This is a genomic window from Streptomyces sp. MA5143a, assembly GCF_900290235.1.
Classification (GTDB): Bacteria; Actinomycetota; Actinomycetes; order Streptomycetales; family Streptomycetaceae; genus Streptomyces.
The window spans coordinates 1-45,260 of sequence record NZ_OLMK01000092.1 but is presented as its reverse complement, the minus strand read 5'-3'; the positions used below and the strand labels follow the sequence as shown (position 1 = coordinate 45,260).

38 protein-coding genes are annotated in these 45,260 nt (G+C 70.9%); 18 read left to right on the top strand and 20 right to left on the bottom strand.

The genetic code is table 11. From position 1 onward, the window contains the following. Positions 1–76: 76 nt before the first annotated feature. On the bottom strand, positions 77–793 hold the full coding sequence (locus tag SMA5143A_RS33400) for a PepSY domain-containing protein (RefSeq protein WP_107466592.1): 717 nt from the start codon (positions 791–793) through the stop codon (positions 77–79). A gap of 122 nt (positions 794–915) precedes the next feature. Here SMA5143A_RS33400 and SMA5143A_RS33395 point away from each other — a divergent pair, with 122 nt between their 5' ends. Then, positions 916–1,584 (top strand): response regulator transcription factor, encoded by a 669-nt coding sequence (locus SMA5143A_RS33395; protein ID WP_107466591.1) that lies wholly within the window; start codon positions 916–918, stop codon positions 1,582–1,584. Beyond that, positions 1,581–3,008 (top strand): sensor histidine kinase, encoded by a 1,428-nt coding sequence (locus SMA5143A_RS33390; protein ID WP_107466590.1) that lies wholly within the window; start codon positions 1,581–1,583, stop codon positions 3,006–3,008. Before SMA5143A_RS33395 ends, SMA5143A_RS33390 begins: the two co-directional genes overlap by 4 nt. Before the next feature lie 135 nt (positions 3,009–3,143). Here the strand turns inward: SMA5143A_RS33390 and SMA5143A_RS33385 are convergent, their stop codons facing one another. The 4 genes from SMA5143A_RS33385 to SMA5143A_RS33370 all read right to left on the bottom strand — a co-directional run bounded on the left by SMA5143A_RS33385 (position 3,144) and on the right by SMA5143A_RS33370 (position 5,815). Further along, a complete protein-coding gene (locus SMA5143A_RS33385; RefSeq protein ID WP_107466589.1) occupies positions 3,144–3,620 on the bottom strand; it encodes a MarR family winged helix-turn-helix transcriptional regulator in 477 nt (158 codons plus the stop codon). Positions 3,621–3,730: 110 nt separating this feature from the next. Then, entirely contained in the window at positions 3,731–4,528 is a 798-nt protein-coding gene (locus SMA5143A_RS33380; protein WP_055713495.1) for an AIM24 family protein, read from the bottom strand. 2 nt (positions 4,529–4,530) lie between these two features. Then, positions 4,531–5,181, bottom strand: a complete 651-nt coding sequence (locus SMA5143A_RS33375; protein WP_107466588.1) for an AIM24 family protein — start codon at positions 5,179–5,181, stop codon at positions 4,531–4,533. Between the two features lies 1 nt (position 5,182). Continuing rightward, the gene (locus SMA5143A_RS33370) at positions 5,183–5,815 is read right to left on the bottom strand and encodes an AIM24 family protein (RefSeq protein ID WP_055513230.1); all 633 of its coding nucleotides are present in this window, start codon (positions 5,813–5,815) and stop codon (positions 5,183–5,185) included. A gap of 178 nt (positions 5,816–5,993) precedes the next feature. Between SMA5143A_RS33370 and SMA5143A_RS33365 the strand changes: the two genes are divergently transcribed. From SMA5143A_RS33365 to SMA5143A_RS33350, 4 genes are all read left to right on the top strand, one after another. Beyond that, the gene (locus SMA5143A_RS33365; RefSeq protein WP_107466587.1) at positions 5,994–6,338 is read left to right on the top strand and encodes a DUF3817 domain-containing protein; all 345 of its coding nucleotides are present in this window, start codon (positions 5,994–5,996) and stop codon (positions 6,336–6,338) included. Beyond that, positions 6,335–6,628: an MTH1187 family thiamine-binding protein gene (locus SMA5143A_RS33360; RefSeq protein ID WP_055713498.1), complete on the top strand. Its 294-nt coding sequence runs from the start codon at positions 6,335–6,337 to the stop codon at positions 6,626–6,628. The genes SMA5143A_RS33365 and SMA5143A_RS33360 overlap by 4 nt, the downstream gene beginning before the upstream one ends. 157 nt (positions 6,629–6,785) lie before the next feature. Next, complete coding sequence (locus SMA5143A_RS33355; protein WP_107466586.1) at positions 6,786–8,522, top strand: glycosyltransferase family 2 protein; 1,737 nt, start codon at positions 6,786–6,788, stop codon at positions 8,520–8,522. 3 nt (positions 8,523–8,525) lie between these two features. Further along, positions 8,526–10,508, top strand: coding sequence for a kelch motif-containing protein (locus tag SMA5143A_RS33350; RefSeq protein ID WP_107466585.1), 1,983 nt, complete (start codon positions 8,526–8,528; stop codon positions 10,506–10,508). 9 nt (positions 10,509–10,517) lie between these two features. On the opposite strand, the gene SMA5143A_RS33345 is transcribed toward SMA5143A_RS33350, so the two are convergent. Next, positions 10,518–11,561 carry a glycoside hydrolase family 6 protein gene (locus tag SMA5143A_RS33345; protein ID WP_107466584.1) on the bottom strand — a complete coding sequence of 348 codons (1,044 nt, stop codon included), beginning with the start codon at positions 11,559–11,561 and terminating at the stop codon, positions 10,518–10,520. Positions 11,562–11,737: 176 nt separating this feature from the next. Here SMA5143A_RS33345 and SMA5143A_RS33340 point away from each other — a divergent pair, with 176 nt between their 5' ends. Beyond that, positions 11,738–12,247 (top strand): MarR family winged helix-turn-helix transcriptional regulator, encoded by a 510-nt coding sequence (locus tag SMA5143A_RS33340; RefSeq protein ID WP_107466583.1) that lies wholly within the window; start codon positions 11,738–11,740, stop codon positions 12,245–12,247. Positions 12,248–12,262: 15 nt separating this feature from the next. Here SMA5143A_RS33340 and SMA5143A_RS33335 read toward each other — a convergent pair whose 3' ends face one another. After that, positions 12,263–12,604 (bottom strand): DUF3817 domain-containing protein, encoded by a 342-nt coding sequence (locus SMA5143A_RS33335; protein WP_055523036.1) that lies wholly within the window; start codon positions 12,602–12,604, stop codon positions 12,263–12,265. Positions 12,605–12,699: 95 nt separating this feature from the next. Between SMA5143A_RS33335 and SMA5143A_RS33330 the strand changes: the two genes are divergently transcribed. Beyond that, on the top strand, positions 12,700–14,400 hold the full coding sequence (locus SMA5143A_RS33330; protein ID WP_107466582.1) for an acyl-CoA mutase large subunit family protein: 1,701 nt from the start codon (positions 12,700–12,702) through the stop codon (positions 14,398–14,400). A gap of 56 nt (positions 14,401–14,456) precedes the next feature. On the opposite strand, the gene SMA5143A_RS33325 is transcribed toward SMA5143A_RS33330, so the two are convergent. After that, entirely contained in the window at positions 14,457–15,068 is a 612-nt protein-coding gene (locus tag SMA5143A_RS33325; protein ID WP_107466597.1) for a TetR/AcrR family transcriptional regulator, read from the bottom strand. A 197-nt stretch (positions 15,069–15,265) separates the two neighbouring features. Here SMA5143A_RS33325 and SMA5143A_RS33320 point away from each other — a divergent pair, with 197 nt between their 5' ends. The 4 genes from SMA5143A_RS33320 to SMA5143A_RS33300 all read left to right on the top strand — a co-directional run bounded on the left by SMA5143A_RS33320 (position 15,266) and on the right by SMA5143A_RS33300 (position 19,733). Next, the gene (locus tag SMA5143A_RS33320; RefSeq protein ID WP_107466581.1) at positions 15,266–16,240 is read left to right on the top strand and encodes a tetratricopeptide repeat protein; all 975 of its coding nucleotides are present in this window, start codon (positions 15,266–15,268) and stop codon (positions 16,238–16,240) included. A 695-nt stretch (positions 16,241–16,935) separates the two neighbouring features. Then, on the top strand, positions 16,936–17,571 hold the full coding sequence (locus SMA5143A_RS33310) for a DUF6230 family protein (protein WP_055523939.1): 636 nt from the start codon (positions 16,936–16,938) through the stop codon (positions 17,569–17,571). 169 nt (positions 17,572–17,740) lie between these two features. Then, positions 17,741–18,394 (top strand): DUF6114 domain-containing protein, encoded by a 654-nt coding sequence (locus SMA5143A_RS33305; RefSeq protein ID WP_107466580.1) that lies wholly within the window; start codon positions 17,741–17,743, stop codon positions 18,392–18,394. Beyond that, positions 18,384–19,733: a hypothetical protein gene (locus SMA5143A_RS33300; RefSeq protein ID WP_181362125.1), complete on the top strand. Its 1,350-nt coding sequence runs from the start codon at positions 18,384–18,386 to the stop codon at positions 19,731–19,733. The genes SMA5143A_RS33305 and SMA5143A_RS33300 overlap by 11 nt, the downstream gene beginning before the upstream one ends. A 115-nt stretch (positions 19,734–19,848) precedes the next feature. Here SMA5143A_RS33300 and pyk read toward each other — a convergent pair whose 3' ends face one another. From pyk to pta, 3 genes are all read right to left on the bottom strand, one after another. After that, positions 19,849–21,279 carry a pyruvate kinase gene (gene pyk, locus SMA5143A_RS33295; protein ID WP_107466579.1) on the bottom strand — a complete coding sequence of 477 codons (1,431 nt, stop codon included), beginning with the start codon at positions 21,277–21,279 and terminating at the stop codon, positions 19,849–19,851. Positions 21,280–21,389: 110 nt separating this feature from the next. Beyond that, positions 21,390–22,595, bottom strand: a complete 1,206-nt coding sequence (locus SMA5143A_RS33290; RefSeq protein WP_107466578.1) for an acetate kinase — start codon at positions 22,593–22,595, stop codon at positions 21,390–21,392. A gap of 32 nt (positions 22,596–22,627) precedes the next feature. Next, positions 22,628–24,715 carry a phosphate acetyltransferase gene (pta, locus tag SMA5143A_RS33285; protein WP_107466577.1) on the bottom strand — a complete coding sequence of 696 codons (2,088 nt, stop codon included), beginning with the start codon at positions 24,713–24,715 and terminating at the stop codon, positions 22,628–22,630. 325 nt (positions 24,716–25,040) lie between these two features. Here pta and SMA5143A_RS33280 point away from each other — a divergent pair, with 325 nt between their 5' ends. After that, entirely contained in the window at positions 25,041–26,066 is a 1,026-nt protein-coding gene (locus tag SMA5143A_RS33280) for an ATP-dependent 6-phosphofructokinase (RefSeq protein WP_107466576.1), read from the top strand. Positions 26,067–26,088: 22 nt separating this feature from the next. On the opposite strand, the gene SMA5143A_RS33275 is transcribed toward SMA5143A_RS33280, so the two are convergent. The 6 genes from SMA5143A_RS33275 to SMA5143A_RS33250 all read right to left on the bottom strand — a co-directional run bounded on the left by SMA5143A_RS33275 (position 26,089) and on the right by SMA5143A_RS33250 (position 32,798). Continuing rightward, the gene (locus SMA5143A_RS33275; protein WP_375136576.1) at positions 26,089–26,904 is read right to left on the bottom strand and encodes a helix-turn-helix domain-containing protein; all 816 of its coding nucleotides are present in this window, start codon (positions 26,902–26,904) and stop codon (positions 26,089–26,091) included. Positions 26,905–27,027: 123 nt separating this feature from the next. Further along, positions 27,028–27,906, bottom strand: coding sequence for a carbohydrate ABC transporter permease (locus SMA5143A_RS33270; RefSeq protein ID WP_375136575.1), 879 nt, complete (start codon positions 27,904–27,906; stop codon positions 27,028–27,030). Positions 27,907–27,910: 4 nt separating this feature from the next. Further along, on the bottom strand, positions 27,911–28,801 hold the full coding sequence (locus tag SMA5143A_RS33265; RefSeq protein WP_107466574.1) for a carbohydrate ABC transporter permease: 891 nt from the start codon (positions 28,799–28,801) through the stop codon (positions 27,911–27,913). A gap of 10 nt (positions 28,802–28,811) precedes the next feature. Beyond that, positions 28,812–30,221, bottom strand: a complete 1,410-nt coding sequence (locus SMA5143A_RS33260; protein ID WP_107466573.1) for an extracellular solute-binding protein — start codon at positions 30,219–30,221, stop codon at positions 28,812–28,814. Between the two features lie 112 nt (positions 30,222–30,333). Beyond that, on the bottom strand, positions 30,334–31,020 hold the full coding sequence (locus SMA5143A_RS33255) for a response regulator (protein WP_107466572.1): 687 nt from the start codon (positions 31,018–31,020) through the stop codon (positions 30,334–30,336). Then, positions 31,017–32,798, bottom strand: a complete 1,782-nt coding sequence (locus SMA5143A_RS33250; RefSeq protein WP_107466571.1) for a sensor histidine kinase — start codon at positions 32,796–32,798, stop codon at positions 31,017–31,019. The genes SMA5143A_RS33255 and SMA5143A_RS33250 overlap by 4 nt, the downstream gene beginning before the upstream one ends. 371 nt (positions 32,799–33,169) lie before the next feature. On the opposite strand from SMA5143A_RS33250, the gene SMA5143A_RS33245 reads away from it, so the two are divergent. From SMA5143A_RS33245 to SMA5143A_RS33225, 5 genes are all read left to right on the top strand, one after another. Beyond that, complete coding sequence (locus SMA5143A_RS33245; protein ID WP_107466570.1) at positions 33,170–34,552, top strand: cation:dicarboxylate symporter family transporter; 1,383 nt, start codon at positions 33,170–33,172, stop codon at positions 34,550–34,552. Between the two features lie 293 nt (positions 34,553–34,845). Next, the gene (locus SMA5143A_RS33240) at positions 34,846–35,274 is read left to right on the top strand and encodes a MerR family transcriptional regulator (protein WP_055523843.1); all 429 of its coding nucleotides are present in this window, start codon (positions 34,846–34,848) and stop codon (positions 35,272–35,274) included. Then, the gene (locus SMA5143A_RS33235; RefSeq protein WP_308812057.1) at positions 35,271–35,603 is read left to right on the top strand and encodes a thioredoxin family protein; all 333 of its coding nucleotides are present in this window, start codon (positions 35,271–35,273) and stop codon (positions 35,601–35,603) included. The genes SMA5143A_RS33240 and SMA5143A_RS33235 overlap by 4 nt, the downstream gene beginning before the upstream one ends. 126 nt (positions 35,604–35,729) lie before the next feature. Then, entirely contained in the window at positions 35,730–38,021 is a 2,292-nt protein-coding gene (locus tag SMA5143A_RS33230) for a HelD family protein (protein ID WP_181362124.1), read from the top strand. A gap of 253 nt (positions 38,022–38,274) precedes the next feature. Then, a complete protein-coding gene (locus SMA5143A_RS33225; RefSeq protein ID WP_107466568.1) occupies positions 38,275–39,729 on the top strand; it encodes a cytochrome P450 in 1,455 nt (484 codons plus the stop codon). A gap of 169 nt (positions 39,730–39,898) precedes the next feature. Here the strand turns inward: SMA5143A_RS33225 and glgB are convergent, their stop codons facing one another. From glgB to SMA5143A_RS33205, 3 genes are all read right to left on the bottom strand, one after another. Further along, positions 39,899–42,811: a 1,4-alpha-glucan branching enzyme gene (gene glgB / locus SMA5143A_RS33220; protein WP_107466593.1), complete on the bottom strand. Its 2,913-nt coding sequence runs from the start codon at positions 42,809–42,811 to the stop codon at positions 39,899–39,901. A 572-nt stretch (positions 42,812–43,383) separates the two neighbouring features. Then, a complete protein-coding gene (locus SMA5143A_RS33210; RefSeq protein ID WP_107466566.1) occupies positions 43,384–44,886 on the bottom strand; it encodes a maltokinase N-terminal cap-like domain-containing protein in 1,503 nt (500 codons plus the stop codon). Between the two features lie 94 nt (positions 44,887–44,980). After that, the coding region (locus tag SMA5143A_RS33205) for an alpha-glucosidase C-terminal domain-containing protein (RefSeq protein WP_181362123.1) at positions 44,981–45,260 on the bottom strand (280 nt) is incomplete at its 5' end.

Sequence of the window (45,260 nt, the reverse complement as noted above, 5' to 3'; positions counted from 1 at the left end):
CAGGGGCGCGGGGAACTGCGCGACAAGCCCCCACCGGGCCGCACGTGAACCACGGCCCGGAAAGGCGGCCCCGCCGTCAGTCGTTCGTGCGGTCGGCCGTGACCTTCCCCGTGTCCAGCGCCACGCGCCAATCGCTGCCCGTGCCGTTCGCGGCGGTGGTGTCGACCTCCCACGCCTTGTCCCGGCTCTCCTCGTCGAGGTCCACCGAGGTGACCGTGCCCTTCGCGGCGGCGGCCTCCGCGGCCTCCGCGGCGGTCACCGAGCTGCCCTTCAGCGCGTCCCGGATCCGCGCGGTCTCGGCGGCGTCGTCACCGTCGTCGTCCTTCTCGGTGTGCGAGCCGAGGACCTTCCCGGTGGCCGGGTCGATCTGGACGCTGTGCCAGGCGCCGCCGCCCGTCAGCACGTCGACGTCCCACACATAGGTCGTGCCCTCGTCGTCCAGGTCGGCGGAGACCGCCGTACCGGACGTGTGCTTCAGCGCCGCCTCGATCGCGTCGGCGGCGGTGATCTGCGCGGCCTTGGCGTCGGCCGCGTTCTCGGCCTTGTCCTCGGCGTCCTCGTCCGCGTCCCGCGCGGCCCGGTCCTCGGCCTTGTCCTCCGCCTTGTCCTCGGCCCTGTCCTGCGCGGTGTCGTCGGTGTCCTGGGCGTCGTCGCGGTCGGTGTCGTCGTTCGCCACCGTGACCGTCTTCTTCGCCGGCGCCTCGTCGTCACCCGCGACCGCGATGGCGGTCGCGGTGCCTCCGCCGATCAGGGCGGCGGCCGCGACGGTGGCGATGACGATGTTGCGCTTCATGGGGTTCCTCCGTCTGGTGTGCCTCGTCTGCTTTCGACGTCCACCAATCTGGCCGAGCGACGCTGAAGCGGACCTGAACCCCCCTGAAGACCGCTTCAGGTTCGCTTTGCCAAGCTGAACGCATGCGCCTGTTGATCGTGGAAGATGAGAAGCGGCTCGCGGTGTCCCTGGCCAAGGGGCTGACGGCCGAGGGCTACGCGGTGGACGTCGTCCACGACGGCGCGGAGGGCCTGCACCGGGCGAGCGAGGGCGTCTACGACCTCGTCATCCTCGACATCATGCTGCCCGGCATGAACGGCTACCGCGTGTGCGCCGCCCTGCGCGCCGCAGGCCACGACGTGCCGATCCTGATGCTCACCGCCAAGGACGGCGAGTACGACGAGGCCGAGGGGCTCGACACGGGCGCCGACGACTACCTCACCAAGCCGTTCTCGTACGTGGTCCTCGTCGCCCGGGTGAAGGCGCTGCTCAGGCGGCGCGGCCCGGCCGGCGGTGCCTCGCCCGTGCTCACGGTCGGCGATCTGCGGGTCGACACCGCCGCCCGGCGCGTGTTCCTCGCCGACGACGAGGTCACCCTGACCGCCAAGGAGTTCTCCGTCCTCGAACAGCTCGCGCTCAGAGCCGGTGAGGTCGTGTCGAAGGCCGACATCCTGGAGCACGTCTGGGACTTCGCCTACGACGGCGACCCGAACATCGTCGAGGTGTACATCAGCACCCTGCGCCGCAAGCTGGGCCCGACGCTCATCAAGACCGTCCGCGGCGCCGGATACCGGCTGGAGGCCCGCCCGTGAGGCGCCGTCTGGGCTCCGTGCGGGCCCGTGCCACCCTCGCCGCGACCGTGGTCGTCGCCGTCGCCCTGGTCGCGGCGGGCGCCGCGGTGCTGCTCTCGCTGCGGTTCACCCTCGTCGACAAGGCGGACACCGAGGCCGACTCCGTGGCCCGCGGCGCCGCCTCGGCGCTCGCGCACGGCTTCGCGTACGACAAGCTGAACCTGCCGGACGGCGACGAGAACCCCGTGGAGATCCTCGACCGCGAGCAGAAGCCGGTCGTGGTCGGGGAGGACGTCGAGGGCATCAGCGTGAGCGCCGTCGCCTCCGAACGGCTCAACTCCGAGACCAACGACGACGCCGACGACCGGGCGGAGGGCGACCGGGAGGCGGAGGACGCGGGCCGCCTGAAGCCCGGTGAGGTCGCCGACGAGACCTGGTACGGCGAGGGCACCGCGACCGTCGAGGGGGAGACGGCCGAGTACCGGTTCGCCGCCGTCGACGTGATCACGAAGGGCGGGGTCCCGCTCACCGTCTACGCGGGCGCGCCGCTCGCCGTCGAACAGGACGCCGTGGACACCGCGTTGACGACGATGCTGATCGGGCTGCCGCTGCTGCTGCTGACGGTCAGCGGGGTGACGTACCTGGTCACCCGGCGGGCGCTGCGACCCGTCGAGGGCATCCGTGTCGAGATGGCCGCGATCACGGCGTCCGAGGACCTCTCGCGGCGCGTCCCCGAGCCGGACACCCATGACGAGGTCGCGCGTCTGGCCCGTACGACCAACGAGACGCTCGCCGCGCTGGAGAGCTCCGTCGAACGCCAGCGCGCCTTCGTCGCCGACGCCTCGCACGAACTGCGCAGCCCCATCGCCTCGCTGCGCACCCAACTGGAGGTGGGCGCCGCGCACCCGGAGCTGCTGGACCTGGACGGGGCCCTGGAGGACACCGTGCGGTTGCAGAGTCTCGCCGCCGATCTGCTGCTCCTCGCCCGCCTCGACGCGGGGGAGCGGCCGCCGCCGGACGCGCGGTTCGACCTCGCGGCCGTCGTCCGGGAGGAGGTGGACTCCCGTGCGGGGGTGGCCCTCGACAGTGTGGCGTCGCTGGAGGTCGGCGGCTCACGGAGCCAGATCTGCCGGGTCCTCGGCAACCTGTTGGACAACGCCGCCCGGCATGCCCGCGACCGGGTCGCCGTCACCCTGCGCGTCGAGGCCGGCGAGGCCGTCCTCCAGGTCGCCGACGACGGCTCGGGGGTCGCACCGGCCGACCGTGAGCGGATCTTCGAACGGTTCGTCCGTCTGGACGAGTCCCGGGCCCGCGACGACGGCGGCGCCGGCCTGGGCCTGGCCATCGCCAGGGACATCGCCCGCCGCCACGCGGGCACCCTGACGGTCCGGGACGCCCCCGAAGGCGGCGCCCTCTTCGAACTACGCCTCCCGAGGAAGATCTAAGGGTGCCTTCTTCGAGCGACGAGGCCCCCAGGTAACCCAGGGGCGCGGGGAACTGCGCGACCGGCCACGACGAACCCGCAGCCGACACCAGACCCGCAGCCCACCCCCCGTGGTCTCCCGGCCCCCAGCGGAGCGCTACGGCTTGCCGCGATGGCTGCGCAAGTGCTCCGCGACCGGCGTCAGCGACTTGTGCAGCTCCTCCAGCGCCTCCTCCGGCAGCAGATCGATGAAGTGCCGCCGCACCGACGCCACATGGTGCGGCGCGACCCGCCGCATGGTCTCCAGCCCGTGCTCGGTGAGCACGGCGAACAGCCCGCGCCGGTCGGACTCGCAGTTCTCCCGGCGCACCAGGTTCGCGTTCTCCATGCGGGTGATCTGGTGCGAGAGGCGGCTCTTGGACTGGAGGGTCGCGGAGGCGAGGTCACTCATCCGCATCCGCAGACCCTCCGACTCGGAAAGGTTCACCAGGATCTCGTAGTCGTTCATTGTCAGGCCGAACGGCTGCAGATCCCTTTCGAGCTGGTGCGTCAACAGTCGGTTGACGTCCAGATGGGTGCGCCAGGCGCACTGCTCCGCATCGGTCAGCCAGTGCGTGGCCGTCTCGGTCTCCATGAATGAAGTCTACCTAAAAGGTTGAAAGGTGAACTAGTGAGGGTTGTGGTGGTACGGGTCGGAACATGACAGCGCGCACACGTTCGATGTCACACTCCGCAGACTACCGCTCACAGCCCGAAGCGACGCTGGAGGTCCCCCAGCTGTCCGGGAAGGCGCGGTGTGCCGACTTGCTGTCCGTGGTGGCCGGGTACCCCTCCGCCGCCGGGTACGCCCGGCTCGTGCGGCACCGCGCCCATGGCCTGCTCGGCCATCAGCGTTTCGGACGACTGGAGCAACACCGTGCCCGCCCCGACGAACTCGAACTGGTGCTCCTCGCCGGAGGCGCCGCCGATGCCCGTCAGTGCACGTAGACCGCCCATCACGCCTGTCATGTACCCATGGTCGTAGTGGTGGCAGGGGGAGGGGCAGTCGGCCCACCCGACCAGCGCCTGCGGGTCGACCCGAATGGGGGGTTCCATGAACACCACGGGGCCGTTGGAGGCGGCCACGAACTTGCCGGTCCCGATCAGCGTCAGGAACCCCGGAACGATGGACTGCTTCAGCGCGAGACTTGGCTGAAAAGCGAGGAGGTTGCCGGAGCGAATGGTGAGGTTGCCCTCGTCCAAGTCATATGAATTGACGTCGAAGGCCCGGTCGGCCAGGAGCATCTTCCCGGAGCCCTCGGCGACGACCCAGTCGCTCGCGTGCAGAGGCGAATGAAAGGACGTACGGACAAGGCGGTCCAGCCGGCCGTGTCCGACGCCGTTGAACTCCATCTGCCCGTAGTAGGCGATCATCTTGCCCTTCTGCAGGAACCACTGGCTCCCCTTGAGCTCCACGCAGAAGGTGTAGTTGTTGACGTTGTCGTCGCTCGGCAGTGTCATCGGGTCGAAGACCGTCGGGCCGGCGACAGGGCCCCCGTACATGCTCACAGCTTCTCCTCCGAGGCCTGGACGTACACCGCGCCGTTGCCGCTCAGCTCCAGCTGGAACGCCTCGCCGGAGCCGCGGCCCACCATGTCGCGCCAGCCGAGCGCGGTGGACAGCTTGTTGCGCACGTCCCCGTGGTGGGCCACGTACGCCTGGGGGTCCACATGGACCGGGCGGTGGGGGGTGATGGGGACCTCGATGACTCCGCCGTGCGCCATCACGGCGACCGCGCCGTGGCCCTGGAGGGTGGTGGTGAACAGACCCTGCCCGGTCACCTGGCCGCGGACCATGCCCATGACGCCGCCCTGCGAGCCCATGAACATCGTGCCCTGCTGGAGGGTGCCGTCGAAGGCCAGCAGACGGTCGGCCTCGACGTAGAGCGTGTCACCGGTCAGGCCGATCACCTGGATGTGGTGGCCGCCGTGCCCGAACAGGACCGTGCCGCTGCCCTCGACGGTCATCAGCGGGGTCGCCTCGCCCGCGACCCGGCGGCCGATCATCGACGCGATACCGCCCTGGCCGCCCTGGATGTTGGGCGTGAAGGACACCTCGCCCTTGTAGGCGAGCATCGCCCCGCGCTGGCTGAACAGCCGCTGGCCGGGCATGACGGTCGCCTCGATCATCTTCGAGTTGATCTCACGGAAGGGCATCTCACACGTCTCCCGCGATCGTGTTGCGCTCACTCGGCTGGACGTACACGAGTCCGTCGCCCTCGAAGCGCATCTGGAACGCCTCGCCGCCGCCCTCCCCGAGGAGCGTGCGGAACGTCACACCGGACTGGAACGACTGCTGGAGGTTGCCCTGGTGGGCGATGTACGCCCCCGGGTCCACCGTCAGCGGGTACTGGCGGCTCACGCGCAGCACCACCGCCGGGCCGTCGGACATGATCGCCGCCTGGCCGTGGCCCTCTATCGTCGTGGTGAACAGGCCGTTGCCCTGCGAGGCGCCGCGCAGCCCCGTGAAGCTCGTGCCGGTCCGCAGTCCGGAGTCCGTCGCGAGCAGATTGCTCGACTCCACATACAGCTTGTCCCCCTGAAGATTCACGAGGTTGATCTCGGAGGCCCGGTCCGCGAACCAGCAGGTTCCCTGCCCGGTGACCTCCATCAACGTCATCTGTTCACCCGTGAGGCGCCGCGTCACCATCCCGCGCAGGCCCTCACCACCGCCGCTCAGCTTCTTGAACGACATCTGACCGTCGTACGCGACCATCGAGCCGTTCTTCGCCTTCACGGCGTCCCCGGTCATGTCGACGGCGAGCACCTTGCTGCCTTGAAGTCGGAACATTGCCACGGGAGGACGGTAACCGGCCGATGGCCGGACAGGACAGGGTCCAGAGGGTGATCTCGACCCTGAGGGGACCCCTGGGGCATTCGGGAGGTTGACGGATGCCAGAATGGACCGCGCTTGTGCATGCGTTCACAAAGCTCGACGACTCGCCCGCCGACCCCACCGAAGGTGACCCGTGGACATAAAGACCGCCTCCGCCCTCCGCCGCCTGCGCCTCGTCTCCGCCCCCGAGGCCGTCTCCTTCCTGCTGCTGCTCGTCTGCTCGGTGCTGAAGCGGACCACGGAGTTCAACGCGGTGCCCGTCATGGGCTGGGTCCACGCCGTCCTGTTCCTGCTGTACCTGGTCTTCTGGGCCGACGCCTGGAACCGCGCGAAGTGGTCGCCGAAGACCGCCGCGCTCTACTTCGCCCTCTCCGTGCTGCCCGCCGGCGGCTTCTTCGCGGAGCGCCGGCTGCGGCGTGAGGCCGAGAACGCGGTGATCGCCTCCCGCGCCCGCAAGGAAGGGATCGTGAACGCGTGATCGTCGCCTTCTCCGTGACGCCGCTCGGCGTCGGCGAGGACGTGGGGGAGTACGTCGCCGACGCCGTCCGGGTCGTCCGTGAATCGGGTCTGCCGCACCGCACCGACGCGATGTTCACCTCCGTCGAGGGCGACTGGGACGAGGTCATGGACGTCGTCCGTCGCGCCGTCGCCGCGGTCGAGGAGCGCGCCCCGCGGGTCTCCCTGGTCCTCAAGGCGGACATCCGCCCCGGCGTGACCGACGGCCTCACCTCCAAGGTGGAGACGATCGAGCGCTACCTCGCCGAGTAGCCCCCTCCGGGCCCCGGCGGTGCGCGCGCTACGCCGTCTGCCGTAGCGGCGGGCATCCGCCGGGATGTCCTCCGTTCGGCCCCCTCCGGATCGACGTACCGCCAATCGCGCTCTTTCGTGGAGGTATCGCCTCGTCGTTCGATCACGGGAGGGCGCTGTGGGACCGGAGGGCTATGACTACGACACCCACAGCCGCCTGGCCGGACCGCTCACGGAGCCGTCGGGGCCGGTCCACCGGGTGCGGTACACCACGCTCCTGGCGAAGGAGCCGCACCGCATACGCGCCGTCCTGCTGATGACGCTCGCGCCGGTCCTCACGGGCGTCCTGCTGGTCTACCTCGTCTGGCCGACGCACCGGGTGGAGCGCGAGGGCGCCGACAGTTGGCTGGTGGGCCTCGACATCGTGATGCTGACGGCGATCGGGCTGATCGAGCTCTTCATGCTCGTCAACGTGGTGTCGATCGCCCACGCGACGATGGTCGCCCGCGACCCCGTACCCGTGGTCCCCGAACCCGGCACCCGCGTCGCCTTCCTCACCACCTACGTCCCCGGCAAGGAACCCCTCTCCATGGTCCGGGCCACCCTGGAGGGCGCGCGCCGAATACGGCACGACGGCCACCTCGACGTGTGGCTCCTCGACGAGGGCGACGACGACACGGCCAGGGCCCTCTGCGCGGAACTCGGCGTCCGGCACTTCACCCGTAAGGGGAGGGCCGAGTGGAACCGCCCCAAGGGCCCCCACAAGGCCCGTACCAAGCACGGGAACTACAACGCGTGGATCGCGGCGCACGGCGACGAGTACGCGTTCTTCGCCTCCGTCGACACCGACCACGTCCCGCTGCCGAACTTCCTCGAACGGATGACGGGGTACTTCCGCGACCCGGACGTCGCGTTCGTCGTCGGCCCCCAGGTGTACGGCAACTACACCGCCCCGGTCACCAAGGCCGCCGAGTCGCAGCAGTTCCTCTTCCACGCCCTCATCCAGCGCGCCGGCAACCGCTATCGCGCCCCCATGTTCGTCGGCACCAACAACGTCGTCCGCGTCGCCGCCCTGCGGCAGATCGGCGGACTGCGCGACTCGATCACCGAGGACATGGCCACCGGCTTCGAGCTGCACCGCCACCGAAACCCCGCCACGGGCGCGTACTGGCGGTCCGTGTACACGCCGGACGTGCTCGCCGTCGGTGAGGGGCCCGCCTCCTGGACGGACTTCTTCTCCCAGCAGATGCGCTGGTCGCGCGGTACGTACGAGACGCTCTTCACGCAGTACTGGAAGGCGCCGTTCACGATGCCGTGGGGCCGCCTCTTCTCGTACACGCTGATGCTCGTCTACTACCCGATGACGGCCGTCAACTGGCTGCTCGGCATCGTCAGCTGTGTGCTGTTCCTGTGTTCGGGGGCGTCCGGCACCGAGGTCACCGCCTCCGTGTGGCTGATGCTCTACAGCGACGCGGCCGCCCTCCAGGTCGGGCTCTACCTGTGGAACCGCAGGCACAACGTCTCGCCGCACGAGCCGGAGGGGTCGGGCGGGCTCGCCGGGATGGCCATGTCCGCGCTCTGTGCGCCCATCTACCTGAAGTCCCTCGGTGCCGCGCTGCTGAGGCTGCCCTGCCGTTTCGTCGTCACCCCCAAGGGCGGCGACGCCAGCCCCGACCGGCTGCTGACCTTCCGCATCCATCTGTTCTGGGCGGCCGTGCTCTCCGCGTCGCTGACCGCCTCGCTCCTGCTCGACCACAGCCATGTGGCCATGCGCACCTGGGCGGTCCTCGCCACGGCCGTCTCCCTGGCGCCCGTCGGGATATGGGCCGTCACCCGGCACCGGGAGCGCCGGGCGGCCGCCCCTGCCCCCACCCCGGCCCCCTCGGTCTCCGGCACCGCGACGGGAGGCAACTAGGCCATGGCGCACCAGCACGCGAAGAAGCCCAAGGCGCACCAACTCTCGAAGAAGACCAAGAGGACCGCCCTCGGCATCGGAGGCGTCACCCTCCTCGCCGGGCTGAACGCCCCGGCGGCGATCGGCTTCGCCGAGCAGCAGTACTACGAGTGGAAGATCGCCCAGCCCGCCTACAAGGCCCTCTACGGCTCCTGGTCGCGGGTCGACATCCCGCGTGAGTTCCGCACCAACGCCATCCACGCGGCCCTGCTGCACACCGGCAAGGTGCTGATCGTCGCCGGCTCGGGCAACGAGCAGAAGAAGTTCGACCAGGGGTCCTTCGACACCGTCCTGTGGGACCCGGTGAGGAACACCTTCAAGAAGATCCCGACCCCCGTCGACTTCTTCTGTTCCGGCCACGCCCAGCTGCCCTCCGGCCGGCTCCTGGTGGCCGGCGGCACCGCCCGCTACGAACTGCTGGACGGCGAGGTCGAACGGGCCGGCGGCGGCATGCGCGTCAAGAACGAGAACCCCGACCGGGCCGTGTTCCTGAAGAAGGGCACCCGCTTCCGCTCACCCTCCGGCACCGAGTACGTCAGCCGCTTCGACGTCACCGTCCCCAGGGCGAAGCGCGCCTTCGACATCACCTACGACGCGGCCGGCGTGATGCGGCCCTGGACGACGAAGGTCACCGCGAGCGAGGCCCGGGTCTTCGTCGAGGCCGCCGGGAAGGGCCCGAAGTTCGTCACCGACCGGCAGGCCCAGTACAGGATCGTCGGGCTGACGGGGCGGGCCGCCGCCGACACCTACGGCCTCTCGGAGAAGATCACCCTGGACAAGCAGGACTTCCAGGGGATCAGGGCGGCCTACGAGTTCGACCCGGTGGCGGAGAAGTACGTGCCCGTCGCCCCCATGGCGAAGGCCCGCTGGTACCCGACGCTGGTCGGTCTGGAGGACGGGCGGGTGCTCGCCGTGTCCGGGCTCGACGACGTGGGGGTCGTCGACCCGGGCGACAACGAGATCTACGACCCGGCGACCAGGAAGTGGAAGCCGGGCCCCGAGCGGTACTTCCCCACGTACCCGGCCCTCTTCCTCACCAAGGGCGGCAAGCTGTTCTACCCGGCCTCCAACGCCGGGTACGGCCCCGCCGACGCGGGCCGGGTGCCGGGCCTGTGGGACCTCAGGACCAACACGTTCGAGAAGGTGCCCGGCCTGACGGACGCCGACCGGACGGAGACCTCGGCCTCCGTCCTGCTGCCGCCCGCGCAGGACCAGAAGGTGATGATCCTCGGCGGCGGAGGCGTCGGCGAGTCACGGAGGTCGACCTCACGCACGGCGGTCGTCGACCTGAAACAGGACTCCCCGGCCTTCCAGGACGGCCCCGACCTCCCGCAGGGCACCCGCTATCTGAACAGCGTGATCATGCCCGACGACACCGTCTTCACCTCCAACGGCTCCCGCGACTACCGCGGCCGCAGCGCCAGCAACATCCTCAAGGCGCAGTTCTACGACCCCCGCACCAACTCCTTCCGGGGCGCCGCCGCCCCCCGGGTGGGCCGCAACTACCACTCCGAGGCGCTGCTCCTGCCCGACGGCCGCGTCGCCACCTTCGGCTCCGACCCGCTCTTCGACGACCGGCAGAACACCAAGCTGGGCCACTTCGAGCAGCGCATGGAGGTCTACACACCGCCACGGCTGCACCAGTACGGCAAGGACCGTCCCGTCCTCGGGGACGGTCCCCGGGAGACCGACGCCAGGGGCCGCGCCACCTTCGCCACCGCCCACCCGGAGCGGATCGTCGCGGCCCGGCTGATGCGGCCCAGCGCGGTCACCCACTCCACCGACGTCGAACAGCGCTCCATCGCCCTGGACGTCACCCGGACCCGTGACTCGATCACCATCGACGTCCCGGAGGACCGGACCCTCGTCCCGCCGGGCTGGTACATGCTGTTCGTGACGGACGCGCGGGGCACACCGTCGGTGGCCACATGGGTCCAGGTGCGGTGACGTCAGGGGCTACGCCTTCGTGTTGCGGGCCAGGCCGAGGGCGTAGTCCGGCCACCAGGTGCCCGCCGAGGGCCCGCCCCGGCACTCCCCGTCCGACTCCCCGGGGCGCTTGATCCACAGATACGCGTCGAGGGCCGGCTCCCCGGTGTCCGTGGTGGGCGCCGTGCCGAGGGCCCGGCCGGGCGGGTTGCACCAGGCGGTGCCGCCCTCACCGTTCAGGGGGCCGTTGCCGTTGCGGCTGGTGTCGACGACGAAGTGCTTGCCGCCGAGGGCCTCGGACAGCCTGAGGCCGTACGCCCTGGTCGTGGCGTCGGTCTGGAAGTTGGAGACGTTGAGGGCGAAGCCGTCGGCCCGGCCGATGCCGGAGCGGCGCAGCGGCGCGACGAGGTCGCGGGGGTCGTCGATCCAGGCGGGGTTGCCGGCGTCGACGTACACCTTGGTGCGCGGCCGCTCCTTCAGCCGGTCGACGGCCTCGCCCAGCAGTCCCTCGCGCTCGGCGCGGTACTCACCGGGGGTGCACCCGTCCACGATGTGGGCGACCGCGTCCGGTTCCAGGACGACCAGGGCGTCGCCGCCCCCGAGGGCGCCGGCGAAGGCGTCGATCCACCGCAGATAGGCCCCCGAGTCCTGGGCGCCGCCCGCCGAGTGCCGGCCGCAGTCGCGGTGCGGGATGTTGTACGCGACGAAGACCGCCGTGCGGTGCTCCCGTCCCGCCGCCTCGACGGCCTCCGCGATCACCGGCACCGGGTCGTCGCCGGCCGGCCACAGGGCGGTCGGCCGCTCGGCGATCCGGCGCAGCAGCGCGGCGTCCCGCGCACGGCCCTCGTCCTGCCACCGCTCGATCTGCCGGGCCGCGGGGCTCGACGGGTCCACCCAGAAGGGGGACCCGGCGGCGGACCGTACGGCGTCACCGGCCTTCTCGGTGGCGCCGCCGACGGAGGTGTCGCCGGTGCCGCTCCCGGGCTGGGGGCCCGGCGACGCGCAGCCCGCCGCGAGCCCGAGGGCGGTGAGAGCCGAGAGGACGGCGAGCGACGTACGGGTCGGCCGGGACATGGTGCTCCCTTTACTCCCTGAACGGTGACGTACCGTGACGATGGATCACCGATCGTTGCACAGGGTGATAAATCGACTCGGTTGCGACACCGCCCGCGGAGGGCCGGCGGTCCGTCGGGCGACCGAAAGACGAGACGGGGCTGACCAGCATGTGACCGGCCGGTAAGGTCGATGCCGTGCCGAAGCCGCTCAGCCTCTCCTTCGACCCCATCTCGCGCGCCGACGAGCACTGGAAGCAGCGCTGGGGAAACGTCCCGTCCATGGCCGCGATCACCTCGATCATGCGCGCCCAGCAGATCCTGCTGGCGGAGGTCGACGCGGTCGTCAAGCCGTACGGGCTGACCTTCGCGCGCTACGAGGCGCTGGTGCTGCTCACCTTCTCGCAGAAGGGCGAGCTGCCGATGTCCAAGATCGGTGAGCGCCTCATGGTCCACCCCACGTCCGTGACGAACACCGTGGACCGCCTGGTGAAGTCGGGGCTCGTCGACAAGCGCCCCAACCCCAACGACGGGCGCGGCACCCTCGCCTCGATCACCGACAAGGGCCGTGAGGTCTGTGACGCCGCCACCCGTGACCTCATGGCCATGGACTTCGGCCTCGGCGTCTACGACGCCGAGGAGTGCGCGGAGATCTTCGCGATGCTCCGCCCCCTGCGTGTGGCGGCGGGGGACTTCGAGGAGAGCTGAGCGGCGACCGGTGGGTCAGGCCGCGGCGGTCTCGGTCGCCGGGTCCTCGATGACCAGGGGCTCGGCCTCGCGGGTGATCCGGCGCTCGACGAAGAAGGCGGCGGTCGGGACCGTGCCCGCGAGCAGGACCCACAGCAGACGCCCGACCGGCAGCTTCATCTTGTTGCCGAGGTCGAAGGCGAAGACCAGGTACAGCACGTACAGCCAGCCGTGGGCGAAGCCCACCACCGTGACGAAGGTGTCGAAGCCGTCCAGGCCCAGCACGCGCTTCCCGATCACGCCCGCCGTGAGCAGGATCAGCAGCACGGCCGTGACGAGGGCCAGCACTCGGTAGCGGGTCAAGACGCTCTTCTTCATGCCGTTGAGCGTAACGGGTGCTTCCGCGGACCCTTCGGGCGCGTCCTGACCTGCGTCACTATCATTTACTAGGACGTCCAAGTAAATTGGTGTGCATGGACGCTGACGCCATCGAGGAGGGTCGCCGTCGTTGGCAGGCCCGGTTTGACGCCGCGCGCAAGCGCGAGGCCGACTTCACCACGCTTTCCGGCGATCCGGTGGAGCCCGCGTACGGCCCCCGGCCCGGGGACGTGTACGACGGGTTCGACCGGATCGGATGGCCGGGGGAGTACCCGTTCACACGGGGGCTCCACCCGACCGGCTACCGGGGGCGGACCTGGACGATCCGGCAGTTCGCCGGTTTCGGCAACGCCGAGCAGACGAACGAGCGGTACAAGATGATCCTCGCCAACGGCGGCGGGGGCCTGTCCGTGGCGTTCGACATGCCCACCCTCATGGGGCGGGACTCCGACGACCCCCGGTCGCTGGGCGAGGTCGGGCACTGCGGCGTCGCCATCGACTCCGCCGCCGACATGGAGGTCCTGTTCAAGGACATCCCGCTCGGGGACGTCACGACGTCCATGACCATCAGCGGGCCCGCCGTGCCCGTCTTCTGCATGTACCTCGTCGCCGCCGAGCGGCAGGGCGTCGACCCCGGCGTGCTGAACGGCACCCTGCAGACCGACATCTTCAAGGAGTACATCGCGCAGAAGGAGTGGCTGTTCCAGCCCGAGCCGCACCTCAGGCTCATCGGCGACCTCATGGAGCACTGCGCGGAGCGGATCCCCGCGTACAAGCCGCTGTCCGTCTCCGGCTACCACATCCGTGAGGCCGGAGCCACGGCCGCGCAGGAGCTGGCGTACACCCTGGCCGACGGCTTCGGGTACGTGGAGCTGGGGCTCAGCCGCGGGTTGGACGTCGACGTGTTCGCGCCCGGGCTGTCCTTCTTCTTCGACGCGCACGTCGACTTCTTCGAGGAGATCGCCAAGTTCCGCGCGGCGCGCAGGATCTGGGCCCGCTGGATGCGCGACGTCTACGGGGCGCGGACCGACAAGGCCCAGTGGCTGCGGTTCCACACCCAGACCGCCGGTGTCTCGCTGACCGCGCAGCAGCCGTACAACAACGTGGTGCGTACGGCGGTGGAGGCGCTCTCCGCGGTCCTCGGCGGGACCAACTCCCTGCACACCAACGCCCTGGACGAGACCCTCGCGCTGCCCTCCGAGCAGGCCGCCGAGATCGCGCTGCGCACACAGCAGGTGCTGATGGAGGAGACCGGCGTCGCCAACGTCGCCGACCCGCTCGGCGGTTCGTGGTACGTCGAGCAGCTGACGGACCGTATCGAGGCCGACGCCGAGAAGATCTTCGAGCAGATCAAGGAACGCGGGCTGCGGGCCCACCCCGACGGGCGGCACCCGATCGGGCCGATGACCTCCGGGATCCTGCGGGGCATCGAGGACGGATGGTTCACCGGCGAGATCGCCGAGTCCGCCTTCCGCTACCAGCAGGCCCTGGAGAAGGGCGAGAAGCGCGTCGTGGGCGTCAACGTCCACCACGGCTCCGTCACCGGCGACCTGGAGATCCTGCGGGTCAGCCACGAGGTCGAGCGCGAGCAGGTGCGGGTGCTGGCCGGGCGGAAGTCCGCCCGCGACGACGCGGCGGTACGGAGCGCGCTGGACACCATGCTCGCCGCCGCGAGGGACGGGTCGAACATGATCGGGCCGATGCTGGACGCGGTCCGCGCGGAGGCCACGCTCGGCGAGATCTGCGGCGTCCTGCGGGACGAGTGGGGGGTCTACACGGAGCCCGCGGGCTTCTAGGCCGTGATCGGAAAGGGGCGCGCGCCGGCCGGTCGGCACGGCCGCGTGCGTCCCCCTCAGCCCGCCGCCCCGCCCAGGCCCACCAGCAGGAGCCTGGTGAAGGCGCGCACCCACTGCTCGTCGGCCGGTTCCGCGCTCACCAGCGTGCGGTGGACCACCGCGCCCGCCACGACGTCGAAGATGAGGTCGACGGTCGTGGGGTCGGACTCCGGCGGCAGTTCACCGCGGGCCTGGGCGCGGGCGCGGCCCTCCAGGACCAGCCGCTTCTGGCGTTCGACGATGGACGTGCGGATGCGTTCGCGCAGCGCGTCGTCGCGGGTCGACTCGGCGATGACGGCCATCAGGCCGCTGCGGGTCTCGGGGCGGGCCAGGATCGCGGCGAACTGCAGCACCACGCCCTCGATGTCCGCCGCGAGGCTGCCCCGGTTGGGGATCTCCAGCTCGTCGAAGAGTTCGGCCACCGCGTCGACCACGAGTTCGTTCTTGCCCGCCCAGCGGCGGTAGAGGGTCGTCTTGGCCACCCCGGCGCGCGTCGCCACGTCGCCCAGGGTCAGCTTCGACCAGCCCAGCTCCACGAGAGCCTCCCGGGTGGCCGCCAGGATCGCGGCGTCCGCCGTGGCGCTGCGTGGACGCCCCGTGGCGCGGGAGGCAGGGGTGCGGCTCTGCATGCCGCCGACCATATCCGGCCGTTCTTCGGCGTCCAGGGATGTCGTGCCCGGTGCCGTGAGGCAGATCACCGGGGAGTGGGTACATAGGAGTCGCGGGTGCAGTTACGCTACGGGTCGTAGCGAAAGCTCGGGCACGGGGGAACGGTCGGCTTCGCGACGCTTTTCACGCGCGCGCCCGGAGGGGGGAGGATGTACTCATGCAGCCACGGAACATGTCCATGAGCGGAGTCGTCGACCTCGCCGCGGTGAAGGCGGCCCAGGAGGCCAAGGCGAAGGCGGAGCAGGCGCGTGCCGAAGCGGCCCGGCAGGGCGGCCAAGGAGCCGTCTCCCCGGCCGACCTGGTCATCGACGTCGATGAGGCCGGGTTCGAGACGGAGGTCCTCCAGCGCTCCACCGAGGTGCCCGTCGTCATCGACTTCTGGGCCGAGTGGTGCCAGCCCTGCAAGCAGCTCAGCCCCGTGCTGGAGCGGCTGGCCGTCGACTACAACGGCAAGTTCGTCCTCGCCAAGATCGATGTCGACGCGAACCAGATGCTGATGCAGCAGTTCGGGATCCAGGGGATCCCGGCGGTGTTCGCCGTCGTCGCCGGGCAGGCGCTGCCCCTCTTCCAGGGCGCCGCCCCCGAGCAGCAGATCCGCGCCACCCTCGACCAGCTCGTGCAGGTCGCCGAGCAGCGTTTCGGCCTCACCGGCCTCGTGGTCGACCCCGACGCCGAGCCCGGGGCCGTCGAGTCCGCCCCGCAGATCCCGGCCGGCCCCTACGACCATCTGCTCGCCGCCGCCGTACAGGCCCTGGACGCGGGTGACTTCGGCGGCGCGGTCCAGGCGTACAAGAACGTGCTGAGTGACGACCCGGGCAACATCGAGGCCAAGTTGGGCCTCGCGCAGGCCGAGTTGTTGCAGCGGGTGCAGGGCATGGACCCGCAGGAGGTGCGCAAGGCCGCGGCGGAGAACCCCGCCGATGTGCCGGCGCAGATCGCGGCGGCCGACCTCGATCTCGTGGGCGGACATGTGGAGGACGCCTTCGGGCGGCTCGTCGAGACGGTCCGGCGGTCGGCGGGCGACGACCGGGAGACCGCGCGGCTGCGGCTGATCGAGCTGTTCGAGGTCGTCGGGTCCGACGATCCGCGGGTGACCGCGGCCCGTCGGGCGCTGGCGCGGGCGTTGTTCTGAGACGGGTTTCGGGGCGGGCCGCGTCGGCCCGTCCCGCTTCGTCTTCCGCGCCCACGCCTCGGCGTGGGCGCACGGCTGTGAGGTGCCGGAACAGGTGTTGCCGGAGTGAGAGATTTGGCGACACAGCGACATCCCGGCCGCCCTTTACCAAATCTTGGTAATCCCGTCCGCTGTTACTGGCAGTAAGAGAACCGCGCCGATGTGTCGGACTCTGTCCGACTGTCAACCACTCTGTCGCCTCACTCGGGGCGACCCAGGGTCGCTGCCCGATGCCAATGGGTCGTTGTTCGGTTATCCGTCCGTTACTAGCGAGTAACGAACCCCCTTGCGGGGGCGGCGAGAATGCACCACGATCGGCGACGCTCGGTCCAATCCCGTACCCCGACGGCCAGTCGGGTCAACGGGTTTTCTGGGTCCCCACCGAGTAGAGCCGGCGACAGTGGCGTCGTCTCTTGGGCAGGGGGGTCTCCGCCGCAACGGTGGAGCCTGTCCAGCAGGTTGTGCGTGATGCGTGTCAGGCGCGACCAGTGGTTGTCGCTCGGGGGTGATCGCCGGTGAGTTCGGGCGCTTCGGCGCCACCGAGCGCGGGCGCTCCCCATTCCCGAGGACGTAGCACTTCTCCCATCCCTGTCCGGCCGAGCCGCCGTCAAGGGGCGAGCCGGTGGCAGGAGATGTACGTCCGAGAAGGAGGAAATATGGAGTCCCAGGTGCGTGGCGGGACCAGATGGAAGCGGTTCGCTGTGGTCATGGTGCCCAGCGTCGCCGCCACGGCAGCGATAGGTGTCGCCCTCGCGCAGGGCGCTCTCGCCGCGTCGTTCAGTGTGTCGGGCCAGTCGTTCAAGGTGACGGCGGGTCAGCTCGATGGTCAGGGCTTCTCGCAGTACGGGGCGCTCGACGAGGGCTACACCCTCAAGGGCGAGAAGACGGTTCACCCCGTCGCCGTCTCGGCCTTCAAGAGCGCGACGATCACCAACATGTGCCAGTCGGTCGTGACCCCCGGTGTCCCGCTGCTCGGTAGCGTCAGCCTCAAGCTGACCGCCGGTACCGGTGGCAAGAAGGTCGAGGCCGAGAACCTCTACATCGACGTCGAGGACCTCTCGGCCGATGCCGTCTTCAAGGGCATCGACATCGGTGTGGCGGCCAAGGACGCCAACAAGGGTCCGGGCATGAAGGGCGGCTCGGAGCAGGCCAACCCCTACGGGTTCGCCCAGCAGGCCGACTCGGCCTCGCTGAGCGACGTGAAGCAGACGGCGTGGGCGACCACCGCCGGAACCTTCAAGCTGAGCAACCTCAAGATGTCGCTCCACAAGGGCACCGTGGAGTGCTACTAAGCACTCCCTGGGCGGGTGAGGGGGCCTGCGCTTCTTCGCCCGCCCGTCCCTCTCGCGGCGCGGGGCATCCCGCGCGCGACCTCCGTACGTGAAGTCCCGTACGCGCGCCTCGCGCCACCTGCCGTACGCGAACTTCTCACAGCAACACCGTTCCAGGGAGCTGTTGTCCATGAGCGCCGAGTCAACGGGGCAGAACGAAGACTATCTCCGCGCCTTTCGGCGGCGCTTCCGCGACTGGAGGGGCTCTCGTCCCTTCTGGGCGGGCCTTCTGGTACTGCTCGGCGGTTTCCCGATCATGTACCTGCCGTACGCGAACCTCCAGCTCGGTCACCTCACGCTCGCCATGTCGACGACGGGCGGCGCGGGTTCCCTCATCATCGGCGTCCTGCTGGTGGTGCTCGGGATCAGTCTCTGGTTCCAGCGGCACGTACGCACCTTCGCCGGTACGGCGGCGATCCTCCTGGCGCTCGTGTCCATCCCGGTCTCGAACCTCGGCGGCTTCGGCTTCGGCTTCCTGCTCTCCCTGATCGGCGGCGCGCTGGCCATCGCCTGGGCGCCCGGCCAGGAGGAGGAGCGGGTGTCGTCCACGTACAAGACCCCGTCGCGCGCCACGGCCGCGCCGGGCACGGCTCCCCAGGGCACGGCTCCCCAGGGCACGGCCTCTGGGAACACGGCACAACCAGGTGCGGTCCCCCTGGTCAAGGGCGACGCCCCCGAGCCCGCTACGGCGGACTCGACGAGCGGGGCGGCGCGCGGCGAGGGCGACGACCTGTCAGGTACCACCCCCACGAACGGGACGAACGGGAGGCACAGTGCCGGCTGACAAGGTGACCCACGGGACTTCGGTGGGAGAGTCCCGTGCGAGAACCGGACCGCGGCACGCGGCGCCCAAGAAGCCCCTTCTCACCCGGCTGAACGTGCCGGCGGGCAAGGCGATAGCCCTGGCGGCGATGCCGACGGCGGTCCTCATGGGCATGGGCTTCACGCCCACCCTGGCCCGCGCCGAGGACCCGACGAAGCAGAGCCTGACGGCCGACGAGTACAAGGACTGCGTGGCCGCCCTGGAGGCCGCCGACGAGGACACCGACACGTCCGCCTCGCCCACCCCGACCCCGTCCGCCTCCGCCCCGGAGAGCGACGACCCGGCCACGGACGACGGCACGAAGGACGAGGACACCTCCACCGGCGACGGCGACTCGGCGTCCGGCGGCAACTCCGCGGACGACGACCCCTCTTCGCCGGATTCAGGTTCCGACGACAAGGGCGACGCGGACGGGTCCACCACGGACCCCGCCGACAAGTCCGACTCCGGCGCGACGGTCACCCCGTCGCCCACGCCCTCCGCCGAGGAGGCGGGCAGCGGCAACGTCCTGGAGGACATCGGCGACGCGCTGGGGGACATCTTCGTCCCCGAGAAGGACACCGAGGACACCACGCCCGAGCCGTCCACCACCCCGTCCCCCTCCGCCTCCGAGGACACCACCGGTGACACCGGCTCCGACGCCGGGAAGGCCGGCAAGGACGCGAAGGACGCCAAGGACGACGCCACCGACAAGGTGACCGACACGGCCAAGGACGTCACGGACACGGCGAAGGACGCGAAGGACGACGCCGAGGACACGGCCGGCGACGCCACCGCGACCCCGAGCCCCACCCCGTCGCCGAGCGACAAGGTGAACGCGGACGACTGCCCCGTCGCCACCGAGGACGAGAGCGGCGTCGAGAAGGGCATCCCCGCCCTGCCGAACGACCCCTGGTACCTGAACGCCAGCTCCCTGCTGCTGAAGGGCGCCGACTACCAGGGCATCGTCAAGGTGCGGACCGCCGACGGCTCGGTCAAGGAGGTGCTGAAGTACGTCATCTCCGACGGCACCGACATCGGCGACCTCCACCAGACGGTCGACGACAAGCAGGCCGGCGTCACCTACCACGTGCAGGCGCGCAAGGGCAGCACGTCCACCATCCGCGACGGCAAGACGATCATGTACACGGAGAGGATCTCCGGCAACCTGCTCGGTCTGATCCCGGTGACCTTCGACCCGAAGCACCCGCCGCCGCTGAACATCCCGCTGATCTACTTCACCAACGTGAAGGTCGTCCAGGCGGGCCAGTTCGGCGGGACGCTCACCGTGCCCGGGCTGCACCAGTTCACCACCGACTGAGACCGCCCACGGCGCCCCGAGCGCCGCACAGGACCCGTCCGGGAGCCGCAACACACCGAGGGCGCCCCCTGCTCGCAGGGGGCGCCCTCGGTGCTGTCGTACGGCGTCGGCGGCGTCAGTCGCGGGAGCCGCCGCCCAGGTGGTGTACCCGGACCATGTTCGTGGTGCCCGGCACGCCGGGGGGCGAGCCGGCGGTGATGACCGCGATGTCGCCCTCGTTGAAGCGGTTGAGCTTCACCATCTCGTGGTCGACCAGCTCGACCATCTCGTCCGTGCTGTTCACGAACGGCACCACGTGCGACTCCACGCCCCAGCTGAGCGCCAGCTGGTTCCGGGTCGACTCGTCGGTGGTGTACGCGATGATCGGCTGCGACGCGCGGTAGCGGGAGAGCCTGCGCGCGGTGTCGCCGGACTGCGTGAAGGCCACCAGCGCCCGGCCGCCGAGGAAGTCGGCGATCTCGCAGGCCGCGCGGGCGATCGAACCACCCTGCGTGCGCGGCTTCTTGCCCGGCACCAGCGGCTGGAGGCCCTTGGAGAGCAACTCCTCCTCGGCCGCCGCGACGATCTTCGACATCGTGCGGACGGTCTCCAGCGGGTACGCGCCCACGCTGGACTCGGCCGACAGCATGACCGCGTCCGCGCCGTCCAGGATCGCGTTGGCGACGTCGGACGCCTCGGCGCGGGTGGGGCGGGAGTTGGTGATCATCGACTCCATCATCTGGGTCGCCACGATCACCGGCTTGGCGTTGCGGCGGCACAGCTCGATGAGCCGCTTCTGCACCATGGGGACCTTCTCGAGCGGGTACTCGACGGCCAGGTCGCCACGGGCGACCATCACGCCGTCGAACGCCATCACGACGTCCTCCATGTTCTCGACCGCCTGCGGCTTCTCCACCTTGGCGATGACGGGGACCCGGCGGCCCACCTCGTCCATCACCTTGTGGACGTCCTGCACGTCGTCGGCGTCCCGCACGAAGGAGAGCGCCACCAGGTCGCAGCCCATCCGCAGCGCGAACCTGAGGTCCTCGACGTCCTTCTCGGACAGCGCGGGCACGTTCACCGCGGCGCCGGGCAGGTTGATGCCCTTGTGGTCCGAGATGACACCGCCCTCGACGACCTCGGTGCGCACCCGCGGGCCGTCCACCTCGATGACCCGCAGCTCGACGTTGCCGTCGTTGATGAGCACCTGGTCCCCGGCGGAGACGTCGCCCGGCAGGCCCTTGTACGTCGTCCCGCAGATGTGCTTGTCGCCCGGCACGTCCTCGGTGGTGATGGTGAACTCGTCACCGCGCACCAGCTCCACCGGTCCCTCGGCGAAGGTCTCCAGGCGGATCTTGGGGCCCTGGAGGTCGGCGAGGACACCGATGGCCTTGCCGGTCTCGGCGCACGCGGCCCGGAGCCGGTCGTACCGGCCCTGGTGCTCGGCATGGCTGCCGTGGCTGAAATTGAAGCGGGCCACATTCATGCCGGCTTCGATCAGGGCGACAAGCTGCTCGTGGGAGTCGACCGCGGGGCCGAGAGTACAGACGATTTTCGAACGGCGCATGGGACGATCCTATCGGTTTGTTTCGCTGCGGAATATTCCGTCTGGCGGAATGCATATGGGCGGCGATGCGCTCAATCGTGTTACCGGCGTGTATTTCCCGACTGCTTTGCTCATCTGTCGACCAGGGCGTACGTCTGTGCCGCGATCTCGAGTTCCTCGTCGGTCGGCACCACCGCGACGGCGACCCGGGCACCGGCCGGCGAGATCAGCCGCGGCTCGTCGCCGCGTACGGCGTTGAGGTCGGCGTCCACCGCCGGTCCCAGCGGTTCCAGGCCCGCGAGGGCGGCCTCCCGCACCCGCGCCGCGTTCTCCCCGACCCCGGCGGTGAACGCGATCGCGTCCACCCGGCCGAGCACCGCGCAGTAGGCGCCGATGTACTTCTTCAACCGGTGAATGTAGATGTCGAAGGCGAGCTTCGCCCGCTCGTCGCCCTCGTCCATACGCCGGCTTATTTCCCGCATGTCGTTGTCGCCGCACAGCCCGATCAGACCGCTCTTCTTGTTGAGGAGAGTGTCGATGTCGTCCGTGGACATTCCGCCAACGCGCATCAAATGAAAGATGACGGCCGGGTCCATGTCTCCCGAGCGCGTACCCATCACGAGCCCCTCCAAAGGCGTCAGCCCCATGGAGGTGTCCACGCACCGGCCCCCGCGCACGGCCGACGCGGACGCCCCGTTGCCGAGGTGCAGCACGATGACGTTCACGTCCTCGGGCGTCCTGCCCAGCAACGCGGCCGTGGCCCGCGAGACATACGCGTGCGAGGTGCCGTGGAAGCCGTAGCGGCGCACCCGGTGGGCGTCGGCGGTCTCCACGTCGATCGCGTAACGCGCCGCCGACTCCGGCATCGTCGTGTGGAACGCGGTGTCGAACACGGCGACCTGCGGCAGGTCCGGGCGCAGCGCCTGAGCCGTGCGGATGCCCGTCAGGTTGGCCGGGTTGTGCAGCGGTGCCACCGGGATCAGCCGCTCGATCTCGGCGAGCACGGCGCTGTCGATCACCGTCGGCTCGGTGAAGCTCTGCCCGCCGTGCACCACCCGGTGCCCGATGGCGGCCAGTTCGGGGGAGTCGAGGCCGAGCCCGTCCTTGGCCAGCTCCTCCGCGACGGCCTTCAGGGCGGCGGCGTGGTCGGCGATCGCGCCGGTGCGCTCCCGGGTCTCGCCCCCGTCGGTCAGCGGGGTGTGCTTCAGCCGGGAGCCCTGCTCGCCGATGCGCTCCACCAGGCCCACGGCCAGCCGGGTGCTGTCCCGCATGTCGAGCAGCTGGTACTTCACCGAGGAGGAACCGGAGTTGAGGACGAGGACGCGGGTGGCGGTCACGGTGGTGGTATGCCTTCTGTCGTCGGTGGGGGTCACGGGGCCGCGGGGGTCTGGGCCTGGATGGCGGTGATGGCGACGGTCGTGACGATGTCCTGGACGAGGGCGCCCCGGGACAGGTCGTTGACCGGCTTGCGCAGGCCCTGTAGCACCGGCCCGACCGCGAGGGCGCCGGCCGAACGCTGCACCGCCTTGTAGGTGTTGTTGCCGGTGTTGAGGTCCGGGAAGATCAGCACGGTGGCCTGCCCGGCGACCTCGGAGCCCGGCAGCTTGGTCGCCGCGACGCTCGGCTCCACGGCGGCGTCGTACTGGATCGGCCCCTCGATCAGCAGGTCGGGCCGCCGGGAGCGGACGATCTCGGTGGCCTCGCGCACCTTGTCGACGTCGGCGCCCGAGCCGGAGGTCCCCGTGGAGTACGACAGCATCGCGATCCGCGGTTCCACCCCGAACTGCTGCGCGGTCGCGGCCGACTGGACGGCGATGTCGGCGAGCTGCTCGGCGTTCGGGTCCGGGTTCACCGCGCAGTCGCCGTAGACCAGCACCTTGTCGGCGAGGCACATGAAGAACACCGACGAGACGATGCCCGCGTCCGGCCTGGTCTTGATGATCTCGAAGGCCGGCCGGATGGTGGCGGCCGTGGAGTGCACCGACCCCGACACCATGCCGTCGGCGAGGCCCTCCTGGACCATCAGAGTGCCGAAGTAGTTCACATCGGACACCACGTCGTAGGCCAGCTCGACGCTGACGTTCCGGTGGGCGCGCAGCTGCGCGTACTTCTCCGCGAAGGAGTCCCGCCACGCGGAGGTCGCCGGGTCCACCAGCATGCTGTCGCCGAGGTCGATGCCCAGGTCGGCGGCCTTCTTGCGGATCAGGTCGACGGGGCCGAGGAGCGTGAGGTCGCAGACCCCGCGCCGCAGCAGCACCTCGGCCGCGTGCAGCACCCGCTCCTCGGTGCCCTCGGGCAGGACGACCCGGCGCCGCTCGGCGCGGGCCTGCTCCAGCAGCTTGTGCTCGAACATCATCGGGGTGATCCGGTCGCTGCTGGGCGCCGAGACCCGGGTGCGCAGCTCGGCCGTGTCGACGTACCGCTCGAAGAGGCCGAGCGCGGTCTCCGCCTTGCGCGGGGTCACCGCGCTCAACTTCCCCTCCATCGAGAAGAGTTCGGAGGCGGTGAGGAAGGAGCCGCTCTCCACGGCGACCACGGGCGTGCCGGGCGCGAGCCGCGCCGCCAGCGTGAGGACCTCGTCGCTGGGCCGCTCGTTGAGCGTCAGCAGCACACCCGCGATCGGCGGGGTGCCCGCGCTGTGGGCGGCGAGGGCACCCACGACCAGGTCGGCGCGGTCGCCCGGGGTGACGACCAGACAGCCGGGGGTGAGCGCGTTCAGGAAGTTCGGCAGCATCGCCCCGCCGAAGACGAAGTTCAGCGCGTCACGCGCGAGCCCCGAGTCGTCACCGAGGAGGACCTTGCCGCCGAGCGCGTGGGTGATCTGCGCGACCGTCGGCGCGGACAGGGCGGGCTCGTCCGGGACGACGTAGCAGGACACGGCCAGGGGGTGCCGCGCGTCCGTGAGCCGCTCGGCTATCTCGTCCCGGTCGCCGGGCGCGACCCGGTTCACCACCATCGCGATCACGTCGCAGCCGAGGCCCTCGTACGCGCGGTACGCGTTGTGCGTCTCGGCGACCACCGACTCGGCGGTCTGCTTGCGGCCGCCGACCACGGAGATCACCGACGCCCCGAACTCGTTCGCTAGGCGGGCGTTGAGGGACAGCTCGTCGGGGAACTGGGTGTCCGCGAAGTCGGTGCCGAGGACGAGGACGACGTCGTAGTCCCGCGCCACCGTGCGGAACCGGTCGACGAGGGCCGCGACCAGCTCGTCCGTGCCGTGCTCGGCCTGGAGGGTGGACGCCTCGTGGTAGTCCATGCCGTACACCGTGGCCGGGTCCTGCGCGAGCCGGTACCGGGCGCGCAACAGGTCGAAGAGCCGGTCCGGGCCGTGGTGCAGCAGCGGCCGGAACACCCCCACCCGGTCGACCTGGCGGGTCAGGAGCTCCATGATCCCCAGCTCGACGACCTGGCGGCCGTCGCCGCGGTCGATCCCGGTCACGTACACGCTGCGCGTCACGTGGGCTCTCCGTTTCATGTCGGGTTCGGTGGGTGCTTCAGTGGGTGCCTCGGTGGTGCCGCGAGTGCCGCTTTAGTGGCTTCGTGCAGTGTTTCCGCGGGAGTGTGACGGCTGTGCGGAAATCACCGCCGCGGCGGACGGAAACCCTCTTGACAATACCTCCGGGGGTGGATAAGGCGCCCATCAGGTCGGCAGGGCGGGGGAGGGGCTCCCCGGGCGGCCGGAGGCGGGCTCCGCGGGCGCGGCACCCCCCTGCGCGGCGTGAAACAATCGGATCGGCTCACAAGTACCAGCACCCAGCAGGACGAGCAGGAGACACAGCACGATGCGTATCGGAGTTCTGACCGCAGGCGGCGACTGTCCGGGCCTGAACGCAGTGATCCGGTCGGTCGTGCACCGAGCGGTCGCCCAGTACGGCGACGAGGTCATCGGCTTCGAGGACGGCTACGCCGGTCTGCTCGACGGCCGCTACCGCACCCTCGACCTGGAGTCCGTCAGCGGCATCCTCGCCCGCGGCGGCACCATCCTCGGCTCCTCCCGCCTCCAGCGCGACCGCCTCCGCGAGGCGTGCGAGAACGCGCAGGACATGGCCCACCAGTTCGGTATCGACGTCCTGATCCCGATCGGCGGCGAGGGCACCCTCACCGCCGCCCGGATGCTCAGCGACGCCGGGCTGCCGGTCGTCGGCGTCCCGAAGACGATCGACAACGACATCTCGTCGACGGACCGCACCTTCGGCTTCGACACGGCGGTCGGCGTCGCCACCGAGGCGATGGACCGTCTGAAGACGACCGCCGAGTCCCACCAGCGGGTGATGGTCGTCGAGGTCATGGGCCGGCACGCGGGCTGGATCGCCCTGGAGTCCGGGATGGCCGCCGGTGCGCACGGCATCTGTCTGCCCGAGCGCGCGTTCGACCCGGCCGACCTGGTCAAGATGGTCGAGGAGCGCTTCTCGCGCGGCAAGAAGTTCGCCGTCATCTGCGTCGCCGAGGGCGCCCACCCCGCCGAGGGCTCGATGGACTACGGCCACGGCGAGATCGACCAGTTCGGCCACGAGCGCTTCCAGGGCATCGGTACCGCCCTCGCGTACGAGCTGGAGCGCCGCCTCGGCAAGGAGGCCAAGCCGGTCATCCTCGGCCATGTGCAGCGGGGCGGCACCCCGACCGCGTACGACCGGGTGCTCGCCACGCGCTTCGGATGGCACGCGGTGGAGGCCGCGCACCGGGGCGAGTACGGCCGGATGACCGCGCTGCGCGGCACCGACGTGGTGATGGTGCCGCTCGCGGAGGCCGTGACCGAGCTGAAGACGGTCCCGAAGGACCGGATGGACGAGGCGGAGTCGGTCTTCTAGGCGCCTGGTCCGGCAGGGCGCCCTAGTAGGTGGCCGCCCTGCGGACCAGTGACCAGAAGTGGTCGGTGATCCGGTCGAGGTGGTCGCGGCCGGCGTCGCCCGCGTCGGTCGCGGCCGTGCCGCCCGCCCAGCTGAGGCCGGCGCTCATCATCCCCTGGTAGTCGAGGTGCATCTCCTTGAGGACGTCCTCCAGGAGGCGCCGGTCGAGGGACAGCAGCTTGGCGGTCGGCCGGACGTACGCCTGCCATCGGGTGGCGACCGCGCCGTGGAGCAGCTCGGTGAGGCGCGTCTGTCGTCCGGTGACGACGACCAGCTCGGGGAGTGAGAGGTCGAGCAGATCGGCGAGGGCGGTCGACTGCCGTTCGGTGCCACGCCATTCACCGGTCTCCTCCATGTGGAGGTAGGCGGTCAGATCCATGCCGATCGCGCGGGCCACGTCCTCGGGGGAAGTCCCCCGGGCCATGCGGTGCTCGCGCAAGGTACGCGGCGCCCCGATGAGTTCACCGGGCGAGCACCACAGCACGCCGGCGAGGGCGGTGAGTTCGGGGCCCGTCGGTGCCACCGTGCCGCGTTCCCAGGCGTTCACCAGGTCCGGGGTGACATAGGGGAGACCGTACGAGGACCGCATGCCGTAGGCGACGTGCTCGGGTCCCATGCCGAGGGCGGCACGGAGTCGGCGGGCGGCGACCGCGTCGAACGGTGGGGTGGGGGTCTGGATCTCCGGGTGCCCGTACGGGCCGGGATCGGCGGCCGGGGTCCGGATCGGATCGGGGCTCGGATGTGTCGGTCGACGGTGCGGGTGCTGGGGCTGCCGTTCACGGGCTGAGCGTCGGTGCACGCGCACAACGTAGGGGCGCGGGACGGCGGTGACTACGGGCTGTTCGGCCACAATCACGGATTGTAGGAAACTACGGGTTCTGTGATCCTTGTGGTCCGAGTGACCCGGGTGGGCATGGCCGGCTCAGCCCTTGACCGCGCCGCCGAGGGCGAAGCCGCCGCCCAGACGGCGGGCCACGCCCACGTACAGCAGGATCACCGGGGTCGAGTAGATCACCGAGAACGCCGCCAACTGCCCGTAGACCACCGTCCCCTTGTTGCCGAAGAACTCGTTGATGCTCACCGCGGCCGGCATCTGGTCCGGGGTGAGCAGCAGCATGAACGGGACGAAGAAGTTGCCCCACATCATCACGAACGAGAACACGGTCACGACCGCGACGCCCGGCCCCATCAGGGGCAGCACGATCCGCAGCAGCGATTGCAGGGGCGAGGCGCCGTCCGTCCACGCCGCCTCCTCCAGCTCCTTCGGCACGCCGTCCATGAAGTTCTTCATCAGCCAGACGGCGAACGGCAGTTGGGAGGCGGCGAAGAAGAGGATCGTGCCCTCGTGGGTGTCGATCAGATTCACCCGCACGAACAGGGCGTAGACCGGGACCATGATCGCCGTGATCGGGAGGCTGGTCGCGAAGAGGATCGTCAGGAGGAAGGGGCGGTTCAGGCGGGAGCGGAAGCGGGACAGGGGGTACGCGGCGAGGGCCGCGCACACCACGGTCAGGGCGGTCCCGCCGCCGCACAGCAGCAGACTGTTCAGCAGCGGTGTGACGGTGATGTCCGGGGTGAGGACCGCCTCGTAGTGGGCGAGGGTCACGGAGTCCGGGAGCCGGACCCGGAGGTCGGCGCGGGCGTCCACCGACGACAGGACCACCCAGGCGAGGGGCAGGACGAAGGCGGCGGCCACGAAAAGCAGTCCGGCGTCGGCGGTCAGCCGGCGCCGCAGGGTCCTGCGCGAGGCGGGTGTCCGGGTTCCGGTCGGCACGGCGGGTGTCGGGGTTCTGGTCGGCACCGGGTCAGACCTCCGTTCGCAGCAGCCGCAGGTACACGACCGAGAAGAGGGAACCCACCACCAGGAGCAGCAGCGCGACCGCCGTGCCGTAGCCGATCATGCTCTTCTGGAAGGCCTCCTCGTACATGAAGAGCGGGAGTGTCTGGCTCCGGCCGCCGGGGCCGCCCCTCGTCATCACCCAGATCAGCCCGAAGACGGAGAGGGTCTGGAGGGTGATGAGCATGAGGTTCGTGCCGATGGAGCGGCGGATCATCGGGAGGGTGATGTGCCACAGACGGCGCGGGCCGCTCGCGCCGTCGACCTCCGCGGCCTCCGTGATCTCCTTCGGGATCTCGTCGAGCGCCGCGGAGTACACCAGCATCGAGAACGCCGTCCCGCGCCAGACGTTCGCGAAGGACACCGCCAGGATCGGCAGCGTGTACAGCCAGTTCTGGGTGGGGAGGCCGAGCCAGTCCAGGACCGCGTTGAGGGTGCCCTCGCGGCGGAAGAAGGCGTACAGCAGGAAGCCGGCGACCACCTCCGGCAGCACCCAGGCGGTGACGACGACACCGCCGACGAGGGTGCGGACGGGCTTCGAGGCGCGCCGCATCAGCGCGGCCAGGGCCAGCCCCAGGGTGTTCTGCCCCAGCAGTGCCGAGACGACGGTGAAGACGAGGGTCAGCCACACGGCGTTGCGGAACGCCTCGTCACCGAAGGCGGTCCGGAAGTTCTCGAGGCCGACGAAGGAGTCCTCGGCCTGGCCGGTGAGCTGGAGGTCGGTGAAGGCGATGGAGACGCAGTAGGCGATGGGTCCGGCGAGGAAGAGGACCAGCAGGACGGTGGCGGGGGCGACGGGGAGGGCTCGGGTCAGGGAGCGGAGGGCGGGGTGCGGCGGGCGGCCCGGTCGTCTCGTCATGAGCGGCGGGTCAGCCCCGGGTCACCTGGTCGTCGGTGGCCGCCGCGAGTTCCTCGTCGTAGTTCTTCGCCGCCTCGGCCACCGAGGCGTCGCCCGTCGTCACGGACTCCATGGCCTCCTGGATGGCGGTCGAGACCTTCGGGTACGCGGGGTAGGCGGGCCGGTAGTGGGTGTGGGCGACCAGGTCGGTGAAGAACTCGATGCCGGGCTGCGCCTTCGCGTAGGCCGGGTCCTCGGCGACGTCCTCGCGGACGGCGATACCGGAGTTGGCGATGTACCACTTCTGGGCGTTCGCCTTCGACTGCATCGTCTCGATGAACGCGAAGGCGAGGTCCGGGTTGGCGGCCTTGGCGGGGATCGCCCAGGTCCAGCCGCCGGACATGCTCACCTTCCCGGGGGCCTGGCCGTGCTGGGTGGGCATGGCGGCGAGGCCGAGCCTCTCCGACCAGTCGGGCCATTCGTGGCCGCTGCCGGGCAGCCAGTCCTGCGGGAGCCAGGAGCCGTCGAGGTTGATGCCGAGCCTGCCCTCGGGGAGGAGTTCGCCGCGGACCCGGGTCGCGATGTTCGGGTCGAGGGCGTCGGAGACCTCCGGGCCCAGCTTCTCCCGGTAGACGGTCTCCACGAAGGCCAGCGCGTCCTTGAAGCCCCGGGTCCCGGCCTTCCACTTCTTGGACTTCTCGTCGTAGAGGGGGTCGCCCCCGTTGTCGGTGGCGCCGTCCGTGCCGTAGAGCAGCATCTCGAAGCCCTGCATGGTGGCGGCCTCGCCCGCGGGTTTGCCCGTGTAGACGTTCAGGGGGATGACGCCGGGGACCTTCTCTTTGATGGCGCGGGCGGCGGAGAGGATGTCGTCCCAGGTCCTCGGCTGCCAGTCGGCGGGCAGGCCGGCCTTGGCGAAGATCTTCTTGTCGAACCAGAGCCCTCGGGTGTCCGTGCCGTCCGGGACGCCGTACGTCTTGCCGTCCTCGGCCTTCGCCGCGGCCCTGGCCGTGCCGATGAACCGGTCCCAGTCCTTCCAGTCGGCCAGATAGTCGTCCAAGGGCCTCAGATAGCCGCTGGTGATGTCCGAGTTGATGAGGAAGGTGTCCTCGTAGACCAGGTCCGGGGCCGTCTTCGGGGACCGCAGCATCTGCTGGACCTTGGTGTAGTACTCCGAGTCCGGGGCCTTGATCGGGACGAGCTTCACCTTCTTGCCGGGGTTCGCCTTCTCGAACTGCTTCTTCACGTCCCCGAGAAAGGTGTCCATCACCCGGACCGAGTTGTCCGTGGACTGCTTGTACGACACCTCCACCGTGTCCGGATCACTCCCGGACCCGCCGCCGCAGCCGGCGAGAACACCGGGCGCGGCGACCGCGAGGGCCCCGGAGAGGAGGAGACGGAGGGGGAGGCGGGAGCGGCGGGTGGGGGGTGCGGTGGGGCGCACGGGCACGACCTCCTGCTGGCTACTGCACGGTGGCCTGGGTGGGTGCCCGGTGACGGTACGAGGAATGGTCTAGTCAGGTCAATGAGTGTGCAGCGGACCGGACTTGGGCGGGCTACTCCCTGCGCACCCAGCGGTACACCAGCTCCGGGCGTCCCACCTGCCCGTACTGCGGTTCGCGTCCCGCCCGGCCCGCGTCCACCAGGTGTTCGAGATAGCGGCGGGCCGTGATCCGGGAGATGCCCACGGCCTCGGCGATGCCGGCGGCCGTCAGGCCCTCCGCGGTGTCCCGGAGGGCGACGGTGACCCGTTCCAGGGTCGGCGCGCTCAGCCCCTTCGGCAGGGCCGCCGGCCCCGGCGCCCGCAGGGTCGCCAGCGCGCGGTCCACCTCGTCCTGGCCACTGGCCTCGCCCGCCGCCGCGTGGAACTCGGCGTAGCGGATCAGCCGGTCGCGGAGCGTCGCGAAGGTGAAGGGCTTCAGGACGTACTGGACGACGCCCAGGGAGACGCCCTCCCGGACGACCGTCAGATCCCGTGCCGACGTCACCGCTATCACGTCGGCGTGATGCCCGGCGGCGCGCAGCGAGCGCGCCAGTTGCAGTCCGTGCACGTCCGGCAGATGCAGGTCCAGGAGCAGCAGGTCCACCGGCATGCGCTCCAGCGCACGGCGTGCCTCCGCGCCCGTGTGGGCCTTGCCGACCGCCGTGAAGCCGGGGACACGGCCGACGTACATCACGTGGGCGTCGGCGGCGACCGGGTCGTCCTCCACGACGAGGACTCTGATGGGATCCGCACCGCTCATACGTCGTCGCCTCCCGGCACGGTATCGGCCACAGCGGCCCGAGGACCCCGGTTCTGGTGGCTCCGCGCGCTCCGGGGGGTCCGGTCCTGGGGGGTCCGGGCGCCCTCGCCGGGGTCGCCCTCGCCGGCCCCGGCGGCCTCGGTCGTGCCCAGTGGCAGCCGTACCTCGAACTCCGCCCCGCCGCCGGGCGCCTCCGCCACGGTGAGGGTGCCCCCGTGGCGGCGGGCCGTCTGGCGGACGAGGGCCAGCCCGAGGCCCCGCCCGCCGGGACCGGACGGCTTCGTGGTGAAGCCGCGCTCGAAGACGGAGTCCCGGTACGCCGGGTCCACGCCCGCGCCCGTGTCACTGACCCGCAGCACCAGCACCGGGCCCCTCGCCGGGTCGTCCGGTCCGTCGGCCGGCCCCTCCGCCTCGTCCGTGTACGCCGTCACCGTCACCCGTGCCCCCGTCGTCCCCTGCGCCGCGTCCACCGCGTTGTCGATGAGATTGCCCAGCACCGTCACCAGGTCCCGCGCCGGCAGGGACTCCGGGAGCAGACCGTCGTCCATGCGGCTGTCCTGCGACACCACCAGTTCCACGCCCCGCTCGTTCGCCTGTGCCGTCTTACCCAGCAACAGCGCCGCCAGGACCGGCTCCGTCACAGCGGCCACCACCTGGTCGGTCAGGGCCTGCGCCAGCTCCAGCTCGGCGGTCGCGAAGTCGATCGCCTCGTCGGAGCGGCCCAGTTCGATGAGGGAGACGACCGTGTGGAGGCGGTTGGCCGCCTCGTGGGCCTGGGAGCGGAGGGCCTGGGTGAAGCCGCGTTCGGAGTTCAGCTCGCCCATCACGGACTGCAGTTCGGTCACGTCCCGCAGGGTGACCACCGTGCCCCGGCGCTGGCCGCCCGACACGGGGGAGGTGTTGACGACCAGGACCCGTTCGGCGGTCAGCAGCACCTCGTCCACCCGCGGCTCGGACGACAACAGGGCACCCGTCAGCGGCGCCGGCAGCCCCAGGTCCGCCACCGAGCGGCCGATCACGTCCTCGGTCACGCCCAGCAGTTCCCGCGCGCCGTCGTTGATGAGCGCCACCCGGTACTGGCCGTCCAGCATGAGCAGCCCCTCCCGCACGGCGTGCAGGGCGGCCTGGTGGTAGTCGTGCATGTTGCTCAGCTCGGCGGCGTTCATGTTGTGCGTGTGACGGCGCAGCCGGGCGTTGACGATGTACGTGCCGACACCACCGAGGGCGAGCGCACCGGCCGCCACCCCGAACAGGGCCGTCACCTGGCCCTGGACCCGGTCGCTGATCGCCTGCACCTTGATACCGGCGCTGACCAGGCCGACGACCCGGCCGTCCTCCTTTATCGGGGTGACCGCGCGCACGGACGGGCCGAGGGTGCCGGTGTAGGTCTCGGTGAAGGTGCCGCCCCGCTGCGCCTTCTCGATGTGGCCGACGAAGCGCTGGCCGATCCGCTCGGGGACGGGGTGCGTCCAGCGGATGCCGTCCGGCGTCATGATCGTCACGAAGTCGACGCCCGCGTGCCGCTGCACCTCGGTGGCGTACGGCTGGAGCCGGGCGGTCGGATCGTCGGTGTGGATGGCGGCCCGCACCGACGGCGCGTCGGCGACCGCGGCGGCGACGGCCAGGGCCTGGCGGCCCGCCGCGTCCTCCGCCTGACTCCGGTCGCTGACGTACGTGAACAGCGCGCATCCCGCGACGACGACCGCGATCAGCACCGCCTGCACGGCGAAGAGCTGACCGGCCAGGCTGCGGGGTCTGAGGAGGGACGCGACGCGCATGGCAACAGTCTGCATCGACGTGTTGGCGTGAACTAAATGAACGGAAGGGTGACCGCCCTCACAGGGCGGGAGATAGTCACCCCATCGAACATGTCCAGCACATGAACGACGAGAGGGAGTACGACTCCCGTCCGGGACCCCACACCCGAGCCGCCGGGAGACCGGTTCCCACACCCGGGAGCCACTCCCATCGGGAGCCCCGGCTCCCGCAGTCAGGGAATCCACCCGGTTCCCCAACCGCCGGGGAGCTCGCCGAGTTCCCCGCCAGGGAGCCCCACTCCCACCCCTGGGAGACCGTCTCCCGCAATCCCCCGGACGTGAGCCGCACGCCGGACGATCAGCCGACGACGTCGTCGACGAGGAGGGCAGCCGTGGCCAGCACCACCCATACGGCACCTACCGCACCCGCCAAGCGGGACCGCACCCACTACCTGTACATCGCCGTGATCGTGGCCGTGGCGCTCGGTATCGCCGTGGGCCTGATCGCCCCCGACTTCGCGGTCGAGCTGAAGCCCATCGGCACCGGCTTCGTGAACCTGATCAAGATGATGATCTCGCCGATCATCTTCTGCACGATCGTGCTCGGTATCGGTTCCGTACGGAAGGCCGCCAAGGTCGGCGCGGTCGGCGGCATCGCACTGGTCTACTTCCTGATCATGTCGCTGGTCGCCCTCGGCATCGGTCTGGTCGTCGGCAACATCGTCGAGCCCGGCACGGGCCTCGCGGTCACCGACGCCATCAAGGAGACCGGTCAGGCGCAGGTCTCGCCGGAGGCCAAGGACACCACCGAGTTCCTGCTCGGCATCATCCCGACGACCATCGTCTCCGCGTTCACCGGCGGCGAGGTCCTCCAGACTCTGCTGGTCGCGCTCCTCGCGGGCTTCGCGCTCCAGGCCATGGGCAACGCCGGACAGCCGATCCTGCGCGGCATCGAGCACATCCAGCGCCTCGTCTTCCGCATCCTCGCGATGGTGATGTGGGCCGCCCCGATCGGCGCGTTCGGTGCCATCGCGGCCGTGACCGGCTCCGCCGGCCTGGACGCCCTCAAGAGCCTGGCCGTGCTGATGGTCGGCTTCTACATCACCTGCTTCCTCTTCGTCTTCATCGTGCTCGGCGCGCTGCTGAAGATCGTCGCGGGGCTGAACATCTTCACGCTCTTCAAGTACCTGGGCCGTGAGTTCCTGCTGATCCTGTCCACCTCCTCCTCCGAGTCCGCGCTGCCGCGCCTCATCGCGAAGATGGAGCACCTGGGTGTCAGCAAGCCCGTCGTCGGTATCACCGTCCCGACCGGCTACTCCTTCAACCTCGACGGCACCATGATCTACATGACCATGGCGTCCCTGTTCATCGCCGACGCCATGGGGACGCCGATGGCCATCGGCGAGCAGGTCGCGCTGCTGCTCTTCCTGCTGGTCGCCTCCAAGGGCGCGGCCGGTGTCACCGGTGCGGGTCTCGCGACCCTCGCGGGTGGTCTGCAGTCCCACAAGCCCGCCCTCGTGGACGGCGTCGGCCTCATCGTCGGCATCGACCGCTTCATGAGCGAGGCCCGCGCCCTCACGAACTTCGCGGGCAACGCGGTCGCCACGGTCCTGATCGGTACGTGGACCAAGGAGATCGACAAGGCCCGGGTCAACGAGGTGCTCGCCGGGAACGCGCCGTTCGACGAGGCGACGCTGCTGGACGACCACGGGGTGGCCGCGCCGGCCGAGGCCGAGTCCGGGGCCGACGGTGAGAAGGAGCTCGCCAAGGCCTGAGCACTCCGCTTGGGGCGCCGGAGGTAGGAGCCGCTGGGCTGTGAGGCCGGCAGCCGACTGCCGGTCGAGTGTGGCCGGTCGCGCAGTTCCCCGCGCCCCTGACGGGGCCGCGGCCCCCCCCGAAACCCCGTACGGCCGGGCCCTCCCCCCGTAGACCCGGCCGTACGGGCACCACAACCGCATACGCACCCCGATACACCGAGCGGCCAGGTCCTCCCCCTATGGACCTGGCCGCTCGGCTCTTTTCGTTTTTCTCTTTCCTTGACGTCGGGGTCAAGGATTAGCGTCGGGTCATGCGCATCGGTGAGCTGGCGGCACGGGCCGGGACCACGACACGGACGTTGCGGTACTACGAGGCGCGGGGGCTGCTGCCCGCGCGGCGCAGCGGCAACGGGTACCGGTCGTACGACGAGGCGGACCTGCGGCTGCTGCGGCAGATCCGGACGCTCCAGGACTTCGGGTTCGACCTGGAGGAGACGCGGCCGTTCGTGGAGTGCCTGCGGGCCGGGCACCCGGAGGGTGACTCGTGCCCGGCGTCGCTCGCGGTCTACCGGCGGAAGCTGGACGAGCTGGACGCGCTGATCGGCGAGCTGGCGGCGGTACGCGCCAAGGTCGGCGAGCAGTTGGCGCGGGCGGAGTCGGCGCGGGAGCGGCTGGCGGCCGAGGCGGAGGTTCCGGGAGGTCCGGAGCCGGAGTGCGAACTGGGAGGGGCCGGGTTGTGATCAGGGCTGCCGGTGTGGGCGAGGTGACGGACGCGGATTTCGCGGCGGAGGTGATCGGGGCGGAACTGCCGGTGCTGGTGGAGTTCACCGCCGACTGGTGTCCGCCGTGCCGGCAGATGGGGCCGGTGCTGAGCGCCCTCGCGGCGGAGGAGGGGGAGCGGCTGAAGGTGGTGCAGTTGGACGTCGACATGAACCCGGAGACGACCAACCACTACCGGGTGCTGTCCATGCCGACGTTCATGGTGTTCAAGGGCGGTGAGCCCGTGAAGGCGATGGTCGGGGCCCGGCCCAGGCGGCGGCTGCTGGAGGAACTCGCCGACGTGCTCTGACACCGGGAAGACGACAGGACGAGAAAAGCCCCCGAGCAATTGTGCTCCGGGGCTTTTCCTGCGTATATTTAATGGTTCGCGACTTCAAGAAGGAAGAGTCGCAAAGAAGTTCAGTGAACACAGTATATGCGGGCGGGAGTGGAATTGTCAAACACCGGCTTTTCGCACGATGAATTGCGGCGGGAGCAGGAATTCATCGACGCGCTGTACCGACGGGTCGACGCGCTGCGCGGTGAGACCGAGAACTCCGTCACCGACGCGCTGGCGCAGGGCAACACGCCCATGCAGGCCCGGCTGGAGCGGGACATCCTGGTCGCCGAACGCTCGGGTCTGCTGGCCGCCCTGAACGCCGTCGACGGCTCCCTGTGCTTCGGACGGCTCGACCTCGCCGACGGCGGCCTCCACCACATCGGCCGCATCGGCCTGCGGGAGGACGACACCGAGCGCACCCCGATCCTCATCGACTGGCGGGCCGACGTCGCCCGCCCCTTCTACCTCGCCACCGGCCACACCCCGATGGGGCTGCGCCGCCGCCGGCACATCACCACCGAGGGCCGCCGCGTCACCGCCCTGCACGACGAGATCCTCGACCTCGGCGACGAGACCCGCACCGGGTACGAGGACCCCACCGGCGACGCCGTCCTGCTCGCCGCGCTCAACTCGGCCCGCACCGGCCGCATGGGCGACATCGTGCAGACCATCCAGGCCGAGCAGGACCGCATCATCCGCGCACCGCACCAGGGCGTCCTGGTCGTCGAGGGCGGCCCCGGCACCGGCAAGACCGCCGTCGCGCTGCACCGCGCCGCGTACCTGCTGTACGAGCAGCGGGAACTCCTCGCCAAACGCGCCGTCCTCATCGTCGGCCCCAACCCCGCCTTCCTCGGTTACATCGGCGAGGTCCTGCCCTCCCTCGGTGAGACCGGCGTCCTGCTGTCGACGGTCGGCGAACTGTTCCCCGGCGTACGGGCCACCGCGACCGACACCCCGGACGCGGCCCGGGTCAAGGGCCGCGCCGACATGGCCGAGGTGCTCGCCGCCGTCGTACGGGACCGGCAGGCCCTGCCCGACCCGGTGATCGCGATCGAGCACGACCGGGAGGTCCTCATGCTCGACGACGACCTCGTCCGCGTCGCCCGCGAACGCACCCGCGAGGCGAAGCTCCCGCACAACGCGGCCCGCGAGCACTTCGAGGGCTGCATCCTCAACACCCTCACCGACATGGTCGCCGAGCGCATCGGCACCGACCCCTACGACGGCTCGAACCTCCTCGACGCCAGCGACATCACCCAGATCCGCGACGAACTCGCCGAGAACCCCGAGGTGTGGTCCGCCATCGACCAGCTGTGGCCCCGGATCACCCCGCGCCGTCTGATCGCCGACTTCCTCGCCGAGCCCGAGCGTTTCCTCCCCGAGGAGGACGCCGACGCCGTCCGCCGTCCGGTCACCCGCGCGTGGACCGTCGCCGACGTGCCCCTCCTCGACGAGGCCGCCGAACTGCTGGGCGAGGACGACCGGTTCGCGCGGGCCCGGGCCGAACGCGAGCGGGAGACCCAGATCGCGTACGCGCAGGGCGTGCTCGACGTGTCGTACGCGTCCCGCACCTACGAGTTCGAGGACAAGGAGGACAGCGACCCCGAGAGCTCCGAGGTGCTGTCCGCCCACGACATCATCGACGCCGAGCGGTTCGCCGAGCGGCACGAGGAGGAGGACCACCGCAGCGCGGCCGAACGGGCGGCGGCCGACCGGACCTGGGCGTTCGGGCACATCATCGTCGACGAGGCGCAGGAGCTGTCGCCGATGGCCTGGCGGCTGCTGATGCGCCGCTCCCCGACCCGCTCGATGACCCTCGTCGGAGACCCCGCCCAGACGGCGGAGGCCGCGGGCGTCGGCTCCTGGGCCGACATCCTCGCCCCGTACGTCGAGGACCGCTGGAAGCACACCCGGCTCGGCGTCAACTACCGCACACCCGCCGAGATCATGGAGGTCGCGGCCGGTGTCGTCCGCGCCGAGCAGCCGGGCTTCGAGCCGCCCAGCTCCGTGCGGTCCACGGGCGTACGCCCCTGGGCGCGCCGCGCGGCCGCCCGGGAGCTGCCCGCCGAGGTGGCCAAGGCCGCCGCCGAACTCACCCCCGCCGAAGGCCGGCTCGCGGTGATCGCGCCGCGCGCGCTGCACCGGTCGCTCGCGGCCCGCCTCGACGGCGTCACGGCCGGCGCGGAACCGGACCTCACCCGGACCGTCGTCCTCCTCGACCCCCGGCAGGCCAAGGGACTGGAGTTCGACTCGGTCCTCGTCGTGGAACCCGGGCGGTTCGGCACCAGCGACCTGTACGTGGCACTGACCCGGGCGACCCAGACACTCGGCGTCGTCCACACGGAGGCACTGCCCGAGGCCCTGCGGGAATCGCTGACGGCGGCCTGACCGGCGAACGACGACGGGAGGGGCCCCGCCGGTGCGCCGCCGGCACCGCGCGAGCGGGGCCCGCCGGCAGCCGGGCCGGGCCGCCCCGACACCGGGGGCGCACTCGCTCCGGGCCGCCCGCACCCAAGGGGGTGCTACCGGTAAGGCCAGGTGGGGGCCACCGTCACCACACGTGCATCAGGGATCACCAAGCCGTAACAGTTCGCGGCATCGTCACTGCTTGTGCAGGTGCCATACGGTATGCGTGTCGCTCATGGAAACTCATCCGTTCGCGGCCGCTCCGGCTGGCAGCCCCACGCTCGACTCGCTGCCCGTGGAGCCGTTGCTGACCTCGGAGTTCGACACGGACCCGGGCAGCGTCTACGAGCGACTGCGGAGTACATACGGCCCCGTCGCTCCGGTGGGGCTGATGGGCGTTCCGGTGTGGCTGGTCCTCGACTACCGCGAGGTGCTCGAAGTCCTCCGCAACGACAGCGTCTGGCGGCGCGACGTCCGGCACTGGCGGGCGCGGGCGGAAGGGCGACTGCCCAGGGACTGGCCGCTGCTCGCCGGCTACGAGGTGCGGCAGACCATGTTCTTCGACGACGACGAGCACCGGGCCGCACGGTTGACCCACCACTCGGCCATGCGGCCCTTCCAGGACGGACACAGCCCCGAGGGATGGGAACTGCGGGCCGCCGTCGCCAAGTACGCCGACGACCTCATCGGCATGCTCGCCGCGGAGTCCGGCACGAGCGGCTTCGCCGACCTCGCGGCGCAGTACACACGGCCGCTGCTCCTCATGGTCACCACCAAGCTGTTCGGCTGCCCCGTCGAACTGGGCGACGAGATGGTCATGGAAATGTGGCGGATGCTCGACGGCGGACCGGACGCGGGACCCGCCACCGAGCGGGCGCTGGGCGCGATGATCCGGCTGGCGGCGCACCGGCGGGCCCGGCCGGGGGAGGACCTGACGTCGTACATGCTGCTGTCCGACCCGTCGCTCTCCGACGAACAGCTCGGCCGTGAGCTGTTCATGAACGCGGTCTACCTCAACGACATCACCGGCAACATGGTCTGCAACACCCTGCTGGAGGTGCTGCGGGGCAACGCGACGGTCCGGCGGAGCGTCGTGACCGGGCAGATCGGGGAGACCGTCAACCGGGCGGCGCTGGTGAACCCGCCGACCGCCAACCTGTGCTTCCGGTTCGCCGGGCGGGACGTACGGCTCGGGAACTTCTGGATCCGGGCCGGCGACATCGTGTCCCCGTCCGTCGCCGCCGCGCACCGCGACCTGCTCGCCATCGGCACGTCCCACCTCGTCGACTCCGCGGTCAGCACGCGGGCACACCTCGCGTGGGGTGCCGGGCCGCACCAGTGCCCAAGCGCCGCGCGCGAGCTGGCCGGGATGATCGTCAACACGGCGGTGGGACGGATCTTCGAGCACTTCGCCCGAGCGGAACTCACACTGCCGCCGGACCAGTTGCCGTGGCGCACCGGGCCGGTGGTGCGGGGGCTGCGGCTGCTGCCGGTGCGGTACGAACTCAGCCCGGGGGCGCCTGTGGCGAGCCGGGCCGGAGGGGTGAGTGCGGCTGCGGCTGCGCCTGCGGCTGTCGGGGGCGAAGGGGAGGTTGCCGCGGTGGCGCCGGAGGCGTCCGGGCGTGGTGGGAGCGGGTTGTTGGGGGCGTTGCGGCGGATGATGTTCGGAGGGCGGAGGGGCGGGGGGTGAGCGCGGTACGGCTCGGGGGTCGGGCCTGCGGCCCGCCCCTCCCTTGAAAAGCACGGGGCGCAGCCCCGGTCGCTTTTCAGGGGCGCGGGGAACTGCGCGAACAACCCCCACCCACCCGCACCTGCCGACGAAGCCTCCCCCCCCCCCCCGAGCCGTTGGGCGCCCGGCCCTACGCCGGACGTAGCCAGACCGTCGCCAAGGGCGGCAGCGTGACGCGGACGCTCGCCCCCCGCGCGTGCCACGGTGTCGGCTCCGCCTTCACCGGGTGCGGTGTCGTGACATCGCTCCCCCCGTACGACGCCGCGTCCGTGTTCAGGACCTCCCGCCACGCCGGGACGTCGTCGGGGACGCCCAGCCGGTAGTCACGGCGGATCACCGGGCTGAAGTTGGAGACGGCCAGCAGCGGCGTGCCGTCCGCGTCGAGCCGCAGGAAGGCCAGGACGTTGTCCTCGGCCGCGTCACCGGTGATCCAGGAGAAGCCGGACGGGTCGGTGTCGCGCTGCCAGAGCGAAGGGGTGTCGCGGTACACGGCGTTGAGGTCGCGGACCAGGTCGCGCACCCCCCGGTGGTCCGCCTCGGCACCGTACGCCGGGTCGAGGAGCCACCAGTCGGGGCCGTGCGCCTCCGACCACTCGGCGCCCTGCGCGAACTCCTGCCCCATGAAAAGGAGCTGCTTGCCGGGGTGTGCCCACATGAAGCCCAGGTACGCCCGGTGGTTGGCGCGCTGCTGCCACCAGTCGCCCGGCATCTTCGACACCAGGGAACGCTTGCCGTGCACGACCTCGTCGTGGGAGATCGGCAGCACGTAGTTCTCGCTGTACGCGTACACCATCGAGAACGTCATCTCGTTGTGGTGGTGCTTGCGGTGCACCGGCTCCTTCGCCATGTAGCCGAGGGAGTCGTGCATCCAGCCCATGTTCCACTTCAGGCCGAAGCCGAGGCCGCCGAAGCCACCGGGGCCGATGTGATGGGTGGCGCGGGTGACGCCGTCCCACGCCGTGGACTCCTCCGCGATCGTCACGACCCCCGGCACCCTCCGGTACACGGTCGCGTTCATCTCCTGGAGGAAGGACACCGCGTCCAGGTTCTCCCGGCCCCCGTGCTCGTTCGGGGTCCACTGGCCCGGCTCACGCGAGTAGTCGAGGTAGAGCATGGAGGCGACGGCGTCCACGCGCAGCCCGTCGATGTGGTACTCCTCGCACCAGAACACGGCGTTCGCCACCAGGAAGTTGCGCACCTCGCGGCGACCGTAGTCGAACTCCAGCGTCCCCCAGTCGGGGTGCGCGGCCCGCGCCGGGTCCTGGTGCTCGTACAGCGGACGCCCGTCGAACTCGGCCAGGGCCCAGTCGTCCCGAGGGAAGTGCGCGGGCACCCAGTCCATCAGCACCCCGATCCCCGCCCGGTGCAGCGAGTCGACCAGGTACTTGAAGTCGTCCGGGTCGCCGAGGCGGGCCGTGGGCGCGTAGAACCCGGTGACCTGGTAGCCCCAGGAGCCGCCGAAGGGATGCTCGGCGATGGGCAGCAGCTCGACATGGGTGAACCCGAGGTCCCTGACGTACGCCGGGAGCTGCTCGGCGAGCTGGCGGTACGTGAGGCCGGGGCGCCACGACGGCAGGTGGACCTCGTACACGGAGAACGGCGCCTCGTGCGCGGGAACCTCCGCCCGCCGCGTCATCCACTCCTCGTCGCCCCACTCGTAGTGCGACGCGTGCACGACGGACGAGGTGTTCGGCGGGACCTCCGTACGGCGGGCCAGCGGGTCGGCGCGCAGTGTCCTCGTCCCGTCCGGGCGGGTGATCTCGAACTTGTACAGCTCGCCCTCGCCGATCTCCGGCACGAACAGCTCCCACACACCGGAGGAGCCCAGCGCGCGCATCGGGTAGCCCGTGCCGTCCCAGTAGTTGAAGGTCCCGGCCAGCCGGACGCCGCGCGCGTTCGGCGCCCACACCGTGAAACGGGTGCCGGTCACGCCCTGGTGGGTCATCGGCCGGGCCCCGAGCGCCTGCCACAGCTCCTCGTGGCGGCCCTCGTTGACCAGGTGCAGATCCAGTTCGCCGACAGCGGGCAGGAAGCGGTACGCGTCCTCCGTCTCCTGGGTGTTCCCCTCGTACGTGATCAGCAGCCGGTACGCCTCCGGCACGTCCCGCAGCGGCAACAGCCCCGAGAAGAAGCCCTCGCCGTCGTCGTGCAGCTCCGCCCGCAGCGAGCCCGCCACGACGGTCACGCCCAGCGCGAACGGGCGGAACGCCCGGAACACCACGCCCTCCGCGACCGGATGAGCCCCCAGCACGGCGTGCGGCTCATGGTGCGTACCGGCCAGCAACCGCTCCCGGTCGCCCCCGTCCACGGCGGGCGAGAAGGCCGACTGGATGCCGGTGGCCGGTGGGGCGGGGGGCGCCGACTCGGTGGTGGCGGCGAGGGGCTGGGCCGGTACGGACCGCTGGGCGGAGACGGGGGGTTCGGCGGGTGACACGGGCGGGGCCGGTGCCGTCGTCTGCTGAGCGGGAACGGCCGGCTGGGCACCGGCGCCCGACTGCGGCGGGACGGTCGACTGTGCGGGTACCACCGCTTCCTCGACCGGCGGGACGGCCGGCGCCGCCGCCGTCTGCTCCGGCGCCCCCGGAGCCCGCCCCACCCCGACCGCCTTCTTGGCGGCGGCCTTCTTCGTCACGGCCTTTTTCGTGGCCGCCTTCTGAGTAGCGGCCTTCTTGGTGGCGGTCTTCTGGGCCGCGGCCTTCTTCGACACGGCGGTCTTGGCCGCGGCTGTCTCGGCCGCCGTCGTCTTGGCCGCGGCGGTCTCGACCGCGGTCGCCTTGGCCACAGCCTTCTTCGTGACAGCCTTCTTCGCGACAGCCTTCTTCGCGACCGCCTTCTTCGTGACCGCCTTCTTCACGGGCGCCTTCTCGGCAGTGGCCTTCTCGGCCGCCGTCTCCGAAGCAGCCGTCGCCTTCGAAGCAGGGGCCTTGGAAGCAGGGCGCTTGGAAGCGGGGGTCTTCGAAGCAGGGCGCTTGGAAGCGGGGGCCTTCGAAGCGGAGGTCTTCGACGCGGGGGCCTTCGAAGCGGAGGTCTTCGACGCCGGGATCCTCGGAACCGACGTCTTGGAAGCCGTGCCCTTCGTCGCCGAGGGCTTCCTGGTGGCGGTCTTCGCGACAGCCTCAGCCTCCTCCACGCCTGCGTCGAGGCCCGTGGCGGCCTTGACGCCCGGCGTCCTCTTCGCCGGCGCTTTCCTCGCCGCGCTCTTCCGGGCCGGGGTCTTCTCCGTCGCCGTCCTCCCGGTCGCGTTCTCGCCGACGGCCTCCGTCGTCCCGGCGGCCGTGGCCTTCGTCGTCCTCTGGGCCGGGACCTTCTTCGCGGTCTTCGCCGTGGTGCCGGCCTTGGAGGCCGTCGCCGGCTTCGCCGCCGCGGTCGTCTTCTTCGCCGTCGCCTTCTTGGCCGAGGTCTTCTTCGTGGCCGTCTTCCGGGCAGCCGTCTTCTTCACCGGGGCGGGCGCCTCAGGGGCGTCGCTGCCGGGGTTCTGCGTGCTGTCGTCGGACGGCGGGCGGGGAGTCACAGGGACGGCCTCCTCGGCGGGTTGTGCAGGGTGGTGAGAGGTGGGCGGAGCGGGTGCTCGGCCCTCGGACAGGGCAAAGCGGGTTCAGGACAGATCAGGTCACGTCACGTCGTGGCGGGGCCGGTGTCGGTGGCCAGGCGGTGGATCGCCGCCATCGGCACCGAGAGCCAGTCGGGGCGGTGCCGGGCCTCGTAGACGACCTCGTACACCGCCTTGTCGGTCTCGTACGCGCGCAGCAGCACGGGGTCGGTCCGCGGATCCGCCCCGGAGACATCCGCGTACCCGGAGCAGTAGGCGGCCCGGCAGGCGGACGCCCAGTCGGCGGCCGGGGGCCGCAGGGAGTGGGCGGCGTAGTCGAAGGAGCGGAGCATCCCGGCGACGTCACGGGCGACGGGCTGCGGCATACGGCGCTCGGCCAGCGGCTTCGACGGCTCGCCCTCGAAATCTATGAGGGACCACTCGCCCCCGCCGCTGTGCCGTGCGCCGACCTCTACGGGTGACCGCAGGCACTGGCCGAGGTGCAGGTCGCCGTGGATGCGCTGCGCCGTCCAGGTGTGGCCCTCGGCGGCCAGGTCGGCGAGGGCCTCGAAGGCGGTGCGCAGACCGGAGGCGTACGGACGCAGGGCCGGTACCGCCTGCGCCGCCACCTCCAGGCGCTCGGTCATCCCGTCGACCAGCGACTCCACCTGGGGCCGGCCCAGGGTGACCGTGGGCAGGGCCTCGGCGAGGGCCGCGTGGACCTCGGCGGTGGCCCGGCCCAGCGCCCGTGCCTCTCCGGTGAAGTCCTCGCCCTTGGCCAGCATGCTCAGCGCGAGCTCCCACCCGTCGGCCGCGCCCTTGAGGTACGGCTGGAGCACCCCGAGGACATGGGTCTCCGGGGCGGCGGCCGGACCCAGGTCGGCGGTCATCCAGGCGGCGGGCGCCGGCACGCGGGGGCACCGCGCGCCCGACAGCGCCAGCGGGAGTTCGAGGTCGGGGTTGGCGCCGGGCACGACCCGGCGGAAGAGCTTCAGGATGAACGTATCCCCGTAGACGACGGACGAGTTGGACTGCTCCGACGTGACCAGGCGCGGCACCAGTCCCTCCGGGAGGGCCAGCCGTGTGTCTCGTGCGCAGCGCAGATCCCCTATGCGGGCCTGTGTCCGGAGCGCTTCGAGGAGGACGTCGGCGAGGCGAGGGTCGTGCAGCGCCTCGTACACCGTCCGTCCGGCGAGCGGCCCGTCGGTGACGTGCCCGATCAGCGCGGGCGCCAGACGGGGCGGCAGTGTCTCGCGGACACCGAGGAGCAGTTGGTAGCAGTCGCCGGGCTGGACGGGCGCGCCCTGCGACGGCACCAGCGGTTGATGGGCGCGGACGAGGAGGTGCAGGAGTCCCGCCTTGGCACCGCCCGACCGGGAGTCGTCGGGCCGCCCGCCCACCGGCAGCAGTTCGGTGGCCGCCACCAGCCCGAAGCCGGCCACCGGCCGCCCCTTCCCCGCGAACCACCGCTGCCGTGGCAGCCACTCCCTCAGCAGTGGCTCCAGCGAGGTGAGCAGCCCGGGCATCGGTGGGGCGGTGGGCTGCGGACCAGGACTTGTCGCAGTGGAGTGCGTGGCGGCTTCCGACATGGCGTCGCGTCCTTTCCCCGGGGGGCGGGGGGTTCCTGTTCTGCGTGCCCCGGGCGGGCCGGGGGAAACCGGCCCGCCCGGGGGTTCCGGTCGGTTACACGGCGTCCTTCCGCAGGCGGAACCAGTAGAAGCCGTGGCCCGCGAGGGTGAGGAGATACGGGAGTTCGCCGATGGCCGGGAAGCGCACGCCGCCGATGAGTTCGACGGGGTGGCGTCCTTCGTAGGCGCTCAGATCGAGTTCGGTGGGCTGCGCGAACCGCGAGAAGTTGTTCACGCACAGCACCAGGTCGTCCCCGCCGCCCCCGGTCGAGGGCGCCTCCCGCAGATACGCCAGCACCGCCGGGTTGGATGACGGCAACTCGGTGTAGGTGCCG

Excerpts from the sequence above, each read along its gene's own strand:
- SMA5143A_RS33400 (WP_107466592.1), bottom strand. The coding sequence starts at position 793 with ATGAAGCGCAACATCGTCATCGCCACCGTCGCGGCCGCCGCCCTGATC.
- SMA5143A_RS33395 (WP_107466591.1), top strand. The coding sequence starts at position 916 with ATGCGCCTGTTGATCGTGGAAGATGAGAAGCGGCTCGCGGTGTCCCTG.
- SMA5143A_RS33385 (WP_107466589.1), bottom strand. The coding sequence starts at position 3,620 with ATGGAGACCGAGACGGCCACGCACTGGCTGACCGATGCGGAGCAGTGC.
- SMA5143A_RS33380 (WP_055713495.1), bottom strand. The coding sequence starts at position 4,528 with ATGTACGGGGGCCCTGTCGCCGGCCCGACGGTCTTCGACCCGATGACA.
- SMA5143A_RS33375 (WP_107466588.1), bottom strand. The coding sequence starts at position 5,181 with ATGCCCTTCCGTGAGATCAACTCGAAGATGATCGAGGCGACCGTCATG.
- SMA5143A_RS33370 (WP_055513230.1), bottom strand. The coding sequence starts at position 5,815 with ATGTTCCGACTTCAAGGCAGCAAGGTGCTCGCCGTCGACATGACCGGG.
- SMA5143A_RS33350 (WP_107466585.1), top strand. The coding sequence starts at position 8,526 with ATGGCGCACCAGCACGCGAAGAAGCCCAAGGCGCACCAACTCTCGAAG.
- SMA5143A_RS33345 (WP_107466584.1), bottom strand. The coding sequence starts at position 11,561 with ATGTCCCGGCCGACCCGTACGTCGCTCGCCGTCCTCTCGGCTCTCACC.
- SMA5143A_RS33335 (WP_055523036.1), bottom strand. The coding sequence starts at position 12,604 with ATGAAGAAGAGCGTCTTGACCCGCTACCGAGTGCTGGCCCTCGTCACG.
- SMA5143A_RS33330 (WP_107466582.1), top strand. The coding sequence starts at position 12,700 with ATGGACGCTGACGCCATCGAGGAGGGTCGCCGTCGTTGGCAGGCCCGG.
- SMA5143A_RS33325 (WP_107466597.1), bottom strand. The coding sequence starts at position 15,068 with ATGCAGAGCCGCACCCCTGCCTCCCGCGCCACGGGGCGTCCACGCAGC.
- SMA5143A_RS33320 (WP_107466581.1), top strand. The coding sequence starts at position 15,266 with ATGCAGCCACGGAACATGTCCATGAGCGGAGTCGTCGACCTCGCCGCG.
- SMA5143A_RS33310 (WP_055523939.1), top strand. The coding sequence starts at position 16,936 with ATGGAGTCCCAGGTGCGTGGCGGGACCAGATGGAAGCGGTTCGCTGTG.
- SMA5143A_RS33305 (WP_107466580.1), top strand. The coding sequence starts at position 17,741 with ATGAGCGCCGAGTCAACGGGGCAGAACGAAGACTATCTCCGCGCCTTT.
- pyk (WP_107466579.1), bottom strand. The coding sequence starts at position 21,279 with ATGCGCCGTTCGAAAATCGTCTGTACTCTCGGCCCCGCGGTCGACTCC.
- SMA5143A_RS33280 (WP_107466576.1), top strand. The coding sequence starts at position 25,041 with ATGCGTATCGGAGTTCTGACCGCAGGCGGCGACTGTCCGGGCCTGAAC.
- SMA5143A_RS33265 (WP_107466574.1), bottom strand. The coding sequence starts at position 28,801 with ATGACGAGACGACCGGGCCGCCCGCCGCACCCCGCCCTCCGCTCCCTG.
- SMA5143A_RS33255 (WP_107466572.1), bottom strand. The coding sequence starts at position 31,020 with ATGAGCGGTGCGGATCCCATCAGAGTCCTCGTCGTGGAGGACGACCCG.
- SMA5143A_RS33250 (WP_107466571.1), bottom strand. The coding sequence starts at position 32,798 with ATGCGCGTCGCGTCCCTCCTCAGACCCCGCAGCCTGGCCGGTCAGCTC.
- SMA5143A_RS33240 (WP_055523843.1), top strand. The coding sequence starts at position 34,846 with ATGCGCATCGGTGAGCTGGCGGCACGGGCCGGGACCACGACACGGACG.
- SMA5143A_RS33230 (WP_181362124.1), top strand. The coding sequence starts at position 35,730 with ATGCGGGCGGGAGTGGAATTGTCAAACACCGGCTTTTCGCACGATGAA.
- SMA5143A_RS33225 (WP_107466568.1), top strand. The coding sequence starts at position 38,275 with ATGGAAACTCATCCGTTCGCGGCCGCTCCGGCTGGCAGCCCCACGCTC.
- SMA5143A_RS33210 (WP_107466566.1), bottom strand. The coding sequence starts at position 44,886 with ATGTCGGAAGCCGCCACGCACTCCACTGCGACAAGTCCTGGTCCGCAG.